Source organism: Flaviramulus sp. (genome assembly GCF_982512915.1).
Genome location: NZ_CEWOCJ010000020.1, coordinates 1 through 44,192, shown reverse-complemented (window position 1 = coordinate 44,192; position 44,192 = coordinate 1). Strand labels below are relative to the sequence as shown.

At 31.4% G+C, this 44,192-nt stretch carries 30 protein-coding genes and 2 pseudogenes; 23 read left to right on the top strand and 9 right to left on the bottom strand.

The features are described from left to right. A pseudogene (locus tag AC1XJX_RS11600) lies at window positions 1-292 on the bottom strand (hypothetical protein); the annotation flags it as partial. Window positions 293-336: 44 nt separating this feature from the next. Here AC1XJX_RS11600 and AC1XJX_RS11595 point away from each other — a divergent pair. Then, window positions 337-899, top strand: a pseudogene (locus AC1XJX_RS11595) (IS3 family transposase); the annotation flags it as partial. A 258-nt stretch (window positions 900-1,157) separates the two neighbouring features. Here AC1XJX_RS11595 and AC1XJX_RS11590 read toward each other — a convergent pair. Both AC1XJX_RS11590 and AC1XJX_RS11585 read right to left on the bottom strand, forming a co-directional pair. Next, the gene (locus AC1XJX_RS11590; protein ID WP_482004148.1) at window positions 1,158-2,600 is read right to left on the bottom strand and encodes an SLC13 family permease; all 1,443 of its coding nucleotides are present in this window, start codon (window positions 2,598-2,600) and stop codon (window positions 1,158-1,160) included. 12 nt (window positions 2,601-2,612) lie between these two features. After that, the gene (locus AC1XJX_RS11585; RefSeq protein WP_482004147.1) at window positions 2,613-3,536 is read right to left on the bottom strand and encodes an alpha/beta hydrolase family protein; all 924 of its coding nucleotides are present in this window, start codon (window positions 3,534-3,536) and stop codon (window positions 2,613-2,615) included. A 71-nt stretch (window positions 3,537-3,607) separates the two neighbouring features. Between AC1XJX_RS11585 and pdxR the strand changes: the two genes are divergently transcribed. The 10 genes from pdxR to pckA all read left to right on the top strand — a co-directional run bounded on the left by pdxR (window position 3,608) and on the right by pckA (window position 17,178). After that, complete coding sequence (pdxR, locus tag AC1XJX_RS11580) at window positions 3,608-5,107, top strand: MocR-like pyridoxine biosynthesis transcription factor PdxR (RefSeq protein WP_482004146.1); 1,500 nt, start codon at window positions 3,608-3,610, stop codon at window positions 5,105-5,107. 136 nt (window positions 5,108-5,243) lie between these two features. Then, on the top strand, window positions 5,244-6,593 hold the full coding sequence (locus tag AC1XJX_RS11575; protein WP_482004145.1) for a lamin tail domain-containing protein: 1,350 nt from the start codon (window positions 5,244-5,246) through the stop codon (window positions 6,591-6,593). A 205-nt stretch (window positions 6,594-6,798) separates the two neighbouring features. After that, window positions 6,799-7,797 carry a lamin tail domain-containing protein gene (locus AC1XJX_RS11570; protein ID WP_482004144.1) on the top strand — a complete coding sequence of 333 codons (999 nt, stop codon included), beginning with the start codon at window positions 6,799-6,801 and terminating at the stop codon, window positions 7,795-7,797. Between the two features lie 17 nt (window positions 7,798-7,814). Beyond that, window positions 7,815-9,176 carry a C4-dicarboxylate transporter DcuC gene (gene dcuC / locus AC1XJX_RS11565; RefSeq protein WP_482004143.1) on the top strand — a complete coding sequence of 454 codons (1,362 nt, stop codon included), beginning with the start codon at window positions 7,815-7,817 and terminating at the stop codon, window positions 9,174-9,176. Between the two features lie 4 nt (window positions 9,177-9,180). Then, window positions 9,181-10,323 (top strand): beta-aspartyl-peptidase, encoded by a 1,143-nt coding sequence (iadA, locus tag AC1XJX_RS11560; protein WP_482004142.1) that lies wholly within the window; start codon window positions 9,181-9,183, stop codon window positions 10,321-10,323. A gap of 14 nt (window positions 10,324-10,337) precedes the next feature. Beyond that, window positions 10,338-11,645 carry a porin gene (locus AC1XJX_RS11555; protein ID WP_482004141.1) on the top strand — a complete coding sequence of 436 codons (1,308 nt, stop codon included), beginning with the start codon at window positions 10,338-10,340 and terminating at the stop codon, window positions 11,643-11,645. Window positions 11,646-11,648: 3 nt separating this feature from the next. Beyond that, window positions 11,649-13,181 carry a M14 family metallopeptidase gene (locus tag AC1XJX_RS11550; protein ID WP_482004140.1) on the top strand — a complete coding sequence of 511 codons (1,533 nt, stop codon included), beginning with the start codon at window positions 11,649-11,651 and terminating at the stop codon, window positions 13,179-13,181. A gap of 19 nt (window positions 13,182-13,200) precedes the next feature. Beyond that, window positions 13,201-14,415: a hypothetical protein gene (locus AC1XJX_RS11545; protein WP_482004139.1), complete on the top strand. Its 1,215-nt coding sequence runs from the start codon at window positions 13,201-13,203 to the stop codon at window positions 14,413-14,415. Then, window positions 14,416-15,561: a T9SS type A sorting domain-containing protein gene (locus AC1XJX_RS11540; RefSeq protein ID WP_482004138.1), complete on the top strand. Its 1,146-nt coding sequence runs from the start codon at window positions 14,416-14,418 to the stop codon at window positions 15,559-15,561. A gap of 6 nt (window positions 15,562-15,567) precedes the next feature. Beyond that, window positions 15,568-17,178 (top strand): phosphoenolpyruvate carboxykinase (ATP), encoded by a 1,611-nt coding sequence (gene pckA / locus AC1XJX_RS11535; RefSeq protein WP_482004137.1) that lies wholly within the window; start codon window positions 15,568-15,570, stop codon window positions 17,176-17,178. Window positions 17,179-17,769: 591 nt separating this feature from the next. Here pckA and AC1XJX_RS11530 read toward each other — a convergent pair. Further along, window positions 17,770-18,465: an aspartate/glutamate racemase family protein gene (locus AC1XJX_RS11530; RefSeq protein ID WP_482004136.1), complete on the bottom strand. Its 696-nt coding sequence runs from the start codon at window positions 18,463-18,465 to the stop codon at window positions 17,770-17,772. A gap of 1,398 nt (window positions 18,466-19,863) precedes the next feature. Here AC1XJX_RS11530 and AC1XJX_RS11525 point away from each other — a divergent pair. From AC1XJX_RS11525 to AC1XJX_RS11495, 7 genes are all read left to right on the top strand, one after another. Then, complete coding sequence (locus AC1XJX_RS11525) at window positions 19,864-21,600, top strand: hypothetical protein (protein WP_482004135.1); 1,737 nt, start codon at window positions 19,864-19,866, stop codon at window positions 21,598-21,600. Window positions 21,601-22,034: 434 nt separating this feature from the next. Beyond that, the gene (locus AC1XJX_RS11520) at window positions 22,035-22,967 is read left to right on the top strand and encodes a tail fiber protein (RefSeq protein ID WP_482004134.1); all 933 of its coding nucleotides are present in this window, start codon (window positions 22,035-22,037) and stop codon (window positions 22,965-22,967) included. 115 nt (window positions 22,968-23,082) lie between these two features. Then, entirely contained in the window at window positions 23,083-24,003 is a 921-nt protein-coding gene (locus AC1XJX_RS11515; protein ID WP_482004133.1) for a tail fiber protein, read from the top strand. Between the two features lie 13 nt (window positions 24,004-24,016). Continuing rightward, entirely contained in the window at window positions 24,017-32,533 is an 8,517-nt protein-coding gene (locus tag AC1XJX_RS11510; protein WP_482004132.1) for a T9SS type A sorting domain-containing protein, read from the top strand. Between the two features lie 12 nt (window positions 32,534-32,545). Next, entirely contained in the window at window positions 32,546-34,057 is a 1,512-nt protein-coding gene (locus AC1XJX_RS11505; RefSeq protein WP_482004131.1) for a T9SS type A sorting domain-containing protein, read from the top strand. Between the two features lie 76 nt (window positions 34,058-34,133). Next, complete coding sequence (locus AC1XJX_RS11500; protein ID WP_482004130.1) at window positions 34,134-35,171, top strand: hypothetical protein; 1,038 nt, start codon at window positions 34,134-34,136, stop codon at window positions 35,169-35,171. Window positions 35,172-35,173: 2 nt separating this feature from the next. Further along, window positions 35,174-36,589, top strand: coding sequence for an MBOAT family O-acyltransferase (locus tag AC1XJX_RS11495; RefSeq protein ID WP_482004129.1), 1,416 nt, complete (start codon window positions 35,174-35,176; stop codon window positions 36,587-36,589). A gap of 500 nt (window positions 36,590-37,089) precedes the next feature. Here the strand turns inward: AC1XJX_RS11495 and AC1XJX_RS11490 are convergent, their stop codons facing one another. Further along, entirely contained in the window at window positions 37,090-37,371 is a 282-nt protein-coding gene (locus AC1XJX_RS11490; RefSeq protein ID WP_482004128.1) for a hypothetical protein, read from the bottom strand. Between the two features lie 93 nt (window positions 37,372-37,464). Between AC1XJX_RS11490 and AC1XJX_RS11485 the strand changes: the two genes are divergently transcribed. The 5 genes from AC1XJX_RS11485 to AC1XJX_RS11465 all read left to right on the top strand — a co-directional run bounded on the left by AC1XJX_RS11485 (window position 37,465) and on the right by AC1XJX_RS11465 (window position 40,725). After that, window positions 37,465-37,845, top strand: coding sequence for a hypothetical protein (locus AC1XJX_RS11485; protein WP_482004127.1), 381 nt, complete (start codon window positions 37,465-37,467; stop codon window positions 37,843-37,845). 82 nt (window positions 37,846-37,927) lie between these two features. After that, window positions 37,928-38,827, top strand: coding sequence for an aldose epimerase family protein (locus AC1XJX_RS11480; RefSeq protein WP_482004126.1), 900 nt, complete (start codon window positions 37,928-37,930; stop codon window positions 38,825-38,827). Between the two features lie 103 nt (window positions 38,828-38,930). Further along, entirely contained in the window at window positions 38,931-39,782 is an 852-nt protein-coding gene (locus AC1XJX_RS11475) for a zinc-dependent peptidase (RefSeq protein WP_482004125.1), read from the top strand. Between the two features lie 85 nt (window positions 39,783-39,867). Continuing rightward, the gene (locus AC1XJX_RS11470) at window positions 39,868-40,287 is read left to right on the top strand and encodes a CBS domain-containing protein (RefSeq protein WP_482004124.1); all 420 of its coding nucleotides are present in this window, start codon (window positions 39,868-39,870) and stop codon (window positions 40,285-40,287) included. Between the two features lie 21 nt (window positions 40,288-40,308). Then, the gene (locus AC1XJX_RS11465; RefSeq protein ID WP_482004123.1) at window positions 40,309-40,725 is read left to right on the top strand and encodes a CBS domain-containing protein; all 417 of its coding nucleotides are present in this window, start codon (window positions 40,309-40,311) and stop codon (window positions 40,723-40,725) included. On the opposite strand, the gene rpe is transcribed toward AC1XJX_RS11465, so the two are convergent. The 4 genes from rpe to AC1XJX_RS11445 all read right to left on the bottom strand — a co-directional run bounded on the left by rpe (window position 40,722) and on the right by AC1XJX_RS11445 (window position 43,912). Then, entirely contained in the window at window positions 40,722-41,384 is a 663-nt protein-coding gene (rpe, locus tag AC1XJX_RS11460; protein WP_482004122.1) for a ribulose-phosphate 3-epimerase, read from the bottom strand. The genes AC1XJX_RS11465 and rpe overlap by 4 nt on opposite strands. Window positions 41,385-41,529: 145 nt before the next feature. Further along, complete coding sequence (locus AC1XJX_RS11455; RefSeq protein ID WP_379927197.1) at window positions 41,530-42,393, bottom strand: sigma-70 family RNA polymerase sigma factor; 864 nt, start codon at window positions 42,391-42,393, stop codon at window positions 41,530-41,532. Between the two features lie 206 nt (window positions 42,394-42,599). Next, window positions 42,600-42,914, bottom strand: a complete 315-nt coding sequence (locus AC1XJX_RS11450; protein WP_482004121.1) for a hypothetical protein — start codon at window positions 42,912-42,914, stop codon at window positions 42,600-42,602. Window positions 42,915-42,946: 32 nt separating this feature from the next. Then, window positions 42,947-43,912 (bottom strand): sodium-dependent bicarbonate transport family permease, encoded by a 966-nt coding sequence (locus AC1XJX_RS11445; RefSeq protein ID WP_482004120.1) that lies wholly within the window; start codon window positions 43,910-43,912, stop codon window positions 42,947-42,949. Window positions 43,913-44,192: the final 280 nt, after the last annotated feature.

Genomic DNA, 44,192 nt, shown 5'->3' with positions numbered 1-44,192 from the left:
TCACTAAATCGGAGAATTGATTCACAGGAATCGGTTCTCCATTTTTTATGTTTGATATTTCCTTCGTTAAAATCGGTATTGAGCCAAAAATAGCGTTCACTTTTGGGGTTCGAACTCTATCGTTTGACTTGTCGTAACCTAGACCGGATGGAAACACTAAATTTTGAAGTTTTTGTTTTTGTTTTAAATCCCCTTCAGTCCAAATCTTCTCAAGAGATGCGGATAAACTAAGCGCTTTATCAATAGCCAATTCAAGGTTCGAACTATTTAATGTTGGATTTTCAACAGACATATCGGCTAAACTTTTTGAGTGGTCTGGACTAAAGCATATTACTTTACAAATATCCCATTGCCACTAATAGCTTAAATCAAAATTTTAAAGTATCTAGAGTAAATCAAGTTTGGGTATCCGACATCACTTATATTGAAACAAAGCAAGGTTGGATGTATTTAACAGTGATTATTGATTTATTTAATCGAAAAGTAATAGGTTGGTCTATGAGCGACAACCTAATAACACAGGACACTATAATAGTCGCATGGAATATGGCCGTAAAATCTAACGTAATTACTGAAGAACTTATCTTCCATTCGGATAGAGGCTCTCAGTATGCAAGTTATTTGTTTACGGATATTATTAAAAATTATGATGGTTTAGTAAAACAGAGCATGAGTAGAAAAGGAAATTGCTGGGACAATGCCGTTGCTGAATCCTTTTTTAAGAGCTTAAAAACTGAATGGGTGTATCTGCACAAATACAATTACAGATCTCAGGCAGAACTATCCATCTTTTCTTGGATAGATACTTGGTACAATAAAAGAAGAATACACTCAACTTTAGGGTAAAAACTATTAACGAATTTGAAAAAGAAATGTATAACCAAAATCTAGCAGCTTAAATCTCGCAATTAATTGTCCAACTTTGTGTTGCAAGTCCATTTATTAATTTTATCATTTATAAAACATTTTGTGAAAAATGTGTCTTACACTTTTGTTCGTAAACAAGTAATCAGGAATTAATAATTAGTTTTTTATGTGTAACTTTAAATGTCGCAACCTTTTGTCTAGTAAAAATATAATTAGTCATTATATTATACCCGTTTTTTACAGTTGATAAAGAGCCCTAATTTTTCTATTTACTTAAGTGTTGATTTAATTTATTTAAATTCCCAAAGAAGCGGTAGTACATAATAAACAAAAAGAGTTATAACTATTATTGAAATAATATTCATTGAAAATCCTTTCTTTACCATGTCTTCTATTTTTAAGTACCCAGATCCAAAAACTACAGCATTTGGGGGGGTTGCAACCGGAAGCATAAAAGCACATGAAGCTGCCAAAGTAGCTCCAACAAGTAAAAAATATGGATGCACACCTACAGCTGTTGAAAGAGAAATAAGAACAGGTAATAACATTGCGGTTGTAGCTAAATTTGAAGTTATCTCCGTTAAGAAATTTACAGATGCAACTAAAATCAAAAGCAATAAAATAAGCGATATAGATCCTAAAGAAGTCATTTGGCTACCAATCCAAACTGCCAATCCACTTGTTTCAAAACCAAGAGCTAAAGCCATTCCACCACCAAATAATAGTACAATACCCCATGGCAATTTCACTGCATCTTCCCAGATCAAAATTTTCACTCCTTTGTCTTTAGAAGGAAGTATAAACAAAATTATAGCAAAGAAAACAACAATAATAGTGTCATCAATTCCGGGAATAAGCTGTTTAATCAAAAATGACCTAGTAATCCATGCAATAGCGGTTAATAAAAACACAAGAAATACTATTTTTTCTTCATAGGAAATTTTACCCAATAATTTTAATTGCCTTTTAATTTCTTGACTTCCACCAGGAAATGTTTTTTGTTTAAATTTGAAGGCAAAACGTGTTAGATAAATCCAACATGTAAATAATAGAATAAGTGAAATTGGAAACCCAAAAAAGAACCATTGAGAAAATGAAATTTCTATATTATATGTTTGTTTTATAACTCCTGCTAACACTAAATTTGGAGGTGTACCTATAAGGGTTGCTATGCCGCCAATTGAAGCACTGTAAGCAATAGATAGCATTAAGGCTTTACCAAAAATTAAATTTTCGTTTTCTATAGTGGCTGGATTATCTCTTAATTGTGATACAATAGCCATTCCAACTGGCAGTATCATAACGGCAGTTGCTGTGTTGGATATCCACATGGATAAAAATGCAGTTGCAATCATAAACCCAAGAATGATATTAATAACATTAGTTCCAACAATTTTAATAATCGTTAAAGCTATTCTTCTATGCAAATTCCATTTTTCAATAGCGATGGCTAAAATAAAACCACCAATATACAGAAACACATATTTATGACCGTAAGACGCCGTAGTTTCATTCAACCCCATGCCGCCAGATAATGGAAAGAGAATAATAGGTAATAATGCAGTAACTGCAATTGGCACAGCTTCCGTTATCCACCAAATTGCAATCCAGATAGCAGATGCCAAAACGGCATTAGCAGAATCATTGAGCCCTTTAGGATGAATATATAGTGTTATTATTAAAAATGCCAATGGTCCCAACAACAAACCTATTCTTCCTTTAGAAATATTCATATTTAAATACTATTAATTAAAAATTATATCAGCCGCATTTTCAATAGCAGGTTGAAAATTATGACCAACATTCTCATTGATGTAAAATTGCCAATTAAATTCTAAATTGTTTAATAGTGACAAATTCTCTGATTTTTGAAAGAAATAATTTGCTCTATCTAATCTATTTAAACCTTGAGCATCTGCAAGTTCATTATGCCTTAACCCTGGAGAATTTGGGTCATTATCAAGTGCTCCTATTTGTATTATTAAATTTTTATTAAACAAACTGGTTAAAGATAGAGTTTCCAAAGGGCTATTTTTAAAACCATATGGGAATTGTATTGATATATCTGGAATGGTATACCACCCAGAACCAGATGATACAACTTTATCAAATTTTGCATTAGGTTTAAACATAATAAAGCGATTTGCAAACTGCCCACCAGCAGAATGTCCAATAATATGATATTTAGTTGAAACGTTATTAAGTCCTCCCTTTATAAAATCAAATAAAGGTTCTATCAAAGAAAAAGTCCATTGATCCTCAGGGTTCAAAGTAGAAGTAGTTGGATTGTCACCATCAATAAAAACGTTTCCAAGATTATAGCCATCACCTCCTGGAAAATCTATATTTAATAATTCTGGAGCCATAACTATAAAGTTATATTGATTAGCCTTGGATATGGCAGCATCTCTATAATATTTAGCATTTCTATCTGTACCATGAAAAATAAAAACTATTGATGAGTTAGAATTCGAGTTTTTGGGTATATAAAAATAAACTTTTATTGGTTTATTATGAAAAGGTTGATAATCAGTAAAATCAAAAAAACCACTTCCAGTTGTTTGGTAATCTAAATTTGAAGCTAGAATTTTTGATGATTGCGAATCACCACTGCATGCCATTAACATGAAGAAAACCAAGTAAATTATTATAATAAAAATGGATTTCATTTAAAATAAATTTTTTTTGTATAAATTAAGAAGTTAATTTACTAATTTTATGATACCAATTTTCTAAAAAAATGAATACCAATTTTAAATTTGCTATTGATAAGATTAAAGAAGAATATAGTAGTCAACTTTTAATAAAACCTACAAACAAATATATAGTACTATACAGAGCAATAAAAAATGGCATTTTAAACAAGGATTTGCCTCACGAATGGTTATTGCCTTCAACTAGGCTTTTGTCAGAAGAATTGGTACTTTCTAGAACAACTGTAAACAAAACCTATGAGTTACTTAAATTAGAAAAATTAATTTCATCAAAGCCTGGTTCAGGATACAGGGTACATTATGAAAATTTATTAGAAGAGGATATTAAAAAACCCGAAAACACCTCTTTTGATGAAAGTCTTTATCCTAAAATAACAGAAAAAGGGTTATCATTTTTAAAAAACATATCACTCATAAATAGGTTGCCGAATAATAATTTAGCTTTTAGGCCAGGGTTACCACCAATAGATGTTTTTCCAGTGAATCAATGGAAAAAATTATTAAATGCTTATTGGCGTCATGTAAAATCTTCAGGTCTTTCTTATTCTCAAACTACTGGTATTACAGAGTTAAAAAAGAGTATTTGTAATTATTTAAATATTAATAGAAATATTAAATGTAATTATGAGCAGATTATTATTGTTTCGGGCTCATTGCAATCATTGTATCTTATAACCAATACAGTTATTGATAAAGATGATTATGTTATTTTAGAAAACCCAACTTTTCCCAATGTGCATTCTATTTTTAAAAGCATTCAATCTAATATTCTGCCCATTACTATAGATAAAGAAGGGATTGATATAAAAAAAATGAATTCTTTGGCTAGCTTTAAACCAAAAATTGTTCATACAACGCCTTCAAACCATTATCCCTTAGGTGTTAAAATGAGCCTTAATAGAAGAAAAGAATTGTTGGAATGGGCATCAATAAATAAAGCTTTAATTATTGAAAATGATTATGAGAATGAAATAGCAAATAGTATAAATAATTTGCCTAGCATATATACTTTAGATACTGAAGATAGGACTATTTATATGGGAACATTTAATAGATTATTGCATCCTTCAATACGTTTAGGTTATATGATAGTTCCTAAGTATTTAGCAAAAGCAGTTGAAGCATTACAAGAACATTCACATCGTTTTATTGCGCCGTCTATTCAAGTGGTTATGAATCAGTTTATTGAAAGGAATTATCTTTTTCAACACATAAAAAATATTACTACTGTTGCCAAAGAAAGGCATTTATTATTTATTAAAGAATTTGAAAAAAACAATAAAACTCTAGATATCCATCAAAAAGAGTTTTGTAGTCTTCATATTGTTGCCAAATTTAAAAATTCAATTACAGAAAAAGATGAAATAAAATTCATAGAAAAATTGGCAGAGCATGATATTGTAGCTTTTTCATTAAGTAAATGTTATATAGGGGAAGAAAAAGAACAAGGTTTAATTTTGGGTTATTCGGCTGTAAGGCCTAATAAATTAATCCAAAAAGTAAATCAAATGAAGTCTCTTTTTTAGTTAGCTTAATTAGTATTTATATTAATTAGACTGTAAATATAATTGGTATTAAATTTTATAACAAACTGGTATTGTTTTTTAAATAAGATTACTCTTAATTTTAAACTATATTATTGTAAAACTAAATTAATCCATTATGAAAAAACTTTACATTTTATTTTTTATCCTTTTAAGTTATTCGATGTCAGCACAATTGGTGCTTAATGAAGCTTTATTTGACCCCGCTAGTGATATAACTGGTGATGCTAATGGAGATGGTGTTAGAGATGCGGCAGCAGATGAATTTATTGAGTTTGTAAACAATTCTGTATCACCATTAGATATTAGTGGATATAAAATTTATGATATTACAAATTATACACTTCTTCCTGGTACTGACACTCCAAGGCATACTGTTCCAGCAAGCACAGTAATTCCTGCTAATGGTGTTTATGTATTATTTGGAGGTGGAACACCAACAGGTAGTTTTGGAGGTGCAATTGTTCAAACATCTTCAACAGGAGATCTTAATTTAACAAATGGAGGTGATGTTATTACGGTAACAGATGCATTTGGCAATCTAATCCTATCGTTTGACAGTACTGTCCTTGGATTAAATATGGGTGCTGATCAATCTGCTATGAGAAATCCAAATATAACTGGAGATTTTGAACTTCATTTAGCTGTTAATGGTGAATTGTTTTCCCCTGGAGTTTTAGCTATTCCATCAACTCCATCAACACCTCTTGTTGTAAATGAAGTTTTATTTGACCCAGCAAGTGATTTAACTGGCGATGCTAATGGAGATGGTGTAAGAAATTCAGCAGCAGATGAATTTATTGAATTTGTAAATAATTCCAGTTCAAGTTTAGATATTAGCGGATATACCATTTTTGATGCAACAGGTTTTGGAACTAGCACTCCAAGGCATACTGTTCCAGCAAGCACAGTAATTCCTGCTAATGGTGTTTATGTATTATTTGGAGGTGGAACACCAACAGGTAGTTTTGGAGGTGCAATTGTTCAAACATCTTCAACAGGAGATCTTAATTTAACAAATGGAGGTGATGTTATTACCATAAAAAACAACCTAGATGAAGTTATACTTGTTTTTGATAGTTCATCTACGGGATTAAATTTTGGTATGGATGAATCTATAACCAGAAGCCCTGATATTACAGGTGATTTTGTATTACACACTTCAGCCAATGCTAGTTTGTTATTCTCTCCTGGTTTAAAAAATAGTGGAGCAGCTTTAAATATAAGTAGTTTTCTAAAATCCGAATTGTCAATTTATCCAAATCCAGTAAATAATGGAATTGTGACTATCAAATCTCAAATTTCTGGTGAAAAAAGTATTAAGTTATATGATATTACGGGTAGACAAGTTTTAAATACTAAATTGAAATCAGATATGCTTGATGTTAGTTTTGTTCAGAGCGGACTTTACTTACTTAATATTTCCATTAATAATCATTCATCATCATCTAAATTATTAATTAAATAACCCCGTATTAATTAATTATAATTCTTTAAAAAAAAGGTGCTTTATATAAGTGCCTTTTTTTTATAAAAGTAAATTATTCTTAAAAAGGTTTAATCTTTGTAATTGGTATTACATTTTTATATAATCTGGTATCTTTTTTTAAAATATCATTATTATAAATTTACATACTAATTTCATTTATAAATTAAAAGTCAAAACAATGGGCATGACATCTAATCTCATAAAATTATTTTTTTGTTTCTCTTTATTAATAAGTATTACTTCTTGCACCACTGATGATATTTTACCAAGTATTGAGCTAACAGCAAGTAGCGTCAATTTAAGTGAAGACAATGGTTATATTACTGTTACTGTTTCAGTTAACACAAAGGTTAATCAATCATTAACTGTGCCTTTAGTATTATCTGGTACCGCAACAGATGGTAGTGATTTCAGTTTAAGTACTCCGAATATAACAATAAATTCTGGTAACAATTCAGGTAGTATTACTATTACTGGAATTCAAGATAATATAATTGAAGGTGTTGAAACACTAAATATATCACTAGGAACTGTGAAAAATGTACTTATATTAAGTAATTCTGAAATTTATATTTCTGTTTTAGATGATGATTCAGATTCAGATGGGGATGGCGTTTTAGATGCTAATGATGATTGTCCAAATGTGGCAGGAGATATAAATAACAATGGTTGTCCATTTTTAGGGTTTTTAATTAATGAAGTTTTGTATGATCCAGCAGCTAATTTGCCCGGAGATGCCAATGGTGATGGAGTAAGAGACGCAAATCAAGACGAATTTATAGAATTTTATAATTCTGGTACAGAATTAGATATTTCTGGTTATACAGTTTCAGACGCTAGTGCTTTAAGACATACATTTCCATCAGGTACTGTTGTACCTAAAAATGGAGTTTTGGTATTATTTGGTGGTGGTTCCCCTTCAGGAAGCTTTGGTGGTGCTATTGTTCAAGTAGCTTCAGAAGGACAAATTAATATTAGTAATGCAGGAGATACGGTAACTGTGAGAGATGCCAATGGTAATGAAGTAGTTGTATTTGATTTAGCAGGTTTATCAGGTAATCCAGACGAATCTTATACTAGAAACCCTGACCTTACTGGAGATTTTGCTCAGCATACCACTATTACTGAAGCTGAAGGAAGATTGTTTTCTCCTGGAACTAAATTAGATGGTACTTCCTTCTAATTAAAAACAAAAAAATTATGCACTATTTAGGAGCTATGCTATCACTTGTATTTATATTTTTTACTGCAAATTTTTTGTTGAAAAAATATAATCCTCATGCTATTTTATTAGTATCTGGATTATTAATGTTGGTAGTAGCAGAATTTTTAAATTATAAATTGCCTGAATTAAAAGAATCAACTGGTTTTTCAGGATTTGATTTATTTAGATATATAGAAGAATCTTTTAGTAAAACAAATGCTGGTGTTGGATTAATGATTATGGCTATTGGTGGTTTTGTTGCTTATATTGATAAAATTGGAGCTTCTGATGCCTTGGTTCATGTTTCGATGAAACCACTTAAATTATTTAAGAAAAAGCCATATTTGGCTGCATCCTTAGTAATTCCTATTGGTCAACTTTTATTTGTAGCTATCCCTTCTGCAGCAGGTTTAGGTTTACTTTTAATGGCATCATTATTTCCAATTTTAGTTAACTTAGGTGTAAGTAGATTATCTGCAGTTTCAGTAATTACAGCAACAACGGCCTTTGGTATTGGTCCAGCTTCAGCAATAACTGCTAGCGCAATTGGTATCGCAAAAATAGATTCTGTATTTTATTTTCTAAATCATCAAATACCTCTGGTTTTACCACTAAGTGTGTCTATGATGATTACTTATTATTTTGTAAATCGTTATTTTGACAAAAGGGAACAAACAACACAAAACAATAAAGATGTTGAAAAAAAAGAGTTAAAAGCACCATTAATATATGCTATAATTCCAATATTACCCATCATACTTTTGATTGTTTTCTCTGAAATTTTTAGTTTTTTTGAATCCCCCATAACATTGCATACTACTACTGCCATGTTTATAAGTTTGTTTGTTGCTTTGGTTTTTGAACTTATTAGAGTTAGAAATTTAAAAGAAGTATTTAACTCATTTACTGTTTTTTGGAATGGCATGGGAAATATTTTTAAATCAGTTGTAACGTTAATTATTACTGCAGATATTTTTGCTAAAGGGCTTATAAGTTTAGGATTTATTGATGGGTTGTTAGATGTAGCCCAAAACTTTGGTTTTGCAGCAATAGGAATAGGAATTGTGATGACCATCATGATCTTTTTGGCATCCATGCTTATGGGAAGTGGTAATGCGGCATTCTTTGCATTTGGCCCTTTAATTCCTAAAATAGCTGGTAAATTAGGAGTTGAAAGCACTTCAATCATTTTGCCTATGCAACTATCAGCATCCATGGGAAGAACTGTATCTCCAGTGGCAGGTGTTATTATTGCGACAGCAGCTATAGCAGATGTGACAACTATAGCTATAGTAAAGAGAAATTTAATACCATTAGTTGTAGCATTAGTATTAATGCTATCATTTCATTATATATAATTTTATGTTGAAATTAATTAAAAATACAAATTTATATACACCAAAATATTTAGGTAAAAAAGACCTTCTTATTGCAGGGAAAAAAATTATTGCTGTTGAAGATAATCTAGATGCTTTCAGAAAAATAGCTGACGTTTGGGACGCTAAAGGAAAGGTTGTAACACCAGGGTTAATAGATCAGCATATTCATATTATTGGTGCCGGAGGAAAAGAAGGTTTTTCGTCTATGACACCAGAAGTTAACCTAAGTGAATTAATTGCATGCGGAAGCACCACTGTAGTTGGCTTATTAGGAACTGATGGTACTGCAAGAAATATAAGAACCCTTTACAGCAAAGCAAAAGCTCTGGAGGAAGAAGGAATTTCTGCTTATATGTACTCTGGTTATTATGGTATAGATTCCATGACCATTACTGATAGCATACAAGGTGATATGATTTTTATTGATAAAGTTTTAGGCTGTAAAATTGCCATAAGCGATATTAGATCGTCTTATCCAACTGCTTTAGAGTTAGTAAGAAAGCTTCGCGATATTATGGTTGGAGGATTTATAGGTAAAAAGAAAGGCATATTGCATGTACATCTTGGAAATTTAGATTCTAAATTAGACATATTATTTGAATTAGTGAACGATTATAAATTTCCCATAAAACATATTTCACCAACTCATGTAGGGCGCACTAAAGAGCTTTTTGACCAGGCTATTGAATTTGCCAAGCTTGGTGGTATGATTGATATAACCACAGGGGCTTCAAAATATACTGACCCTTATAAGTCTGTCTTGTATGCTTTAGAACAAGGTGCTAATATTGACAACATAACTTTTAGTACCGACGGTCATGCGGGTTTAACAAAATTTGATAACCAAGGAAATGCCATTGGTATAAGAAAAGCCCCTATTAACTCAAATCTGGAAGAAGTTAGATTGCTTGTTAAAAAAGGAGGCATGCCTATTGAAGAGGCCTTTAAGATTATTACAACCAATCCTGCAAATAATTTAGGTTTAAAAAATAAAGGAAAAATTGAAGTTGGAATGGATGCTGATTTATGTTGTTTTGATGATGATTTGAATTTAAAAGATGTCTTTGCCAACGGCAAACATATGATGGACAACGGTAACATTATAGTTAAAGGAGTATTTGAATAATAATAATAAAAAGCATGAAGATTCATAAAATCATTAGCGTTAGTCTCTTACTACTATCATTTGCATTTGTATATGCTCAAGAAATAAAACTTGATACTTACAGATTTGGTGAAGGATTAAATTTTTCAGGTGAAGGGGATTATAAAATCAGATTAAGCGGTTTCATTCAGCCCTACATGGAAACTCAGCACCAAACAGATGTTGAAGAAAATAGTTCGTTTAATCGATTTAGGATGCGCCGGTTGCGTTTAAGAATTGATGGCAATTCAGGAAATCAAAGATTTAATTATCGCTTTCAAGTAGATTTAAGTGGCACCTCTGAAGCCGATATTACTACCACAAGCAATTATTTATTGGATGCTTATGTTTCTTACGATATAACAAATAGAATTACAGCCACATTCGGTCAACGTTCAACCTACACAGATAACAGGGAGCTCTTTATGGACTCTAGATCACTTCAGTTAGTAGAACGTAGCCCTCTAACCTCGGCATTTGCTTCCATTCGTGAGTTTGGGTTATTTCTTCAAGGGAATTTTAAAGCTGGTTTCGGATCGTATTTAAGACCTTATTTTGTTTTAACAAATGGAGATGGCGGTAATGTTTTTAGAGCTGATTACGGAGGTGTAAAAGTTGGTGGTCGTATAGATTATTTGCCTTTTGGTCTATTCACAAACTTTGGTCAGTTCAGACAAACAGACATTGTAAGAGAAAATGCTCCTAAATTAGTCATTGGGGCAAATTTCAGTCATAATAACGGCATGAGCAGTAGAAGAGGTAGAGAAAGCGGAACCATTCTGTACCTAAATGATAACGATGAAGAATCGCTTCCTGATTATACAAAATATGGCGTAGACTTCTTATTTAAATATAACGGATTTTCTGCCTTAGGTGAATATGTAAAATCTAAAACCACAGTTCCAACAGATATTACACAACGAGTTAGAAATGATGGAACAACCTCAACTGTTTTTGATGTTAATGGAGTTCAAGATGTTGAAAATTATGTAAAAGGAAGAATGATGCTTGGAGAAGCTTTTAACTTTCAAATGGGATATATTTTTAAAAGTGGTTTCTCCATTGATGGCCGTTATACACATCTTAAAGCTGATGAGAATTCATTCTTGAATAACGCCACTTTTTATAACCGCCCTAATTACTACACCTTTGGCGTAAGTAAATATTTGGGTAGAAATTACGGCGCAAAAATTCAGGCAGATTATACCTATGTGGATGGTAGCCTTGGAATTAATGATAACAATGGTAATCCATTACCTGGAGATGAAACTTTATTAAGAATAATGCTAACCGTTTCATTTTAAATAATGCTTAAACAACCTATCATATTAGCTTTATTTTTTTACACGACATGTATGTTGGGTCAATTAAATCCGCAATCAAAAAAGATTACAGAAAAATTCTTTCCAGACGCAGATTTTATTGAAGACATTACTCCGGCACTTCAAAAGAAAAAAGGATTTACAGATTATGAAGAGCTAACATCTTATTTAGAAATGTTAGTTGCTCAACATCCAGAAAAAATTCAGCTTTCATATATTGGCGAATCTCAAAAAGGAAAACAAATTCCAATGGTTCGTTTAACAAATATGAATTCCAATGAAAAACTTAAAGTTTGGATACAAGGTGGGCTACATGGAGATGAACCAGCAAGCACAGAAGGCGTTCTCTACTTGTTAAATAAACTTTTAAATGATTCAAAATACACATATTTATTAGACAGTTTAGACTTAGCCGTTATTCCCATGGCGAATATTGATGGCTATTTAAAGCAAGATAGATACGCCGCCAATGGTCTCGATTTAAACCGAGATCAAACTAAATTAATGGCGTCTGAAACACTGGTGATTAAGAAAGCGTTTACAGATTTTAATCCTGAATTAGGTTTAGATTTTCATGAATACAGACCATACCGTAAAGATTTTGCAAGAATGAGCTCTTTCGGGATAACATCTGCCTATGATGCCATGTTTTTATACAGCGGAAATTTAAATGTGCCTGAAAATTTAAGAACACTTACAAATACGCTTTTTGTAGAAAATGCCAGAAAAGTTCTTGAAAATAATGGATTAAGACAACACGACTACATCACAACTCAAACATATGGTGGAGAAATACACTTTAATCAAGGGTCCAATAACGCCCGTTCAAGCGCCACTAATTATGCCTTGAACAATATGATTTCAACATTATTTGAAATAAGAGGTGTTGGAATAGGTAGAACTTCTTTTAAAAGACGCATAAACGTTACGTTTTTAATTGCTATTAATTATTTAGAAACAGCCTATAACAATATAGCTTTAGTTAAAGAAGAAATAGCCAAAGCAAATTCACTAAACAATGATGCGATTGTAACGAGTTCCAAAACAATTTATACTAGCAGTATACAAACTATTGATTTAGATACAAACGATTTGATTGATTTAGAGATAACCATAAGAGACGCCTTACAATCTAAACCTGAACTGGTAAGAAAGCGCCCTAAAGCGTATGTTATTGATAAAAATCAAGCTGAAATTATTGAAAAGCTAAAGATTTTAGGTATAACTATTGAATCTTTAAGCGAAGACACTGAATTAGAAGTAGAAAGTTTTACGGTTTCAGAATATCAGCGAGATTCTGAAAAATATGAAAAAATGAATTTACAAACTGTTGAAACGGTTTTAAACTCAGAAAAATTAAGCTTTCCGCAAGGAACCTTTAAGATTCCAATGAATCAAAAAAGAGCTAATTTAATTATAGAACTTTTAGAACCAGAAGCGCCAAACAGCTTTGTGAGTTTTGGTGTTTTAGAAACCGAAAAATTAGACACATTACCCATTTATAGATTATTAAATTAACAATACAAAAAATAAACAAATGAAAAAACTGTCATTATTAATCCTATTTTTCTGTATAACCATACTGTTAAATGCCCAAGAGAGTGACAAAAACCAAGCAAGTTTTGACCTTGGTAGCGGTTTAAATTTTTCCTTTAACGAAGGGGATTACCAATTTAATTTTGGTGGATTTATCCAACCCACATACAAATACAGTAAACTTGAAGGGCAAAAATCTGATAATGAATTCAGTGCTAAAAGAGCTTATTTAATAATTTCAGGAACAGCTGTAAAAGAAAAGGTAAGTTTTCTAATTCAGACGGATTATAGTCTTTCACAGCCATTATTAGATGCTTGGGTTGCGTATCATCCTACAAGCAAAATAACTATAACTGTTGGGCAAAAACAAACCTTTCTAAATAATCGAGAGATGACATTTAGAGAAGATAAATTACAGTTTACAGACCGTAGTTTATTGAGTCAAACATTAAGTAGAACAGGACGAGAATTTGGTCTGTTCATGGAAAGTAAGTTTGGTAACAAATTTGGTATAGTGCCTATGGCTGCATTAACCTCTGGAGATGGAAGAAATTCTTTTGGTGCTGATTCTAGAGATACAGATCTAGGAGGATTAAAAATTGGAGGGCGTTTAGACTTGTATCCATTTGGTTATTTCTCTGAAGGCAATGATAATTTAAGTGCCGATTTAGCACATGAACAAAGCTTAAAATTTGTTATTGGTGCAGCAATAAGTCAAAATACAGGGGTAAGTAATGCTAACGGCGAAGGTCATGGAAATTTTTTGTTATACAATGCTAATGGTCTTAATAATCTTCCAGACTATTCACAAGTTTATCTTGATTTTTTATTGAAATACCAAGGATTCTCATTTTTAGGAGAATATGCTAATGCAAGCGCAAGTGGTTTAAATACAACCTTTATTGATGCCACTGCAACACAGATATTGGCACCTCAACAAATTAGTGAGTATTTATTAATAGGAGATAGTTATAATTTTCAGGCTGGTTATGTAACTGCAAAAGGACTAAGTTTTGATTTTAGATATGAAAGTTCTAAGCCAGAATATAAAGCTAATTTAAACTCTTTAATGCAAGATTCAAATAGTTTTACATTTGGACTCACAAAATATTTTAATAATAACAATTTGAAAATGCAAGCTTCCATTTCAAGCATTGACTATTCAAATGCTAGCAATCAAACTATTGGAGAATTTGTTATGCAGATTGTTTTCTAGATGCATAGAAAGTTAATAATCTTTGTTTTTATAATTAATTTTACTTTGTGTTTTGGACAAATATTAAGACCAAATACTACAGGTTCATTTACTTATATTCCAACAGCTCCTTTAAATACAAAACCTGTTGAAGTCTTTTATCATATTCCAACAGGAGATATAAATACTATGCCTATTTTATTTTCCTTTCATGGTGCTAGTAGAAATGGAGCCGATTATAGAGATTTTTGGATTTCTATGGCAGATGCTAATGGTTTTATGGTATTTGCTCCTGAATTTTCAGATACATATTATCCAACAGGAGATCAATACCAGTCAGGAAACATTTTTGATGATGGAGATAATCCAAGTTTAGCCACTTATAATCCTATAAATGAATGGACTTTTTCTATAATTGACCCTCTTTTTGAATATATTAAAGCTGATGTCTCAAGCATTCAAGAAGTATATAATGCATGGGGGCATTCAGGAGGTGCACAATTTTTACATCGATTTGTTGAATACCTACCTAATAGCAAATTGTATATTGCAGTTTGTTCAAATTCTGGCTGGTATACGGTGCCTGAATACACTTATAATTTTCCTTATGGATTAAATGAAGGACAATTATTAAACGAGACTTTAACCGACGCATTTTCCAAAAAGCTTATTGTTCACTTAGGGTTAGATGACATCGATCCTAATTCAGCAGGATTAAGGCACAATATTGTTGTTGATACTCAGCAGGGATTGTATCGTTTGGCTAGGGGAAGATATTTTTTTAACACAAGTCAAACAACGTCATTAAGTATGAGTGTCCCTTTTAATTGGGAAAAACATGAAATTACTGGTATTGGTCATGACGCACAGTTAATGGCAAATGATGCCTTGCAATTTATTTTAAACAGCACACTTTCTAATCAAGATTATCTAACATCAAAATCATTTAATATTTATCCAAATCCAACATCTTCAAATTTTGTGAAATTTAGTACAAAACTAAATACTCCAATTTCAGTTTCTGTTTTCAATATATTCGGAGAGGAGATAGTCAAAAAAATAATTGAAAACCGCATTTTAAATATCTCTAATCTTATTCCTGGGATTTATTTAATAAAGATACAGTCAGATACATTCTCAACTACAAAAAAATTAATCAAAAAATAAAAATTAATGTATAACACAAAAGTTATAACTATCGCTTTAGATTATTTGGGTATTAAAAACTCAAAAATTAACTACCAACTATCATCAGAACAATTACATAATGAAATTATTGCAAGATATCAAGGAAAAGTATCTCATTTAGGAGCAATTGCTGTGAATACAGGAGAGTTTACAGGTCGTTCTCCAAAAGACCGTTTTATTGTAAAAGACAACCTTACAAAGGATGAAGTTTGGTGGAGTAATATCAATATTCCTTTTGATACAGAAAAATTTGATGCATTGTATAATAGAGTAACAGATTATTTATCGAAAAAAGAAATTTTTGTAAGAGATAGTTATGCTTGTGCAGATGAACATTACAAACTAAATATTAGAGTTGTAAATGAATATCCTTGGAGCAACATGTTTGCTTATAATATGTTTTTACGTCCAACAGAAAAAGAATTGGAGACTTTTTATCCAGAATGGACTGTAATTAATGCACCTGGCTTTATTGCAAATCCAGAAATGGATGGTACTCGACAACATAATTTTACAATCTTAAATTTTAGTAAAAAAATAGCTTTAATAGGTGGTACAGGATATACAGGTGAAATTAAAAAAGGCATTTTTTCTGTCTTAAATTTTATTCTTCCTATTTACAAAAACACGTTACCAATGCATTGTTCTGCAAATGTGGGTGAAGCAGGAGATACAGCTATTTTTTTTGGGCTATCAGGAACAGGCAAGACAACGCTATCGACAGATTCAAATAGAAGTTTAATTGGCGATGATGAGCATGGGTGGACTTCTGAAAATACTATTTTTAATTTTGAGGGGGGGTGTTATGCAAAAGTAATTGACTTATCTAAAGAAAAGGAGCCAGAAATTTACGCAGCCATTAAAAACGGTGCTCTTTTAGAAAATGTGGTAATTAATAGTAGAGGTATTATCGATTTTTCGGATACATCTATCACAGAAAATACGCGAGTTAGTTATCCTATTTATCATATAGATAATATAAAACAACCTTCTATTGGAAAAAACCCAAAAAATATTTTTTTTTTAACCGCTGATGCCTTTGGAGTTTTGCCTCCAATATCTAAATTAACTCCAGCACAAGCAGCATATCATTTTATATCTGGTTATACTGCAAAAGTTGCAGGAACTGAAGCGGGAGTAACAGAACCTATACCAAGTTTTTCTGCATGTTTTGGAGCACCTTTTATGCCTTTACATCCAGGGAGATATGCTCAAATGTTAAGTGAAAAAATGAAGGAAGCAGGCGTAAATGTATGGTTAGTAAACACAGGATGGTCAGGTGGCAAATATGGTGTTGGTAAACGAATGCCTTTGAAATTTACAAGAGCAATGATTAATGCTGTATTAACTGGAGATTTAAAGGATTACACATACGAAAATTATCATATACATTCAGTTTTTGGTGTTGCACAACCTAGATCTTGCCCTGGTGTTCCAACTGAATTATTAAGCCCTAGAACGACATGGAATAACGACGAAGCTTACTATAAAACAGCCTTTGAGTTATCAAATGCATTTAGAAAAAACTTTGAGAAGTTTGAAGGATTTGCTAGTGAAGAGATACGCAGAGGAGGTCCACAGCGGTATGGGTTTTAATCATGTTTTTAAATACAATATGATATGAATAATAGAAATAAATTTTCTAAATCTCACTAAAAAAGTTTAAAACCTATTTCGAAAATAACTTAATAGATTGTAAAAAGAGATTTATCCTTTTTTTATTTCTTTAGTCAATTTAATACTGCAAATCTTTTAAATTATTTAGTTAATAAAAACAAGGTGTCTCATTTTCGGTTGAAAAAAACAGTTAAAATTAATAACTAGAAGAATTTAATTAATGAATCAGATGATTAACTAATTATATTCAATGAAAAAGAATCAATTTATAAAGAATTAGCTTTTTTCAAAATCTCTTATAATTATTATATCAATCATGAAAGTGTTCAACTTATAATTGATAATCATAAAGCAAAAATTATTGAAGTTAGTAGTAATTATATTTTTGTTGAAAAGAGGTAATACTAATCAAATTTTTAATTTTGTTGATGAATTATCTCAATTTGGATTAGTAAGTTTTAATACATCAGGAAAAATTATCCTTAACAAATTTTAAATATTTTTTGGTAAGATTATTGTAAAAATATGTTCTTACATACAATATAAGTTATAAACTGATAATCAAATTTTTTATTCTTGTAGCGCAAATTCAACTGCGGCCTTCGAATGTATTTGGGTTGTGTTAAAAAAAGGTATATCAATATCATTTTCATTAATAATTAATGGTATTTCAGTACAACCAGCTATAATACCCTGGGCACCATCAATTTTTAATTGTTCTATTATTGATAAAAAACGTTCTTTAGATTCTCTTTTAATTATACCCTTGGCTAACTCATCAAAAATGGTATTATTTATAAATTCTTTATCCGATAGATTCTGAGGAATTATGATATCAATTCCAAATTCAATTAACTTTGATTTAAAAAAATCGTATTCCATAGTAAATTTTGTTCCTAGAAGGCCAATTTTTTTTAATCCATTTTTTTTAATCTCAATAGCAGTAGAAGTAGCTATATGGATTAAAGGAATATTTATTTCTTTTTCTAATCTATCAGCTATTATATGCATAGTATTTGCACAAAGAACAATACCTTTAGCGCCACTATTTTCTAAATTTTTAGCAGCAGCTACTACCATTTTAAGAGTGGATTCCCAATTATTTGTATCATTATTATCCTTAATATTCTGAAAATTGAATGAATATATTATACATTCTGCATAATTAAGTTTACCTAATTTATCATTTATTCCTTGATTTATTTGTGTGTAATAATCTATTGTTGATACCCAACTAATTCCACCTATTAACCCTAATGTTTTCATATTATTTTATTTTTTCAAATTGTTTATCTATCCTGAGTCAGGGATTGTAATATTTAATTAAAATACAAAAAATAATGATTGTCAATTATCTTTTATTTATTATATAATTATAAATATTTGGAGTTAAATTTTTCTAATCTTAATTTAAGAAGCTTCTTTTTTTAAACAAAAACAAGTTAAATAGTATAAAACTCCTAATTAAACATATTAAAAAAATAAGATCATAACTCTTAAAAAAACAACTTAATATAAACTAATAAGAATAGAGACCTCATTAATTTTGTTTCATGTTATTTTAAAGATTTTTATAAAAATGTTAAAATAATATGTATTTCATCGATTTTATTTGCATTTAATCTTATTTAATGAAAAATAGTTTTATATTTGATACATCGAATTAGATAACCCAAATCTATCATAATTTAGTTAGTTATAAAACCCCAAATCTACCAAGACTAAACCTACTTAAGTCTTGGTTTTTTTTAATAATTATTTTTTTTACTTCACTAATAAAAACAATACTAAACTTAACAGTTTAATCCCAATCGGTGGGGAATGTAAAGACTTAAGTTTGGTTTTGTTGTTTTAATTGTTATTCTTGATTTCTAAGCCAAAGTGATTATTTCATTTTCTTCTATTTGCCTAAAAGTATTTGGATGCCACATTTTATTTATAGTCCTAAATTTATTTTTACCAAAAATTTTAACACCGTTTTCTAGTAAATGAGGTTTTAAGAATTAATAAATTAGCTTTTGGTATCCTTCTATTTAAGTAGTGTTAACAAGCGCATTATCTCAATTTATGCAACCATTTATAAACTCTTATTTTAAATTAATAAAATTGATGAGCCTAAACAAGAAGCTATATATAAAGAAATAAGTCTTGAGATTTTTAAAATTTTAAGTACTAAACCAGCATTTTTATTCTTAATTCTTAGTAAAGAGTTATTTATAACATCTATATAATATAAGGTTTGTGCTATGTGTAACGAGTTACAAACTATCCAAAACTCAAATAAACTTATTAAGTGGTCTATTAAATTACTTTAAATAAATAGTTTTAAATTCCTCTAATAACCATGTAACTAAGTTCTGTTTTCCCAAACTAAACCACCAAACCAATTATAAGCTTTTACAGTTTGTCGATATATTAGTATATATAAACTATCGCTACATACCATCCGTCTATTGTTAATGTTTTTTCAGCGAAATTCTATATTTCTCTAAAGTGCTATTTGATAGTTTTACTCCTTAAGTAATGTAAAGTTAATACGTTTAATGTAGTTAGCTTAATATAGATTTAAAGGTGTCTAATCCTAATATTTTATATCTATATTTTTTTAAGGCAATCTTCATTAAATACAAATAACGCGAAAAGCTTAAAAAAGTTAAGTTTTAAATGAATATAGCGATTAGTAAAATAAGCGGTATTTTAAAAAAAGGTACTAAGGTTTTAATTATAGCCCTGGCGGCTAATTTATTACAAGCACAAACCACTATAAACGCCGATAGTTTATCAGGGTTTAAAAACCTTTCTCTTAGAGCACAACTAGGTATTCCAAATAATGGTGCCTTACTAAATCTAAGTGCAAAAGAACGCAGAAACAAGTTAAAGGGTATTAATTTTGTAAGTATTACAAACTATGATAAGGATAAAATAGTCGCTTTATTAAACACCATTCAGTTATTTGCAAAGCAGCAAGGTGATTCCGATTTAGCTCTAGAAATGGAACTACTTAATCTAAAATACAACCTATCAAACCTAACGCCCGAATTTAGGATACAACGATTATTAGAGTTAGATAGCATTACCGAAGCTAATAACAAACCCATGCAAGTACAATTTAAGTGTCTCTTAGGTTTAGCTTTAATGAATTCTGATAAATTTAGTGAAGGCATATACCAGCTATTTTATGCGCGTTACCTGCTTAGAAATGGCATTTCAGACCCAGAAATTGAATATGATATAGCATTTGTCTTAGGGGGCTATGCTTATAAGAAACAACGCTTTAACATGAGCAAATTTTTTTTTAAAGAAGCCATAAACACGAAATTTAATTCAGAAAAGGCGCTATCATTCAATAATTTGGGTCTAGTCTATAGCAAACTAGGTGTTTTAGATTCAGCCTATTATTACTACAAAATCGCTAAAGAAAAGGCCATTGTCACTAAAGATTCTGTAATGCTTAAAGTCGTTAATGGTAATAGTGGCGAAATTTTATACAAACAAGGTGAGTTACAAGCTGCACTCCCTTTAATACGAGAAGATGCGGAGATGTGTTTAAGTGTAAATAGCTATGGTAATGCCTCAAATGCCTTGGTATTATTGTCAGATATCTATCTTCAATTGGGTAATAATGCCAAAGCAGAAACCCTCTTGTTTCAGGCATTGGCCAATGCACGTAAGATAAACGATTTACGCAGAATGGAGCCTGTTTACAAACAATTAAGCAAATGGTACGCTGCAAAAGGAAACGCAAAAAAAACATTAATCTACGCAGATTCTGCTAGTTATGTAAACAATAAATTAAATACAGAATTTGCTACCGTTTCAGGTTTTGATGCAGAAACCTCAATTGAGTTAAACATTCGTAAAGTCGATTTATTAAAAGCTAAGCAATTACAGGAACAACACAAACAACAGATTCAAAAATATATCATAATTCTACTTGCAGGTATTATAGTAATGTCTTTATTAGGCATAATTGTTGTTCTTTATATTAAAAAGGAAAAATTAAAAATAGTTAAAATTCAAGAAGAAAAAACAGATTTACAGGGCCAATTAAATAAATCGAAGCAAAAACTGGATGGCTTTGTTAAATCCATGCTAAAAGAATCTTTAAATGCAAATTTAACTATCAGTAAAATGTATACTACGAAACAGTTAGATGATTTTAAAAATCTGTTTACTAAAAGTTACCCAGGTTATTTAATTCGTTTAAAAGAAATACATGCTAATTTAACCAAATCTGAAACGCTATTATTCTGTTTTACACTACTAAATCTTCCCGATAATGAAATTTCTGGTTTATTAGGTGTAAACATTAACAGTGTTAGGCAAACTCGCAGCAGGGTTATGCGTAAACTTAGCATAAATGGTATTAATTCATTTAAAACATACGTATTAGCCATATAAAAACTTTTTGTTGGCTCTGGTTTTAACAATCATTATATGTATCCTTATGTTGTTTTATTATAAAATAATCAACGCACATTTTAAAGTTACTGTTTAGCTTTCCTTTTTTTGTATCCATTTAGCGTTTTAAAACAGTATCACTTTTATTTTAAAAACTAAAAGTTCTGCTAGTTTTTTTACCACCCATCAAATCATTTTTACTACTTACATATAACTTAAAGTGTAAATATCATACCATATTTTAAGGCGTTTAAAAAGGCTTTTTTTATGTAATACATCTTAAAGTAGTTGGTCTCAAAAAACACCCTTACATCGATGAATTTTAGTAAAATGTCACTTTTTTGTCACTCACAAATGGGGTTTTTTTATAAAAAGGCGGCATATTTTTGCTACCATATATCATGAACCAATTAATTTTTTTTAAAATATTTAAGATGAAAACAAAACAATTTTGCCTAATCCTATTATTTGTATGCTTATCCATTGCAACTTTTGCACAAGCACAATTTACCTCTGCAGGTATAGCTGTACAAGGTATTGTGCGGGATGAAAATAATACCGCCATACAAAACAGAACAATAGACTTAACTTTTACATTTTATTATACCACAAACTCGGTTGAAACAGCCGTTGGTACCCCTATTACTAAATCTGTGGTAACAGATGGTTTTGGCGTTTTTTCAAGCATTATAGACCCAGGTACTGGTAACAGTCTGCAATTTTCAAATAATCCCGTAAGTCTCAGAATAACAAAAGGCTCTTTTATAATTTCTGAATCTTTATTGCAAAACGTACCATACGCTATAGCAGCAAATAATGGCGTACCAACAGGTTTTATTATGCCTTTTGCAGGAAGTGTAGCGCCCAATGGCTGGGCTTTATGTAATGGCGCTGCGTTGCCTGCAAATGCTACTGAATTAAAAGCCCTTTTAGCAAGTAATAATGCACCAGATTTGAGAGGTTTTTTTTTAAGGGGAGTTGGTAAAAATACAGTAGCTGGCTTCACAAGTTTCGAAGGTCACGCAGGGCCCAACTCTATTAACACAAGACAACAGGATGATATGCTACGTCATAACCATGATTTTTCTTTAGAGGCTAGTGATTCAGGATCGCATTCTCATACTACTAATTTAATTAAGGATAGATTTACGACATATTCTCCTAATGGTCTAGACCAACTTAGCACCAATGAAGATGGTGGTTTCCCCTATTATCTAGCTACTACCGTAGCAAATAATGACGGATCAGATGATAAACCATCCTCTGTGGCAGTAGCTCATACTCACACTATTAGTGGTTCTCTAACTCCTGTAGGAGGAGAATCCAGACCCGTAAACTATGGTGTTAATTATATAATAAAACTATAATACAAGGGCTATTACAAAAAAAACACAACTATTTATAGCCTTTGGCTTACTAGCCAAAGCGCTGTGGGCACAAAACATAAAACATGAACCAATTAATTTTTTAAAAATATTTAAGATGAAAACAAAACAATTTTGCCTAACCCTATTATTTGTATGTTTAACGATTGCAACTTTTGCACAAGCACAATTTACTTCTGCAGGCATAGCTGCACAGGGTATTGTGCGGGATGAAAATAATACCGCTATACAAAACAAAACAATAGACTTAACTTTTACATTTTATTATACCACCAACTCGGGTGAAACAGCAGTTGGTACCTCTATTACTAAATCTGTAGTAACAGATGGTTTTGGCGTTTTTTCAACCATTATAGACCCAGGTTCTGGTAATAATGCGCAATTTTCAAATAATCCCGTAAGTCTAAGAATAACAAGAGGCTCCTTGATAATTTCTGAATCTTTATTACCACACGTACCATACGCTATATCGGCAAATAATGGCGTGCCTACAGGAGCTATTATGTCTTTTGCAGGAAGTGTAGTGCCCAATGGCTGGGCTTTATGTAATGGCGATGCTTTGCCTGCAAATGCTACTGCATTAAAAGCCCTTTTAGGAAGTAATTTTGCACCAGATTTGAGAGGTTTTTTTTTAAGGGGAGCTGGTGCAAATACAGTAAGTGGCTACTCAAATAACTTTGGGCCAGACCTTAACACAAGACAACAGGATGATAATCTATTTCATGACCATCAGTTTACTTTAAGTACTAGCAGTGCAGGATCGCATAATCATACTACTAATTTAATTAAAGATAGGGCTACAACATATGCTGGTATTGGTACTGTCAATCTTAGCAGTAATGCTGATGGTGGTGACGCTTATTATGAAGCCACTACCGCAGCAAATAATGACGGATCTGATGATAAACCATCCTCTATTGCAGGCGGTCACACTCACCCTATTACTGGTTCTATAAATCCTAAAGGATCAGAATCCAGACCCATAAACTATGGTGTTAATTATTTAATAAAACTATAATAAAATGGTTATTATGAAAAAAATATTACTACTTATAGCCTTTGGCCTACTGGCCAATGGGCTTTGGGCGCAAAATAATAAAGGGCCTATTCTATTTACAGGAGCCCTAACGGACCAAAAAACAGATCCTGCAGATAGGAGTACCTATACCATACAAGTGGGTTTACCCTTTGTAGCACCTGCTAAAGATGCTAATTTTATAGGTAATGATTACGCCTATATTCGTTTTCCATGGGATATTTTATACCTATACGATACGTTTTCAGAAGAAGAGGAGTCGTTTGATATTTCAAAAGGCTTTTTTGGCGATAAAATATTATTAAAATGGGTTTTACGCTCTAATTACGATATTATAAGCCGTATTGAAATTAGTAGGCGCGAGTATTCGAGCGCTTCAAACTTAATTAATTGGGTAAAATTAGCATCGGTATCTAAAGATGTAACAGAATACGAAGATAAGTATGTAGATGGTGGTACCCTTTATGAATATAAGGTTGAAGCCGTTGGTGTAGATGGCGATGCGTATTTGCAAAAATACATTACAGGCGTTGGGTTTAGAAGCCCAACAGCAGTAGTTACGGGTAATGTAAATTATGATGGTGGTAGCCCTGTGCCCGATGTTACAGTAACAGCTAATGCTGATGGTGCTAATGTTAATTTAGGTGCAGCAATTAATATTAAAAGTGGGGGTTCTTTAGATATATTACGTTTAAATAAACCAATAGATAAAGCCGCAACATTGCAAGCTTGGATAAAACCCGAAAATCCAAATACGGCATTTAGTGCCTTTACATTAAAAAATGAAGGTAATTTAAAAACAGTTTTGGTAGAACATTTAGAGGCTTCAAACAGTATAGAGGTAACAGTAGATGATGCTGTTTTTAGTATTAAAGATTTTTATCCTACAGGAGTCATAAATGCACGCGGTGATGATGAGTTGGTAGCCATATCTAATTTTAGCTCCAATTATATCCATATTTCGGTAGTACTAGAAAATGGTGCTGTGCCCAAATTATTTATTAATGGCCGCCAAATGGATGCTGCTTATGAAACTTTAGTTAAAAAAATTGAAGGAGCTAATCAAAATGGTGTAATAACCAAACTCTATGAAACCTTTGGTGTAGTTTTACCTACTAAAACAATAGATTTAGTTACCAATGTTAACCTAGACTTATGGAATACTGTACTTATAGGTGGTAACGGAAATGCTTTTTTTGATGAAATTAGAATCTGGAAAGCAGCGTTATCAAATGCAAAAATAAGAACCGATTATAAGCGCTACATAAGTGGTAACGATTCTAGGTTGGTATCGTATATAAGAGCCGAAGAAGGTTTGGGTAATTTTGCTTACGATTATTCCAGAAACGGGTTTAATTATAATAAAAACCATGGCGCTTTGGTAAATACATCTGGTACTAATAACGTGCTATGGGTTTCTGGCGCAGGCAATATACCAACGGCAAGCCAATTGGGTGTGCTAGGAGTTACCGATGCAAATGGAAATTACGAAATATCTGCGATTCCATATTCTGGTACAGGCGAATCTTTTACCATAACACCATCGTATGGCTTACATAAATTTGAGCCTAGCCAAAAAATTGTGTATTTAGGAGAGGGCTCTACCGTAGTTAATGATGTTAATTTTAAAGATAAATCGTCGTTTATTTTTAAAGGTAAAGTGCTGTACGATACCCGAGGCGTTTTTTTACCAAAGGTGGCTTCTGTACCTAATGTTAATGTACAAGGTATTACCCAAGATGGATATAATACGTACCTAGATGCTGTTTCAGGTAAATCGTATGCCAAGGGCGAATATTGGTTAGATGATAACGCGACAGTGGATATTAAAGAGGATGATGTTTTTAAAGAATATGCCCCTATTTACCTAGAAGGTGCCAATGTGTATATTGATGGGCAAATTGTTTTAGACCAAAATAATATCCCGGTAGAAACCGATGGATATGGTAGCTTTAGTATTAATGTACCCATAGGTAACCATTATATTACCGTTAAAAAAGACGGCCATGTGTTTGAGTATAATGGCAGATACCCAGAAGCTTCTACAAATCCGGATAATAACTTTGTAGAATTTTTTCAAGACAGCGAAAACCAAGTTGTTTTTATAGATAAAACTCGAGTAACTGTTGTAGGTCGTGTGGTTGGAGGTACTGTTGAGGCTCAAAAGCCCATAGGTTTTGGGCACAATGGCTTGTTTAAAAAATACATAGATAATAACGATACCCCAGAAACCCTTACAATAAGCTCTATAAACAATATTGGCGTTGCAAATATTACATTGGGTTACATTACTCCTGGAAGTAATGTAAGTCTTGAATCTACAGAGTTTAATTTTTTAACACATAGTGAAACTGGAGAATATAGAGTGGACGTAATGCCACTTAAATACCAATTATCACAAACAAAAGGTCTTAAAATAGCACAAAATAATGATAATATAGAACTATTAGATTCTGATTTAGACTTGGTTTTTTCTGAAGTTAATGATGTAACCTACCCTGAGTTTGAATACCCCGATGGGACTGTAGAAACCGGAGAACCTTACAACTATGAGAAAAGTTTTACTTACAGAAGCACACCAGTTCTGCGCGTTCTAAGTCAGTCATCAGAAATAGAAATTGAAGTTGATGGCCAAATGTTTAGTACCGAACAGTTTAACTATCCAGTATATAATCAGTTTGGTGATTATGAAATAGTATTAAGAAGTTTCGAAAAATATACCAATTATGACGCGCAAACCCCTAAAGAGGATATTGTTCCTGTAACGGATGGATTGCTTAATATTACCAATAATATGGCACTACCAGATTCTGAACTCGTTGAGCGAGATGCAAGTGATGCCAGTATTATTAATTATAAATATAAAGCAGGACCCACAAATATTGCGCCTCCGTTTACAAACACCCTAACTATTCAATATGTTTTAAATAATATTGCATACGCTGTAGAAAATGAGTATGCTAATGAGGGGATTGTTTTGGGTGGTGAATCAGATGGAAGTAGTAATTTTCTTACAGCACCAGATACTCCCGATATTATTTTACGAGACCCTCCAGGTTCCAATAGCTTTGCATCCATTGAAAGTGGGCAGAGTGTGAGCTTTACCACTGAACTTTCGAATGATAATAAAACAGGAGCAGGTGGTACAAATAAATTAATGTTGGGTGTAGAAATTAAAGTAGGAGGTGGTTTAGCAGGACCAATTACAGAAACTAAATTACAAAATAGTTTAGAATATGGAATTGAGGTATCTACCACTTCCTCAACCGGTAGAGATTTAACAAAAACATATACGTTTAACCAAACCATTTCTACCAGTGATGATCCTTTGTATGTAGGTGCAGACGGTGATTTGTACATAGGGCAATCTAAAAACTACTCTTATGGTTCATATAATGATATTCAGGCTTCCAGTACACTAAAGGCCGGCATAAGCGAAAGCGACTATTTGCCCTTAATGAATAGTAGTGGTGATACAGTTTACGTATACCCAGCAAAAGCTTTTTACTTTAGTGAAGAGCCTTCAGATACTTTCTTTGTGTTTTCCCAAAAGTATATTTTAGAATCTTTGATTCCGACTTACGAATCTATTCTTGCTAATTATGATCCAAATGCAGATGGTATTCAAGAGCAATCTTATTATACGGAATCTATTAGATTATGGCGCGAGATTATTTTAGAAAATGAGCGTAGTAAATATTTGGTAAAAAATGACAGAGAGACTTATAAGTCGAGCTTAATAGATATTATTAACAACTATAATAATGAGCTTATTACAATTATTAATGATGGAAATTTAACATTAGGTGGAAAATCAATTTTGGAAAACAGGATTGTCGAATCGAATAACATTAAAAATGAATTAGATACTAATTTTGATTCTAATATTTCTTTTGATGCCGGTGTAGGTGAATTTACAAGAAGTGTTGAAACTTCAATTGTAGCAGGCAGGTCTAAAACTATTAATTTAAATATCGCTACTGAAGTTGCAGCTCAAATGGGAGCTAGTGTGAATGAAACTGGCTTTGAATTTACAGTGAAATCTTTTTCTGATTATACTTCTACGCAAAGTATTAAAGAAGAAACCACAAGCACCACTACTATAAGCTATACGTTAAAAGACAATGATAAGGCCAATTCCTTAAGTGTAGATGTGGTTAATTTGTATGATGGAAATGGGCCTATTTTTAGCACCATAGGTGGTGTAACCTCATGCCCTTATGAAGGTGCAGAGCGCTCTGTGTTTTATAACCATGCAGATTATGATGCGCAAGCCACTCAAATTGAAGCACTACCAGTAGAAGAACAAGAAGAACTAAGTTTTGCCACACAACGTGCCGAGGTGCCAGAAATACTGGTTACTGTTGCTAGCGTTAGTAATGTGCCAGAAAGCAGTAAGGCTGAGTTTGATTTAATTATTAAAAACAACAGTGCTTCTGAAACAGATCAATATTTTACCTTATATGTAGATAATTTAACCAATCCGGATAATGCGCTAATAAACATAGAACAAAATGGTACGGTGGTATTTGTGCCTTATGGACAGTCTGTGCCTTATAAAATGACCTTGGGTAAATCTGTATCCGATGTTTATGATTATGAGAATATTAGAGTAGTATTAGAATCTAGGTGTGATGCTAATGTTTATTCAGATGTATTTGTTACCGCAAAGTTTGCACCTTCTTGTACAGAGGTAGCATTAAAAGCACCTTTAGATAATTGGGTGTTTAATAACCGTGCTGCCTTTAATACAGATGGTACCATAAATAAATTACCTGTAGAGATAACAGGGTTTAATGTGGCGTTTAATAGTTTCAAGAAAATTGATTTGGAGTACCGTTTAGCCTCTTCATCTACCTGGACAAAGTTACAAACCTATTACGGAAGTCAAGAAGAGTTTGATGCTGCAGATACTGCTGGTGAACAAGCTATTACATTAATAGATAATACCGATAAACCATCGTTTGCTTTTGATATTGTTGGTTTAAGCTTACCAGATGGTAATTATCAATTACGAGCAAGAAGTACCTGTACCAATGGTACGCAGTTTGTATCTGAAGTTATAACAGGAAGGGTAGATTTAAATGCGCCTGTGCGTTTTGGAACGCCTTTACCTACAGATGGCATATTAGGTGCTGGTGAAGATTTAAGAGTTAGCTTTAATGAAGATATTTTCTTCAACTCGGCAGGTAGTAAAATAGAAATTACAGGAGCTACCAACCAATTACCTATAAACAATAACGTGTCTTTGTATTTTGAAGGCGCAAATAATACCGTAAGTATTGAGAAACCAAGAATTGTAACAGGAGATTTCTCGTTAGAATTCTGGATGAAAAACGCTACGGTAGCTTCAAATGCCACCATTTTTTCGCAACAAGAAGGTTTAAATATTGGTATAGTAAATGGAGAAATGGCAGCCACATTAGGAGGTCTTACCGCTACGGGTCCTATAGCTTCAGACAACTTGTTTCATCATTATACCATCACCTTTAATAATGATACAGGAAGTTTAAGTATTTACGCGGATGATAAAGAAATTGGCGGTGAAACAGGATTGAATACGATACAATTTACCAATAGCAATGCTTTAATTATTGGAGGCAATACCTTTGTGGGTAACATTCATGATTTGAGATTGTGGAGTAAGAGCTTAACGCTAGCCAATGCTTATGCCAATATTTATACTAAAATTATTGGTAATGAAGCTAATCTTTTAGGCTATTGGCCTATGGATGAAGGTCGTGGCAATATTGCTTATGATTTAGCGTCGTATAAACATGCTAGTGTAAATACCAACTGGGATATAAAACCAAAGGGTACCTCTTATGAGTTTGCAAACAATCATTATCTGGAATTAGATAATGTAGGTTCTGTGCAACTCACTAAAGCAATGGATGCTACTATTTCCTTTTGGTTAAAAACCAATTTGGCACAAGAAGCTACCGTATTTTCTAACGGAAAAGGCGATGGTACAGACCCTGTTCAATCCAATGGATTAACTAATAAATGGGCTATTAATATGAATAATACGGGTAACTTAACCTTTGAAAGTGAAGGCGTATCGTATCAACTTACTACAAAAAGTGTTGCCGATAATAGTTGGCATCATGTAGCCTTGTTACTTAATAGATCTGGGCTTTTAAGAACCTATGTAGATGCCAAACAAGTAAGCTCTAATCCGGTAAGCGCTATAGGTGGTTTTTCGGGCAATAAAGTTTGGTTAGGAGCCAGAGGCCATATTGATTTAGCTAATATTGAAACCTTTGACAGGCATTTTACTGGAAAAATTGATGAATTTAGGTTATGGAATAGTGTTAGAAACCTAGACCAAATTAGTAGAGATCGTTTTAACGAGGTAAACAACCAAAGTACAGGTCTTATGCTCTATGCAACCATGAATGAACCTGATCCAACCAATGGAAATGGACCGCGTTATTTTCATGCATCAACAGGGCCTGATAATTTGCCAAGTGATGCCAAATTAGTTAATGGTACGGTAAGTTATACAAACGATGCACCTGCTATTAAGCCTGCCAGAGCCTTAATTAATTTTCAAGTTAATCATGTGATTAATCAAGACGATATGATTATAGATCCTGTTATCTCCGATTGGGCTGTTTTAGAAGGTCAAATTTTAGATATTACGGTTTCCGGAATGTTTGATTCGGCAAATAACCAACAAGAATCGCCTATAACATGGACGGCTTATGTACAAAAAAATGAAGTAAGCTGGTTTGTAGATGGTTTTACAGAGGTTGTAGACCTAGTTAAATATAATGGTGATGCACAAACTTTTGAAATTACATTAATAAATAGTGGAGGGACTTCACAACCCTTTGCCATTACCAATTTACCTAGCTGGATGCAATTAAGTAGCAGTTCAGGTTCTTTATCACCAGATAGTAAAAAGATAATAACGGTTTCTATTGATAATGAGTTGCCAGCAGGTATTTATAATGAAACCTTGTTTTTGGAAACTGATTATGGTTTTAATCAAAAACTACCAATTACTTTAAGAGTATTAGAAAAAGAACCTAATTGGGTTGTAAACGCTAATGACTATGCATACAGTTCTAATATTGTAGGTAGAATTAAAGTTGATGGTATCTTTTCTGATGATATATATGATAGAATTGGTGTGTTTTATAATGATGAGGTACGAGGTGTAGCGAATTTGGTATATAATGCATCGTACCAACAACACTATATATTTTTAACCATTTACAGTAATAATCCAAGTGGCGAAGCTTTAGATTTTAGAATTTGGGATGCTACTAAAGGTAAAGTATTACAGTCTACTATTGATGGTGCACTTTCAATACCATTTATATCGAATGATATTCAAGGAAATTTAATAAACCCGATACTTTTTGAAAACACCAGCGCTGTAGAGCAAGATTTGCTTTTCAATAGGGGATGGACTTGGGTTTCATTTAACGTGGCCGATGATAATTTTAACGATATTAATACACTAACCAGTAATATGGTTTTAGCAACGGATGATAGGATATTAAGTAATGTGCCTTCACAGCTAGAAACCTATACAGATGGTTTTGGTTGGAGTGGTACCGTTAGCGTACAAGGAGGTCTATCGGTTAATAAAATGTATAAGGTCTTTTTAAACAACCAACAATCATTAAAAATAAAAGGAACACCAGTAAATATTAATACTTGGAATTTTCCTGTAACATTAGATTGGAACTGGTTACCTTATACTTTGCCAGCTAATATGGCTATAAACGAAGCCATGTCGTTGTACCAAGCAACACCGGGAGATGTTATTAAATCGCAAAATTTATTTGCTATTTATGATGAATTTAATGGTTGGATTGGGTCTTTAAGTTATTTAGAGGATAGCAAAGGCTATATGCTAAAGTCTGGTTTGGGTCAAGAACTTCAATATCCTAAAAACTTTGGAAATTTAAATAAAAACGCAAACCAAAACACAGTTGAATTCAAGCAAGAAAAAATAGCTTCAGAGTTTACAAAATATGCAAACAATATGAATGCCATTGTTTTACTTCCTGATGGATATAATGAATTGTTAGTTTATGATTTAGAGCACACATTAAAAGGTAAATCTAAAAAGGCTGTTTATGGTAATAAAGAATTAAGCTTTATAACCGTTTATGGTGAAGGTAACGAAGAATTAGAATTTTATGTAAAAAATGATTCTGAGATAAAGCCTACTAGCAAAAAAATTAATTTCAGCAAAGATGCCATACTTGGAACTTTTGATAATCCAATAGATTTAAGAGAAAATAATACCGATATGGGTTTATATCCAAATCCGTTTAGTGATGCTTTTTCTTTTTCAATTAAGGCAAACAAAAGCCAAACAGCTGTTGTAAAGATATATTCTGTAACAGGTCAGTTAGTTTATAACAAAAACTTTAAAGTATCAGAGGGTTTAAATACTATTTCTGTTCAGCCTGAAATTAGCAGTGGTATATATTTAATGCACTTTATAACAGATGAAGATTTTGTAATTAATAAAATTATTAAGAACTAGTTAAAAATAGAAATGAAGACATATTTTTATAATATTTTAGCTTTAATCCTATTACATACTAGTGCATTTGGGCAAGCACCAAATTGGCAGGTTAATGAGAGTCAGTATCAATATACCATGTCCTTTGCAGCTTTTTTAAATGTTAACGGCACCACCTTATCAAGTACTAATGATAAGGTGGGTGCTTTTGTAAATGGAGAGCTAAGAGGCAGTGCAAACTTACTTTATGTTTCTAGCACAGACCGCTATTTAGCTTATTTCCTTGTTTTTGCTAATACTATTAACGAAACCATTGATTTTAAGATTTACGATTCTGTTAATAACCAAATAGTAAACGCAACTACAACTATAAATTTTCAAATTGATAAACATTATGGAAACGTTTTTCAAGCCTTTGGTATTGCTAATACAACATTAAGCAATCAGGCAAATATTTTAGATTTTAGTTTTGATGGTGCTGGAGATGTAAACAAAACGATTACAAGTAATAAAGTAACTATTGATAGTAATGTTTTTATATCTCAAAATATTATCGATTTGAATGCTATTTTTCAGTTAAGCCCTGGTGCTACATTATATGATGGCACTCAAAAAATAGTTTCTGGCAGTAATACATTTAACTTTACAAATTCTAAAATATTAAAAGTTTTATCTCAAGATGAAACTATTTTAAAAGAATGGACCGTAGAAGTTGTAATTGTCGACCGTGATTCAGATGGATATAATTCAGATATAGATTGTAATGATAGTAATGCAACAATCAACCCGGGAGCTACAGAAATCTTGAATAATGGTTTAGATGACGATTGCAATCCTTTAACATTAGATGTTTTAGCAGGAATTACGAATGAAACAGGAACGACCATATTAAACTGTAGTACAACCGCTGTTAGTGTTACTGCAACGGGCGGTGTTATCTATTCTTGGTATGATGGATTAAGTGAATTAGGTACTGAAGCTAATTTTTTGATTACTGAACCAGGGAACTACACAGTTACGGTCACGAATTCAAGCGGCTTTTCAGATACGGCAAGTATTACGATTACAGAAAACACGAGTTTTGTTTTAGCATATACAGCTAATACAGGCGGTATTATTAATGGTACAACACCACAAACAGTTGGGTGTTATGAAAGCGGGTCAAGCGTTGAGGCGATACCCAATACAGGTTATGTGTTTATTGATTGGAGTGATGGATTAACAACCAACCCAAGAACAGACACCAATATAGACAAAGACATTTCAGTAACAGCTAATTTTGATGTTGCTTTAGATGTATCAGAATTTGGAATTACTAAATTTAAAATCTATCCAAATCCTGTTGATAATGTATTAAAAATTATAACAGTAAATAATGGAACTATTGGTGGTTATGAAATTTTTGATGCGCTAGGAAGACGTGTTCTGTTTGATTTAAAAAATAATACAAATGCAATTGATGTTAGCACCCTTCATAATGGGGTCTATTTAATTAAAATAAAAACTGATAAGAGAGAATTAACAGCTAGGTTTATAAAAATCTAGTAAGCATTTTATTTAAAGAAATTTATCATTTGCATTATTTCATTTAATACTTTTATCAATGAATATATAATAAACCATGAATTTAAAAAAAGCATTAAGCATTGCAATTATAACAAGTATTCTTGGTGTTGTTGCCTGGGAATTGTATTGGCGTTCTCAAGGTTATGTGCCTACAATAGATGATAATAAAGCACTTTGGGCAATTCAACGAGATAGGTTGAATACCTTAGCCCAAGATGATGTTGTATTGATGGGTTCTTCGCGCATATTATATGGCATACAATTGGATGCTTGGGAAAAAGAAACAGGCAAGCGACCAGTACAGTTAGCGAATGTTGGAAGTTCTCCTTTACCTGTATTTCATGATATTGTTGAGAATACAAATTATGCAGGTACTGTAATATTAGGTGTTGCACCAGGGTTGTTTTTTTCAACCACATATCCTAAAGCCCAACCTTGGGCATGGCCACAAGCACGGGTAGACCATTATAAAAACCGAACGTATGTGCAACGTCTCAATCATCAATTGTCTTTACCATTACAGCAACATTTGGCATTAATGTCTGCAGGAGAAGAGGAGTTAGATGACAATATAGATCTAAAGGCCTTATTAAAACAGATAAAAGTGGGCAATAGAATCCCAGAAGGGATGCCACCGTTTTATAAATTTGGGAGAATGACTAGCTTAGATCGGAATGTGCAAATGATAGATAGAACCTTAACAGATACCGCTTTTGCAAATACGATTACTAAAGTTTGGGGATTTATTGGTAAAACATCACCAGCGCCAGATAAAGCCGCTACAATGGCTTTCTTTCTAAAGGATGCCGAAACATTTAAGGCTCGAGGTGGCAATCTTATATTAATGCGCTGTCCTTCCTCAGGAGGAGTAAGAGCAGGAGAAAACTTTATGTTACCACGAGAAGATTATTGGGATGATTTAGTGAAAAAGTCAAACGTTATGGCTTATCATTTTGAAGATTACCCACAATTTAAAGATTTAAAATGCCCCGAATGGTCCCATTTATCCTTAGAAGACGCTAATTATTTCACGACAGAAATGGCAAAACTAATGCTAGCAGATGAGGTTATAACTAACTCAAAAACCAACTAAGTATGTTATTTAATTCATTAAGTTTTATAGTTTTTTTGGTTATTGTTTTAGCATTTTATTATACAAGATATATTACTTGGACCAGTAAAAAAAAGATGTTGCTTTTAGCAAGTTATGTTTTTTATGGTTTATGGAACCCACCATTAATTCTTTTATTGTGGATTTCTACAGTTATAGATTGGACAGCTTCAAAGCGTATTGTAAATACTAAAGAAAAAAGCAGGCGTAAATTTTGGTTGTTATTAAGCATGTTAGTTAATTTAGGTTTTTTGGCTTTTTTTAAATACGGAGATTTTCTTTTAGAAAATTTTGTAGCCTTAATAAATAGCTTTGGTATTCAATATGCAGTTCAGCCTATGGATATTATTTTACCTATGGGTATATCGTTTTACACCTTTCAAACCATGTCTTACACTATCGATATATACAAAGGTCAAGCAAAACCTGCTAAAACATTTCTAGATTTTGCCTTATACGTAACGTTCTTTCCACAGTTGGTAGCTGGACCCATTGTTAGGGCAAAGGATTTAATCACTCAGTTTTATAAAGAAAAAAGAGCTACTTCGGAACAATTTATTTGGGGTGTTTTTTTACTCACCATAGGTATTTTTCAAAAAGTGGTTCTGGCAGACACCTTGCTTTCCGGTGTTGCTGATGACGTGTTTGGATCACCTGAGTTATTATACGGTATAGATGCTTGGACAGGTACCTTAGCATTTTCTGGTCAGATTTTTTTTGACTTTGCAGGCTATTCTACCTGTGCCATTGGTATTTCCTTAATGTTGGGTATTACTTTACCAGATAACTTTAGGTATCCCTATGCTTCTTTAGGATTTTCAGATTTGTGGAACCGTTGGCACATATCATTATCAAGCTGGTTACGAGATTACCTATACATCCCATTAGGAGGTAATCGTCATGGTATTACAAGAATGTATGTAGCCTTAATGCTTACCATGTTGCTAGGAGGGCTTTGGCATGGAGCTGCATGGACCTTTATGGTTTGGGGAGGCTTACATGGTACTTATTTAATTTTAGAGAAATTACAAAAAAAGTATCTCCCTTTTAAAATCACCAAGTGGAATGGTATTTTTTTAGCATTCATAACATTTACCTGTGTTAATATAACCTGGGTATTTTTTAGAGCAAGATCATTTGATACGGCATGGCAACTTCTAAAATCTATGTTTTATTTGCAACCAAATGGATTAAAGATTCTAGACTCATTTAGTATTATAAAAGTCTGTGTGGTAATAGGGATGTTATTTTTATGCCATTGGATGATGCGTAACACATCACTAAAAACTTTATCAGAAAAAGCATCGCCTTGGGTTATGGGGATTTCCTGGGCGGTGCTACTTTTATTAATTGTTATAGCACAAGGAAGTGGCGAGCAGTTTATTTACTTTCAGTTTTAAATTAATATATGCAAAGCTATTATTAATACCTTTTTAATTAAAGATTTTTCACAAAGAAAACTGAGATATTTTGAGCTTTGTTTTAGATATCTTGTAAATTCTATTTTAAGATTTTAAGTTACTTGGTTTGACTGCTCTCACAAAAACGGGCCTAATTCTTTATGTTAAAGATGGTCTCGTTTCTTATTTATGTTAATCGTACACTCGTTCTGATTAATTAAAATAAGAGCGTTGATAGATAGTTTTATAAACAAATAATGAAGGAGGGATGATTTAAAGGATATAAAGTTTGATTTTAGTCCATTTTAAAAATTCAATATATCTACATTCTAAAAATGAATATTTAGTTTATATTTCACTATTAATTTTATGAAAAAATTCGAGTGTTTGATTTGAAGTCAGATCTATCTGGTTTACATATAAAAAGCAATGGTTTAATTTATTTAAATCATTGCTTTTTAAATTATAAAAATTAAAAACAATATTGTTTTATTTTTTGATTAAGCTGCACCACGATTAGGTTTTGTGTTTTTTTTGTTTTTGTTTTCAATTAAAAATAATTTAGCATTTATCCATGCTACAGTTCGTATAAGTTTATCTACATTATCTTTGTTTTCTGTATTATTTATGATGAAGTAAATATTATTTTCAACATTCCATTCAAAAAAATCTAATTCTTGCATTATCATATTTATTGCTCTAATAGATTTAAAATGGAGTCCTATACACCTTTTGTTTTCAATTACAAGGTGTTTTAAAATAATGCTTTTGAGGGATTTCATAATTAATATTTAATCAAAACTATATTTTATAAATGTTTTAATTGTATATTAAACGCATATTAAACGTATAATGTACGGTTAATTTGAGTTAATATGAAATTATCTAATAAATGCAAATATTGCGATAAGGAGATAGAAGGTAGGTCTGATAAAAAATTTTGCGATACATATTGTAAAAGTTCTTATCATTATCAAAAATCTATAACAGAATCACCTAGATTTTTTAATAAAGTTGATAATCAATTGAAGCTTAATAGAAAGTTGTTAAAAAACTACAATAAAGCCGGAAAAGTCATAATAAGAGTTGAGCAACTTAAGGCTGAGGGTTTTGATCCTAATTACTTTACCCATTATTGGAAGAATACTAAAGGTGATGTATACTTGTTTGTTTACGAATATGGTTTTCTTAGGAAATTAGAACATGGTTTTGAAAAATTCATTCTTATCAAGTGGCAAGCTTATATGGAGAAATAATATATTTATTCAATTTTAAATAGCAACAAAACTAAATGCTCATTTTATCTTGTTTATTTTTGAATTAATTAAATAATTGTATATGAACTACACTAGTAAGTTAGTTAAAGGAAAAAATAATAATAAATGTTTAGTGCTTGCTAGCCCCAAAAAAACATCTTTTGCAAAAATATTTTTAAATCAAGGAGCTAGTTTACAGGAGTTGAAACTAAAAGGGGAGGAGTTGATAAAAGACATGTATCCTTTAACATATAACAATTCTTATGCTTCCTCAATCTTATTTCCATTTGCTAATAGAATAAAAGATGGTAGTTATCAATTTAATGGTATAACCTATAAATTTTATATTAACGAAAAAGAATTAAACAATGCCTTACATGGTTTAGTTTTTAATAAGACATTTGAAGTGTTGGATATATCAACAACAGATACTTTTGCTAAAGTTAAGTTAAAATATAATGAAGAGCGTGTCTGTAAAGGTTTTCCATTTACTTACTCAATATTTCTGGAATATTTATTAACAGACAACACACTAGATGTAAATGTTGAAATAATAAATACTGATACCAAAATGTTTCCATTTACATTAGGTTGGCATCCTTATTTTTTTAGTGAGGATTTAAGTATGAGTACGATACTATTTGATGCAAAAAAAAAGCTTAAGTTAGACGATAGAAATATTGCTCAAGAATTAATAATAAATGAACAGTCTACAGGCTTTAAAATTAACAATCAATTTTTAGATGATTGTTTTATTTTAGATTCTAACCAAGTAATATTTAAAACGCCAAGATATAATTTAACTTTTAACTCAACTGAAGATCAAAGTTTTTTACAACTGTATACCCCACCTCATAAAAATACGATTGCTATAGAACCAACTACTGGAGTTTCAGATAGCTTTAATAATAGCATTGGACTTAAAGTTTTAAAACCAAATACATCATATCATATTAATTGGAAATTGAAAATAGATAATTAAAGACTACTAAGTTAAACATCTTTTAGCAGTAAAAATAGTTAGTTTTAAATGATACTTAAATCATTAAATAAAAAATTAATTTAAAATTTGCGTTGTATTATTTATGTTCAATTTCCTTGTTTTCAAAGATTTAAGTTTATCAAACCAAATTGTTTTAGGTGTATTTTTATTTGTAATGGTATTAATCATCTTACATTACGGACTTAAGATGATAGAAATAGCTTATGTGTTAAAATTTAAAAGGCCTTTATATAATCACCTTTACTTCAGTTTAAAACAATTAAACAAACATCAAAAAAGCATTTTAATTAATCAATTTTCTTTCTATAATAAACTTACAAACAGGGAACAGAAATATTTCGAGCATAGGTTGGCATCATTTATAAATGATAAAGATTTTATAGGCAGAGATGGACTTTTAATTACGGATGAAATTAGGGTGTTAATTTCAGCAACAGCCGTTATGCTAACTTTTGGTTTTAGAGATTTTTACATTGGTTTCATTTCAAAAATAGTAGTATATCCTAAAACCTTTTTCTCTAATACAAATAATACATATCATAAAGGAGAATTTAATCCTAAGCTAAAAACGTTAGTATTTTCTTGGGAAGATTTTAAATATGGTTATGCTATTGATAATGATAATCTAAATTTAGGAATACATGAATTTGCCCATGCTTTACATATAAATAGTATGAAAGAACGTGATGTAAGTTCGATTATTTTCAGTGATTCTTTTAAAGAAATAACCAAATTGCTTGCTCTAAATGCAAATTTAAGATCAAATTTGGTAAAATCAGATTATTTTAGAAACTATGCTTACACGAATGAATTTGAGTTTTTAGCGGTTGCTATTGAGACGTTTATTGAAACGCCCAAAGATTTTAAAAATCGATTTCCAGAGCTTTATAATTTAATAAAACAGATGCTTAATTTTAATATAGCTGGTTATTAAATATTTTTTAATTATGATATTTATCATGATTTTTTTAAGCTTAGTTCGATAACTTTAATGTTAAGAAATATAAACTTTAAATGTTATGATAAGAAAAGAACCCATCTCAATGATAATGACAACTCCTGTTGTAACATTAACAAAAAACGATAGTCTAGAAAAAGCAGAACACCTTTTTAAAAAAAATCATATAAGACATATTCCCATTGTTGAAAATGATAAAATTATAGGCATGTTAAGCCATAACGATATATTACGATTAAGCTTCTCAGATTATGCAGGTGATTTTGATGGTGATATGGATGCTCCAGTTTATAATATGTTTAGCATTAATCATATTATGACACGTAATGTTGTTACTATTTCTTCATCCAATTCAATAAAAGACGTTGCCGAAATCATAGCTTCTAAAGAATTTCATGCATTACCAGTTATATCTCATAAAAAACTTATAGGTATAGTTACTACTACCGATTTAATAAAATATTTGCTAAAACAATTTTAACGATTAAAAATTTTAAAAATCATGATTAAGGATATATTAGTTGAAGAAATTATGAGTAAAAACATCATAGCATTAAGAAGGAATGATGACTTAGAAAGAGCGGAAATGCTTTTTAATAAATACAAAATTAAACACATACCAGTTGTTAGCTCAGATGTTGTTATTGGAATGCTCAGTTATTCTGATTTATTAAAAATTTGTTATGCAGAAACAACTGCTGATGAGCATGATGTTGATGTGGTAGTTTATAATACTTTTACAATTGAACAAGTCATGAGTAAAAATGTAATAACTATTAATAAGGAAACTACAGTAAAAGAGGCTACACAAATTTTAGCAAAAGGAGATTTTCATGCTTTGCCTGTTGTTGATTGTGGTGTTTTAATGGGTATAATAACAACAACTGATTTATTAAATTACTATTTAAAAGAGTATTAAGAGTTTGCTATAGCGTTTAAATCTCTGATAGTTTCAATTTGGTTGGTACTTTTAAAAACATAACTTCCAGCTACTAAAACATCGGCTCCAGCGTCAGCCAATTTTTTGGCATTTTTATTGGTAACCCCACCATCAATTTCAATTTTTGTTGAAGCTCCTTTTTTAAGGATTAATTCTTTTAGTTGTTTCACTTTATTGTATGTGTTTTCAATAAAACTCTGACCCCCAAAACCAGGATTAACACTCATTATGCAAACCAAATCTATATCATTAATAGTGTCTTCTAAAACGTTAATATTGGTATGTGGATTTAAGGCTACTCCAGCCTGCATACCTTCAGCTTTTATAGCTTGTAAGGTTCTATGTAAATGATTACAAGCTTCATAATGAACAGTAAGGATATTACTTCCTAAATCAGCAAAAGTTTTTATATATCTATCTGGTTCTACTATCATTAAATGTACGTCAATTGTTTTTTTAGCGTGTTTAGAAATAGCTTGTAAAACCGGCATCCCAAAAGAAATATTAGGCACAAAAACCCCATCCATAATATCAATATGAAACCAATCTGCTTCACTTTTATTAACCATCTCTATATCTCTCTGCAGGTTAGCAAAATCTGCAGCTAAAATTGATGGTGCTATTAGTTTTGTACTCATTTGATTTTTTTAAGTTTTATATTACAAATATAGAAAAAATAAACCCGCGGTAATCAGCCGCGGGTTCTTTCATCAATCAAAAAACGAACAGTTATATATAACTGTTTGTTACCGTAATTTAGTCGTAATTATTATTAAAAAATTACTATCCTAAATAGGTTTTTAATATTTTACTTCTAGAAGTGTGTTTTAATCTTCTAATTGCTTTTTCTTTAATTTGGCGAACACGCTCACGCGTTAAATCAAATGTTTCACCAATTTCCTCTAAAGTCATTGGATGTTGATTCCCTAAGCCAAAATATAAACGAATTACATCTGCTTCACGAGGCGTTAATGTTTCTAGTGCTCGCTCAATTTCTGTTCGAAGTGATTCGTGTAATAATTCTCTATCTGGATTTGGAGACTCACCACTATTTAATACATCATATAAGTTAGAATCTTCACCTTCAACTAAAGGAGCATCCATACTTACGTGACGACCAGAATTTTTCATAGACTCTTTAACATCGTTAATGGTCATGTCTAATTCTTTCGCAATTTCTTCAGCACTTGGTGGGCGTTCGTGAGATTGCTCTAAAAATGCAAATGTTTTATTGATTTTATTAATAGAACCTATTTTGTTTAAAGGTAAACGTACAATACGTGATTGTTCAGCTAAAGCTTGAAGAATCGACTGACGAATCCACCAAACTGCATAAGAAATAAATTTAAAACCACGAGTTTCATCGAAACGCTGTGCTGCTTTTATTAAACCTAAATTGCCTTCATTAATTAAATCTGGTAATGTTAAACCTTGGTTTTGGTATTGCTTAGCTACCGATACAACAAAACGTAAATTAGCTTTTGTCAATTTTTCTAAAGCTCTCTGATCACCAGCTTTAATACGTTGTGCTAACTCTACTTCTTCGTCTGCGGTAATTAAGTCAACTTTACCAATTTCTTGAAGATATTTGTCTAACGATGCTGTTTCTCTATTGGTAACCTGCTTCGTAATTTTAAGTTGTCTCATCTAGTTTTCTTCTGTAAATTTAAATGAATAATGTTATTCAGTAGTTATACGTTTAAATCTCTCTTTTTGTTACAAAAAGGTTTAAATTATTTTTTATTTTCTTTTTAATAGGAAACTAGAAAATATAGAAGTCACTTTTTTACTAAAAAAATAAAATATTCATTTTCTTTTAAAGTGCATTTTAACTCAACTTAAATAAAAATAAATTAATCTTCAACTTTTATTGTGACGATACTTTCTATAACTAGTTTTTTGTTATTAATTCTTGCATCTTTAAAAAATAATTTAGCATCAAGTTTTGCATCAATAAGTTCATTGATTCTATCATTGTCATAAACGCATAAATCTTTAGAATTGCCTTCTGTTATTGATAGGCGTTTAAGTTTGTGATGGTTAATTTTTACATCTAAAATAGAATCTATAATATCTGCCGATTCGGAAGCGCTAAAAGTGCCATCTATTAGTTTGATAATCTGTGTAGGATTATTACTTTTTTTTACTTTTTTTGAAACTTGTTCCATAATATTTTTTGATTTAAAAAATTAGCAATGTTTTAAGTGATTTGGATAATATATAGATATAGTGGCATGCCTAGTGTAATATTAAAAGGGAATGTGATAGCTAATGCCATCGGGATATATAAACTTGGACTTGCTTTTGGAGCCGCTATTTTCATGGCAGCAGGAACTGCAATATAAGAGGCACTCGCAGCAAGTATGGCAAATAATAAACGATTTCCTATACTTTCTATAAAAGTGCTACTAATAATGGATACTATTACACCATTAAATACAGGGATGATTATAGCAAATACCAATGCAAACCAACCTTTTTTAAGAAATTCTGATAGTTTTTTTCCACTAGTAATTCCCATATCTAATAGGAATACAGATAGAAATCCTTTAAAAATATCTGTAGTAAATGGTTTTATGCCCTCAGCTTGTGCATCACTTGCTAAAAAGCCTATTATTAGGCTTCCTATAATCAAGAGAACACTACCATTGAATAAAGCGTGTTGTAAAACTGTTTTAACTGGTATGTCTGATTTACCTTTATTCCCTTTAAAGATCATGATTAACAATAATCCAACCATAATTGATGGTGCTTCCATTAATGCCATAACAGCTACCATGTGTCCATTAAAAGGGATTTTTTCTATTTCTAAGAATGCTATTGCCGTAACAAAAGTTACAGCGCTCACCGAGCCATATGAAGCAGCTATTGCTCCAGCATTTTCTATACTAAATTTTCTCCTAAGTATGAAATATGAATATGTTGGAACAATAATAGCTAAGAAAATTCCAAAAAGTAAAGACCAAATAATTTCTAAATTAAATTCGCTATGAGAAAGTTCTTGTCCACCTTTAAATCCAATTGCCATGAGAAGATATAAAGAAATAAATTTAGAGGAATTTTCAGGTATTTTTAAGTCACTTTTCAATTGTATGGCAATTACTCCTAAAAAGAAAAATAACAATGCAGGATTAGTAAGGTTGTCTAATAGTAAATGTAAATCCATTAAGTTTGGTTAATTTTGGTTATGGATTAATATTTTATTTGTTTGAATTTAGAACCGCTAAACAAACTACAGAGAAGCAAAGAATAATTTCTTTTAAAAATAAGCCATTACGTATAATTGATAGGTTTATAAATAAAAAAAATATAAGGCCTAATACTAATACATTGAATATAGTTTTATTTTGTTGAGCCTTTTTTAGGGTATAAAGTATTTTTTCTTTCATTGTTTTTTATCTTACTGCAAATTTCAACATCAATGGAAGCTCTAAAGCATACTTAAT

What these genes read in the sequence shown, in the direction of transcription:
- AC1XJX_RS11590 (WP_482004148.1), bottom strand. Translation starts at nt 2,600, where the DNA reads ATGAATATTTCTAAAGGAAGAATAGGTTTGTTGTTGGGACCATTGGCA.
- AC1XJX_RS11585 (WP_482004147.1), bottom strand. Translation starts at nt 3,536, where the DNA reads ATGAAATCCATTTTTATTATAATAATTTACTTGGTTTTCTTCATGTTA.
- pdxR (WP_482004146.1), top strand. Translation starts at nt 3,608, where the DNA reads ATGAATACCAATTTTAAATTTGCTATTGATAAGATTAAAGAAGAATAT.
- AC1XJX_RS11575 (WP_482004145.1), top strand. Translation starts at nt 5,244, where the DNA reads ATGAAAAAACTTTACATTTTATTTTTTATCCTTTTAAGTTATTCGATG.
- AC1XJX_RS11570 (WP_482004144.1), top strand. Translation starts at nt 6,799, where the DNA reads ATGACATCTAATCTCATAAAATTATTTTTTTGTTTCTCTTTATTAATA.
- dcuC (WP_482004143.1), top strand. Translation starts at nt 7,815, where the DNA reads ATGCACTATTTAGGAGCTATGCTATCACTTGTATTTATATTTTTTACT.
- iadA (WP_482004142.1), top strand. Translation starts at nt 9,181, where the DNA reads ATGTTGAAATTAATTAAAAATACAAATTTATATACACCAAAATATTTA.
- AC1XJX_RS11555 (WP_482004141.1), top strand. Translation starts at nt 10,338, where the DNA reads ATGAAGATTCATAAAATCATTAGCGTTAGTCTCTTACTACTATCATTT.
- AC1XJX_RS11550 (WP_482004140.1), top strand. Translation starts at nt 11,649, where the DNA reads ATGCTTAAACAACCTATCATATTAGCTTTATTTTTTTACACGACATGT.
- AC1XJX_RS11545 (WP_482004139.1), top strand. Translation starts at nt 13,201, where the DNA reads ATGAAAAAACTGTCATTATTAATCCTATTTTTCTGTATAACCATACTG.
- AC1XJX_RS11540 (WP_482004138.1), top strand. Translation starts at nt 14,416, where the DNA reads ATGCATAGAAAGTTAATAATCTTTGTTTTTATAATTAATTTTACTTTG.
- pckA (WP_482004137.1), top strand. Translation starts at nt 15,568, where the DNA reads ATGTATAACACAAAAGTTATAACTATCGCTTTAGATTATTTGGGTATT.
- AC1XJX_RS11530 (WP_482004136.1), bottom strand. Translation starts at nt 18,465, where the DNA reads ATGAAAACATTAGGGTTAATAGGTGGAATTAGTTGGGTATCAACAATA.
- AC1XJX_RS11525 (WP_482004135.1), top strand. Translation starts at nt 19,864, where the DNA reads ATGAATATAGCGATTAGTAAAATAAGCGGTATTTTAAAAAAAGGTACT.
- AC1XJX_RS11520 (WP_482004134.1), top strand. Translation starts at nt 22,035, where the DNA reads ATGAAAACAAAACAATTTTGCCTAATCCTATTATTTGTATGCTTATCC.
- AC1XJX_RS11515 (WP_482004133.1), top strand. Translation starts at nt 23,083, where the DNA reads ATGAAAACAAAACAATTTTGCCTAACCCTATTATTTGTATGTTTAACG.
- AC1XJX_RS11510 (WP_482004132.1), top strand. Translation starts at nt 24,017, where the DNA reads ATGAAAAAAATATTACTACTTATAGCCTTTGGCCTACTGGCCAATGGG.
- AC1XJX_RS11505 (WP_482004131.1), top strand. Translation starts at nt 32,546, where the DNA reads ATGAAGACATATTTTTATAATATTTTAGCTTTAATCCTATTACATACT.
- AC1XJX_RS11500 (WP_482004130.1), top strand. Translation starts at nt 34,134, where the DNA reads ATGAATTTAAAAAAAGCATTAAGCATTGCAATTATAACAAGTATTCTT.
- AC1XJX_RS11495 (WP_482004129.1), top strand. Translation starts at nt 35,174, where the DNA reads ATGTTATTTAATTCATTAAGTTTTATAGTTTTTTTGGTTATTGTTTTA.
- AC1XJX_RS11490 (WP_482004128.1), bottom strand. Translation starts at nt 37,371, where the DNA reads ATGAAATCCCTCAAAAGCATTATTTTAAAACACCTTGTAATTGAAAAC.
- AC1XJX_RS11485 (WP_482004127.1), top strand. Translation starts at nt 37,465, where the DNA reads ATGAAATTATCTAATAAATGCAAATATTGCGATAAGGAGATAGAAGGT.
- AC1XJX_RS11480 (WP_482004126.1), top strand. Translation starts at nt 37,928, where the DNA reads ATGAACTACACTAGTAAGTTAGTTAAAGGAAAAAATAATAATAAATGT.
- AC1XJX_RS11475 (WP_482004125.1), top strand. Translation starts at nt 38,931, where the DNA reads ATGTTCAATTTCCTTGTTTTCAAAGATTTAAGTTTATCAAACCAAATT.
- AC1XJX_RS11470 (WP_482004124.1), top strand. Translation starts at nt 39,868, where the DNA reads ATGATAAGAAAAGAACCCATCTCAATGATAATGACAACTCCTGTTGTA.
- AC1XJX_RS11465 (WP_482004123.1), top strand. Translation starts at nt 40,309, where the DNA reads ATGATTAAGGATATATTAGTTGAAGAAATTATGAGTAAAAACATCATA.
- rpe (WP_482004122.1), bottom strand. Translation starts at nt 41,384, where the DNA reads ATGAGTACAAAACTAATAGCACCATCAATTTTAGCTGCAGATTTTGCT.
- AC1XJX_RS11455 (WP_379927197.1), bottom strand. Translation starts at nt 42,393, where the DNA reads ATGAGACAACTTAAAATTACGAAGCAGGTTACCAATAGAGAAACAGCA.
- AC1XJX_RS11450 (WP_482004121.1), bottom strand. Translation starts at nt 42,914, where the DNA reads ATGGAACAAGTTTCAAAAAAAGTAAAAAAAAGTAATAATCCTACACAG.
- AC1XJX_RS11445 (WP_482004120.1), bottom strand. Translation starts at nt 43,912, where the DNA reads ATGGATTTACATTTACTATTAGACAACCTTACTAATCCTGCATTGTTA.